Annotated in this window: 48 protein-coding genes, 1 tRNA gene and 3 rRNA genes (1 of these 52 running past the window's edge); 34 read left to right on the top strand and 18 right to left on the bottom strand. The window is 64.7% G+C overall.

What is annotated here, in order from left to right:
• Positions 1-181: 181 nt before the first annotated feature.
• The 3 genes from QFZ36_RS00005 (at position 182) to rrf (ending at position 5,723) form a co-directional block, all read left to right on the top strand.
• A 16S ribosomal RNA gene (locus tag QFZ36_RS00005) occupies positions 182-1,706 on the top strand.
• A gap of 538 nt (positions 1,707-2,244) precedes the next feature.
• Positions 2,245-5,370 (top strand): 23S ribosomal RNA (locus QFZ36_RS00010).
• 236 nt (positions 5,371-5,606) lie between these two features.
• Positions 5,607-5,723: ribosomal RNA gene (gene rrf / locus QFZ36_RS00015) — 5S ribosomal RNA — on the top strand.
• Together the 16S, 23S and 5S rRNA genes form the textbook arrangement of a ribosomal RNA operon.
• Positions 5,724-6,253: 530 nt before the next feature.
• Here the strand turns inward: rrf and QFZ36_RS00020 are convergent.
• Complete coding sequence (locus QFZ36_RS00020) at positions 6,254-7,291, bottom strand: hypothetical protein (RefSeq protein WP_306632869.1); 1,038 nt, start codon at positions 7,289-7,291, stop codon at positions 6,254-6,256.
• On the opposite strand from QFZ36_RS00020, the gene QFZ36_RS00025 reads away from it, so the two are divergent.
• The 9 genes from QFZ36_RS00025 to xerD all read left to right on the top strand — a co-directional run bounded on the left by QFZ36_RS00025 (position 7,244) and on the right by xerD (position 16,603).
• A complete protein-coding gene (locus QFZ36_RS00025) occupies positions 7,244-8,170 on the top strand; it encodes a hypothetical protein (protein WP_306632871.1) in 927 nt (308 codons plus the stop codon). The genes QFZ36_RS00020 and QFZ36_RS00025 overlap by 48 nt on opposite strands.
• A 4-nt stretch (positions 8,171-8,174) precedes the next feature.
• Positions 8,175-9,164, top strand: a complete 990-nt coding sequence (locus tag QFZ36_RS00030; protein WP_306632873.1) for an HAD-IIA family hydrolase — start codon at positions 8,175-8,177, stop codon at positions 9,162-9,164.
• A gap of 9 nt (positions 9,165-9,173) precedes the next feature.
• Positions 9,174-9,398, top strand: a complete 225-nt coding sequence (locus QFZ36_RS00035) for a hypothetical protein (protein ID WP_306632875.1) — start codon at positions 9,174-9,176, stop codon at positions 9,396-9,398.
• Positions 9,398-10,213: a TlyA family RNA methyltransferase gene (locus QFZ36_RS00040; protein ID WP_306632876.1), complete on the top strand. Its 816-nt coding sequence runs from the start codon at positions 9,398-9,400 to the stop codon at positions 10,211-10,213. The genes QFZ36_RS00035 and QFZ36_RS00040 overlap by 1 nt, the downstream gene beginning before the upstream one ends.
• A gap of 13 nt (positions 10,214-10,226) precedes the next feature.
• Positions 10,227-11,252, top strand: a complete 1,026-nt coding sequence (locus tag QFZ36_RS00045; RefSeq protein ID WP_306632878.1) for an NAD kinase — start codon at positions 10,227-10,229, stop codon at positions 11,250-11,252.
• A 3-nt stretch (positions 11,253-11,255) separates the two neighbouring features.
• Positions 11,256-12,995, top strand: coding sequence for a DNA repair protein RecN (gene recN, locus QFZ36_RS00050; RefSeq protein WP_306632880.1), 1,740 nt, complete (start codon positions 11,256-11,258; stop codon positions 12,993-12,995).
• A 113-nt stretch (positions 12,996-13,108) separates the two neighbouring features.
• Entirely contained in the window at positions 13,109-14,878 is a 1,770-nt protein-coding gene (locus QFZ36_RS00055) for a CTP synthase (protein ID WP_306632882.1), read from the top strand.
• A 25-nt stretch (positions 14,879-14,903) separates the two neighbouring features.
• The gene (locus QFZ36_RS00060) at positions 14,904-15,563 is read left to right on the top strand and encodes an NUDIX domain-containing protein (protein ID WP_306632884.1); all 660 of its coding nucleotides are present in this window, start codon (positions 14,904-14,906) and stop codon (positions 15,561-15,563) included.
• Positions 15,563-16,603 carry a site-specific tyrosine recombinase XerD gene (gene xerD / locus QFZ36_RS00065; protein WP_306632886.1) on the top strand — a complete coding sequence of 347 codons (1,041 nt, stop codon included), beginning with the start codon at positions 15,563-15,565 and terminating at the stop codon, positions 16,601-16,603. Before QFZ36_RS00060 ends, xerD begins: the two co-directional genes overlap by 1 nt.
• Positions 16,604-16,651: 48 nt before the next feature.
• Here the strand turns inward: xerD and QFZ36_RS00070 are convergent, their stop codons facing one another.
• A complete protein-coding gene (locus QFZ36_RS00070; RefSeq protein ID WP_306632888.1) occupies positions 16,652-17,341 on the bottom strand; it encodes a hypothetical protein in 690 nt (229 codons plus the stop codon).
• A gap of 76 nt (positions 17,342-17,417) precedes the next feature.
• On the opposite strand from QFZ36_RS00070, the gene QFZ36_RS00075 reads away from it, so the two are divergent.
• Positions 17,418-17,900 (top strand): 8-oxo-dGTP diphosphatase, encoded by a 483-nt coding sequence (locus QFZ36_RS00075; protein ID WP_306632890.1) that lies wholly within the window; start codon positions 17,418-17,420, stop codon positions 17,898-17,900.
• A 75-nt stretch (positions 17,901-17,975) separates the two neighbouring features.
• Here QFZ36_RS00075 and QFZ36_RS00080 read toward each other — a convergent pair whose 3' ends face one another.
• From QFZ36_RS00080 to QFZ36_RS00105, 6 genes are all read right to left on the bottom strand, one after another.
• Complete coding sequence (locus tag QFZ36_RS00080) at positions 17,976-19,115, bottom strand: bifunctional 2-methylcitrate synthase/citrate synthase (RefSeq protein WP_306632893.1); 1,140 nt, start codon at positions 19,113-19,115, stop codon at positions 17,976-17,978.
• A 57-nt stretch (positions 19,116-19,172) separates the two neighbouring features.
• Positions 19,173-20,075 carry a methylisocitrate lyase gene (gene prpB / locus QFZ36_RS00085; RefSeq protein ID WP_306632895.1) on the bottom strand — a complete coding sequence of 301 codons (903 nt, stop codon included), beginning with the start codon at positions 20,073-20,075 and terminating at the stop codon, positions 19,173-19,175.
• On the bottom strand, positions 20,075-21,595 hold the full coding sequence (locus QFZ36_RS00090) for an MmgE/PrpD family protein (protein WP_306632896.1): 1,521 nt from the start codon (positions 21,593-21,595) through the stop codon (positions 20,075-20,077). Before QFZ36_RS00090 ends, prpB begins: the two co-directional genes overlap by 1 nt.
• Positions 21,596-21,605: 10 nt before the next feature.
• Positions 21,606-22,247 (bottom strand): GntR family transcriptional regulator, encoded by a 642-nt coding sequence (locus QFZ36_RS00095; protein WP_306632898.1) that lies wholly within the window; start codon positions 22,245-22,247, stop codon positions 21,606-21,608.
• Positions 22,248-22,434: 187 nt separating this feature from the next.
• The gene (locus tag QFZ36_RS00100) at positions 22,435-23,148 is read right to left on the bottom strand and encodes a response regulator (protein ID WP_306632900.1); all 714 of its coding nucleotides are present in this window, start codon (positions 23,146-23,148) and stop codon (positions 22,435-22,437) included.
• On the bottom strand, positions 23,145-24,779 hold the full coding sequence (locus QFZ36_RS00105) for a sensor histidine kinase (RefSeq protein ID WP_306632901.1): 1,635 nt from the start codon (positions 24,777-24,779) through the stop codon (positions 23,145-23,147). The genes QFZ36_RS00100 and QFZ36_RS00105 overlap by 4 nt, the downstream gene beginning before the upstream one ends.
• Before the next feature lie 174 nt (positions 24,780-24,953).
• Here QFZ36_RS00105 and QFZ36_RS00110 point away from each other — a divergent pair, with 174 nt between their 5' ends.
• The 10 genes from QFZ36_RS00110 to QFZ36_RS00155 all read left to right on the top strand — a co-directional run bounded on the left by QFZ36_RS00110 (position 24,954) and on the right by QFZ36_RS00155 (position 34,599).
• Positions 24,954-26,300 carry a cation:dicarboxylate symporter family transporter gene (locus tag QFZ36_RS00110; protein ID WP_306632903.1) on the top strand — a complete coding sequence of 449 codons (1,347 nt, stop codon included), beginning with the start codon at positions 24,954-24,956 and terminating at the stop codon, positions 26,298-26,300.
• Between the two features lie 233 nt (positions 26,301-26,533).
• Positions 26,534-27,433: a ParA family protein gene (locus QFZ36_RS00115; RefSeq protein WP_306632904.1), complete on the top strand. Its 900-nt coding sequence runs from the start codon at positions 26,534-26,536 to the stop codon at positions 27,431-27,433.
• 7 nt (positions 27,434-27,440) lie between these two features.
• Complete coding sequence (locus QFZ36_RS00120; RefSeq protein ID WP_306632906.1) at positions 27,441-28,253, top strand: segregation and condensation protein A; 813 nt, start codon at positions 27,441-27,443, stop codon at positions 28,251-28,253.
• Positions 28,250-28,912 (top strand): SMC-Scp complex subunit ScpB, encoded by a 663-nt coding sequence (scpB, locus tag QFZ36_RS00125; protein WP_306632908.1) that lies wholly within the window; start codon positions 28,250-28,252, stop codon positions 28,910-28,912. Before QFZ36_RS00120 ends, scpB begins: the two co-directional genes overlap by 4 nt.
• A 114-nt stretch (positions 28,913-29,026) precedes the next feature.
• The gene (locus QFZ36_RS00130; RefSeq protein ID WP_306632909.1) at positions 29,027-30,250 is read left to right on the top strand and encodes a pseudouridine synthase; all 1,224 of its coding nucleotides are present in this window, start codon (positions 29,027-29,029) and stop codon (positions 30,248-30,250) included.
• A gap of 2 nt (positions 30,251-30,252) precedes the next feature.
• Complete coding sequence (locus tag QFZ36_RS00135) at positions 30,253-31,362, top strand: prephenate dehydrogenase (RefSeq protein WP_306632911.1); 1,110 nt, start codon at positions 30,253-30,255, stop codon at positions 31,360-31,362.
• On the top strand, positions 31,362-32,075 hold the full coding sequence (cmk, locus tag QFZ36_RS00140) for a (d)CMP kinase (RefSeq protein WP_306632913.1): 714 nt from the start codon (positions 31,362-31,364) through the stop codon (positions 32,073-32,075). Before QFZ36_RS00135 ends, cmk begins: the two co-directional genes overlap by 1 nt.
• A 46-nt stretch (positions 32,076-32,121) precedes the next feature.
• Positions 32,122-32,802, top strand: a complete 681-nt coding sequence (locus QFZ36_RS00145) for a lysophospholipid acyltransferase family protein (RefSeq protein WP_306639031.1) — start codon at positions 32,122-32,124, stop codon at positions 32,800-32,802.
• A 10-nt stretch (positions 32,803-32,812) separates the two neighbouring features.
• Positions 32,813-34,363, top strand: coding sequence for a ribosome biogenesis GTPase Der (gene der / locus QFZ36_RS00150; RefSeq protein WP_306632915.1), 1,551 nt, complete (start codon positions 32,813-32,815; stop codon positions 34,361-34,363).
• A gap of 159 nt (positions 34,364-34,522) precedes the next feature.
• A tRNA-Pro gene (locus QFZ36_RS00155) sits at positions 34,523-34,599 on the top strand.
• A gap of 105 nt (positions 34,600-34,704) precedes the next feature.
• Here QFZ36_RS00155 and QFZ36_RS00160 read toward each other — a convergent pair.
• Positions 34,705-35,574, bottom strand: a complete 870-nt coding sequence (locus QFZ36_RS00160) for an Fpg/Nei family DNA glycosylase (RefSeq protein ID WP_306632917.1) — start codon at positions 35,572-35,574, stop codon at positions 34,705-34,707.
• Between the two features lie 163 nt (positions 35,575-35,737).
• On the opposite strand from QFZ36_RS00160, the gene gcvH reads away from it, so the two are divergent.
• The 5 genes from gcvH (at position 35,738) to QFZ36_RS00185 (ending at position 38,830) form a co-directional block, all read left to right on the top strand.
• Positions 35,738-36,124: a glycine cleavage system protein GcvH gene (gene gcvH / locus QFZ36_RS00165; protein ID WP_306632919.1), complete on the top strand. Its 387-nt coding sequence runs from the start codon at positions 35,738-35,740 to the stop codon at positions 36,122-36,124.
• 156 nt (positions 36,125-36,280) lie between these two features.
• A complete protein-coding gene (locus tag QFZ36_RS00170; protein ID WP_306632921.1) occupies positions 36,281-36,757 on the top strand; it encodes an FHA domain-containing protein in 477 nt (158 codons plus the stop codon).
• Positions 36,758-36,780: 23 nt separating this feature from the next.
• The gene (gene ftsR, locus QFZ36_RS00175; protein ID WP_306632923.1) at positions 36,781-37,497 is read left to right on the top strand and encodes a transcriptional regulator FtsR; all 717 of its coding nucleotides are present in this window, start codon (positions 36,781-36,783) and stop codon (positions 37,495-37,497) included.
• Positions 37,497-38,000 carry a bifunctional nuclease family protein gene (locus QFZ36_RS00180; RefSeq protein WP_190988956.1) on the top strand — a complete coding sequence of 168 codons (504 nt, stop codon included), beginning with the start codon at positions 37,497-37,499 and terminating at the stop codon, positions 37,998-38,000. Before ftsR ends, QFZ36_RS00180 begins: the two co-directional genes overlap by 1 nt.
• A 236-nt stretch (positions 38,001-38,236) precedes the next feature.
• Complete coding sequence (locus tag QFZ36_RS00185; RefSeq protein WP_306632926.1) at positions 38,237-38,830, top strand: MerR family transcriptional regulator; 594 nt, start codon at positions 38,237-38,239, stop codon at positions 38,828-38,830.
• Between the two features lie 63 nt (positions 38,831-38,893).
• On the opposite strand, the gene QFZ36_RS00190 is transcribed toward QFZ36_RS00185, so the two are convergent.
• Positions 38,894-39,712, bottom strand: a complete 819-nt coding sequence (locus tag QFZ36_RS00190) for a ParA family protein (protein WP_306632927.1) — start codon at positions 39,710-39,712, stop codon at positions 38,894-38,896.
• Between the two features lie 302 nt (positions 39,713-40,014).
• Here QFZ36_RS00190 and QFZ36_RS00195 point away from each other — a divergent pair, with 302 nt between their 5' ends.
• Positions 40,015-43,413, top strand: coding sequence for a pyruvate carboxylase (locus QFZ36_RS00195; RefSeq protein WP_306632928.1), 3,399 nt, complete (start codon positions 40,015-40,017; stop codon positions 43,411-43,413).
• Between the two features lie 205 nt (positions 43,414-43,618).
• Here the strand turns inward: QFZ36_RS00195 and QFZ36_RS00200 are convergent, their stop codons facing one another.
• Positions 43,619-45,427: an AMP-dependent synthetase/ligase gene (locus tag QFZ36_RS00200; protein WP_306632930.1), complete on the bottom strand. Its 1,809-nt coding sequence runs from the start codon at positions 45,425-45,427 to the stop codon at positions 43,619-43,621.
• Positions 45,428-45,604: 177 nt separating this feature from the next.
• On the opposite strand from QFZ36_RS00200, the gene QFZ36_RS00205 reads away from it, so the two are divergent.
• Positions 45,605-46,696, top strand: a complete 1,092-nt coding sequence (locus QFZ36_RS00205) for an ROK family glucokinase (protein WP_373427004.1) — start codon at positions 45,605-45,607, stop codon at positions 46,694-46,696.
• A gap of 20 nt (positions 46,697-46,716) precedes the next feature.
• Here QFZ36_RS00205 and QFZ36_RS00210 read toward each other — a convergent pair whose 3' ends face one another.
• Genes QFZ36_RS00210 through QFZ36_RS00220 form a run of 3 tightly spaced genes read right to left on the bottom strand, consistent with a single transcriptional unit; the run spans position 46,717 to position 48,873 of the window.
• Positions 46,717-47,286 carry a hypothetical protein gene (locus tag QFZ36_RS00210; protein WP_306632934.1) on the bottom strand — a complete coding sequence of 190 codons (570 nt, stop codon included), beginning with the start codon at positions 47,284-47,286 and terminating at the stop codon, positions 46,717-46,719.
• Positions 47,273-48,088 (bottom strand): alpha/beta hydrolase, encoded by an 816-nt coding sequence (locus QFZ36_RS00215; protein ID WP_306632936.1) that lies wholly within the window; start codon positions 48,086-48,088, stop codon positions 47,273-47,275. Before QFZ36_RS00215 ends, QFZ36_RS00210 begins: the two co-directional genes overlap by 14 nt.
• The gene (locus QFZ36_RS00220) at positions 48,085-48,873 is read right to left on the bottom strand and encodes an alpha/beta hydrolase (protein ID WP_306632938.1); all 789 of its coding nucleotides are present in this window, start codon (positions 48,871-48,873) and stop codon (positions 48,085-48,087) included. The genes QFZ36_RS00215 and QFZ36_RS00220 overlap by 4 nt, the downstream gene beginning before the upstream one ends.
• A 111-nt stretch (positions 48,874-48,984) precedes the next feature.
• Between QFZ36_RS00220 and QFZ36_RS00225 the strand changes: the two genes are divergently transcribed.
• Together QFZ36_RS00225 and QFZ36_RS00230 are read left to right on the top strand one after the other, a co-directional pair.
• On the top strand, positions 48,985-49,866 hold the full coding sequence (locus QFZ36_RS00225; RefSeq protein ID WP_306632940.1) for a lysophospholipid acyltransferase family protein: 882 nt from the start codon (positions 48,985-48,987) through the stop codon (positions 49,864-49,866).
• A 140-nt stretch (positions 49,867-50,006) separates the two neighbouring features.
• Positions 50,007-51,398 carry a class II 3-deoxy-7-phosphoheptulonate synthase gene (locus QFZ36_RS00230; protein ID WP_306632941.1) on the top strand — a complete coding sequence of 464 codons (1,392 nt, stop codon included), beginning with the start codon at positions 50,007-50,009 and terminating at the stop codon, positions 51,396-51,398.
• Between the two features lie 34 nt (positions 51,399-51,432).
• Here QFZ36_RS00230 and pknB read toward each other — a convergent pair whose 3' ends face one another.
• Complete coding sequence (gene pknB, locus QFZ36_RS00235) at positions 51,433-53,502, bottom strand: Stk1 family PASTA domain-containing Ser/Thr kinase (RefSeq protein ID WP_306632943.1); 2,070 nt, start codon at positions 53,500-53,502, stop codon at positions 51,433-51,435.
• Between the two features lie 103 nt (positions 53,503-53,605).
• The gene (locus tag QFZ36_RS00240) at positions 53,606-54,988 is read right to left on the bottom strand and encodes a LysM peptidoglycan-binding domain-containing protein (RefSeq protein WP_306632945.1); all 1,383 of its coding nucleotides are present in this window, start codon (positions 54,986-54,988) and stop codon (positions 53,606-53,608) included.
• Positions 54,989-55,229: 241 nt separating this feature from the next.
• On the opposite strand from QFZ36_RS00240, the gene QFZ36_RS00245 reads away from it, so the two are divergent.
• A complete protein-coding gene (locus QFZ36_RS00245) occupies positions 55,230-55,583 on the top strand; it encodes an Rv2175c family DNA-binding protein (RefSeq protein ID WP_306632947.1) in 354 nt (117 codons plus the stop codon).
• Positions 55,584-55,607: 24 nt separating this feature from the next.
• Here QFZ36_RS00245 and QFZ36_RS00250 read toward each other — a convergent pair whose 3' ends face one another.
• Positions 55,608-56,699, bottom strand: coding sequence for a polyprenyl synthetase family protein (locus QFZ36_RS00250; RefSeq protein ID WP_306632948.1), 1,092 nt, complete (start codon positions 56,697-56,699; stop codon positions 55,608-55,610).
• Positions 56,696-57,223: a hypothetical protein gene (locus QFZ36_RS00255; RefSeq protein ID WP_306632949.1), complete on the bottom strand. Its 528-nt coding sequence runs from the start codon at positions 57,221-57,223 to the stop codon at positions 56,696-56,698. The genes QFZ36_RS00250 and QFZ36_RS00255 overlap by 4 nt, the downstream gene beginning before the upstream one ends.
• Positions 57,224-57,297: 74 nt before the next feature.
• Between QFZ36_RS00255 and dinB the strand changes: the two genes are divergently transcribed.
• On the top strand, positions 57,298-57,671 hold the 5' portion of the coding sequence (gene dinB / locus QFZ36_RS00260) for a DNA polymerase IV (protein ID WP_306632951.1). The gene runs 862 nt beyond the window's last position; the window shows 374 of its 1,236 coding nt (coding positions 1-374); it begins with the start codon at positions 57,298-57,300; its stop codon lies off the right edge, out of view.

Genomic DNA, 57,671 nt, shown 5'->3' on the forward strand with positions numbered 1-57,671 from the left:
TGTGTCTGTTGTTTGAGAACTCAATAGTGTGCCAAGTTTGTTGATACCGATTTTTTATTAAATTGGTTGGATTTGCCGGGCTGCCCGCCCCTGTGGGTGGTCTGGTTTTTACAGCTGGTTTCAAATTTTGTGCAGCTTTTGGTCCCGTTTTCCCGGGGCTGGGGGTTGTGTCTGTTTTTCTTCAACGGAGAGTTTGATCCTGGCTCAGGATGAACGCTGGCGGCGTGCTTAACACATGCAAGTCGAACGATGATCTCCAGCTTGCTGGGGGGATTAGTGGCGAACGGGTGAGTAACACGTGAGTAACCTGCCCTTAACTCTGGGATAAGCCTGGGAAACTGGGTCTAATACCGGATATGACTGGTCATCGCATGGTGGTTGGTGGAAAGCTTTTTGTGGTTTTGGATGGACTCGCGGCCTATCAGCTTGTTGGTGAGGTAATGGCTCACCAAGGCGACGACGGGTAGCCGGCCTGAGAGGGTGACCGGCCACACTGGGACTGAGACACGGCCCAGACTCCTACGGGAGGCAGCAGTGGGGAATATTGCACAATGGGCGCAAGCCTGATGCAGCGACGCCGCGTGAGGGATGACGGCCTTCGGGTTGTAAACCTCTTTCAGTAGGGAAGAAGCGAAAGTGACGGTACCTGCAGAAGAAGCGCCGGCTAACTACGTGCCAGCAGCCGCGGTAATACGTAGGGCGCAAGCGTTATCCGGAATTATTGGGCGTAAAGAGCTCGTAGGCGGTTTGTCGCGTCTGCCGTGAAAGTCCGGGGCTCAACTCCGGATCTGCGGTGGGTACGGGCAGACTAGAGTGATGTAGGGGAGACTGGAATTCCTGGTGTAGCGGTGAAATGCGCAGATATCAGGAGGAACACCGATGGCGAAGGCAGGTCTCTGGGCATTAACTGACGCTGAGGAGCGAAAGCATGGGGAGCGAACAGGATTAGATACCCTGGTAGTCCATGCCGTAAACGTTGGGCACTAGGTGTGGGGGACATTCCACGTTTTCCGCGCCGTAGCTAACGCATTAAGTGCCCCGCCTGGGGAGTACGGCCGCAAGGCTAAAACTCAAAGGAATTGACGGGGGCCCGCACAAGCGGCGGAGCATGCGGATTAATTCGATGCAACGCGAAGAACCTTACCAAGGCTTGACATGAACCGGAAACGCCTGGAAACAGGTGCCCCGCTTGCGGTCGGTTTACAGGTGGTGCATGGTTGTCGTCAGCTCGTGTCGTGAGATGTTGGGTTAAGTCCCGCAACGAGCGCAACCCTCGTTCTATGTTGCCAGCACGTGATGGTGGGGACTCATAGGAGACTGCCGGGGTCAACTCGGAGGAAGGTGGGGACGACGTCAAATCATCATGCCCCTTATGTCTTGGGCTTCACGCATGCTACAATGGCCGGTACAAAGGGTTGCGATACTGTGAGGTGGAGCTAATCCCAAAAAGCCGGTCTCAGTTCGGATTGGGGTCTGCAACTCGACCCCATGAAGTCGGAGTCGCTAGTAATCGCAGATCAGCAACGCTGCGGTGAATACGTTCCCGGGCCTTGTACACACCGCCCGTCAAGTCACGAAAGTTGGTAACACCCGAAGCCGGTGGCCTAACCCCTTGTGGGAGGGAGCTGTCGAAGGTGGGACTGGCGATTGGGACTAAGTCGTAACAAGGTAGCCGTACCGGAAGGTGCGGCTGGATCACCTCCTTTCTAAGGAGCACCTACGGATTGTTCATGCCATGTATGTGGTGTGGGGGTTTGTCAGGAGTAAAAGCCCGTTGCGCAGACGCAAGTTCTGCGGCGGGTGCTCATGGGTGGAATATCAACGAATAGCGGCTGCTTGTGTTTCTTTCTTGTCTAGTACGGATGCTTTGGTGTCCTGGAACGGCGGGGTTGGGGTGCGGGTGGTTTAGTGTTTGGCACACTGTTGGGTCCTGAGGCAACAGGGCCGGGGGTTGTTCGTGGCTTTGGCTGTGGTTCCCCTGGGTTTGTTTGTTTCTGGTTTCCTGGCTGCACCGATCATGCGCGGAGGCCCTTTCGGGGGTTGTTGTGTGGGGTGTGTGGTTTGGGGTTGTTGTTTGAGAACTACATAGTGGACGCGAGCATCTTTTATAAGAAGCAATTTCCAAGAATATGAACCTGGATCTGGCTGCGCTTGGTGATGACTGGCCTCTTTTTGGGGGTTGGTGGTTGTTGGGTGTGGTTGGTTTTCGTGGTTCTCTCGTGAATTAGTTTTTTGATCTTTTGTGGTCAAGTTTTTAAGAGCACACGGTGGATGCCTTGGCATTAGGAGCCGAAGAAGGACGTAGGAATCTGCGATAAGCCTGGGGGAGTCGATAACCGGACTGTGATCCCAGGGTGTCCGAATGGGGAAACCCCGCCAGACGCGCGAGTGATCTGGTGACCCGCATCTGAACACATAGGGTGCGTGGAGGGAACGCGGGGAAGTGAAACATCTCAGTACCCGCAGGAAGAGAAAACAATAGTGATTCCGTTAGTAGTGGCGAGCGAACGCGGATCAGGCTAAACCGTTCCATGTGTGATAGCCGGCGGGCGTTGCATGGTCGGGGTTGTGGGACTTTCCGTTCTGTCTCTGCCGGGACAGTGGGGTGTGATGTGCAGGCATAGGTGAACGGTCTTGAAAGGCCGGCCAGAGAGGGTGTGAGCCCCGTAACCGTAATGTTGTGTACCGCCTGGAGAGTATCCCAAGTAGCACGGGGCCCGAGAAATCCCGTGTGAATCTGTCAGGACCACCTGATAAGCCTAAATACTCCCTAATGACCGATAGCGGACCAGTACCGTGAGGGAAAGGTGAAAAGTACCCCGGGAGGGGAGTGAAACAGTACCTGAAACCGTGTGCTTACAATCCGTCGGAGCAACCTTAGTAGTTGTGACGGCGTGCCTTTTGAAGAATGAGCCTGCGAGTTAGTGTTACGTCGCGAGGTTAACCCGTGTGGGGAAGCCGTAGCGAAAGCGAGTCTGAATAGGGCGTTGCAGTGGCGTGATCTAGACCCGAAGCGAAGTGATCTACCCATGGCCAGGTTGAAGCGACGGTAAGACGTCGTGGAGGACCGAACCCACTTCAGTTGAAAATGGAGGGGATGAGCTGTGGGTAGGGGTGAAAGGCCAATCAAACTTCGTGATAGCTGGTTCTCCCCGAAATGCATTTAGGTGCAGCGTTGCGTGTTTCTTGCTGGAGGTAGAGCTACTGGATGGCTAATGGGCCCTACAAGGTTACTGACGTCAGCCAAACTCCGAATGCCGGTAAGTGAGAGCGCAGCAGTGAGACTGTGGGGGATAAGCTTCATAGTCGAGAGGGAAACAGCCCAGACCACCAACTAAGGCCCCTAAGCGTGTGCTAAGTGGGAAAGGATGTGGAGTTGCCCAGACAACCAGGAGGTTGGCTTAGAAGCAGCCATCCTTAAAAGAGTGCGTAATAGCTCACTGGTCAAGTGATTCCGCGCCGACAATGTAGCGGGGCTCAAGTACACCGCCGAAGTTGTGGCATTCAGATTTTTGCTAAGCCCTTGTGGTTCAGGCGTCTGGATGGGTAGGGGAGCGTCGTGTGGGCGGTGAAGTCGCGGTGTAAACCAGCGGTGGAGCCTACACGAGTGAGAATGCAGGCATGAGTAGCGAAAGACGGGTGAGAAACCCGTCCGCCGAATGATCAAGGGTTCCAGGGTCAAGCTAATCTGCCCTGGGTAAGTCGGGACCTAAGGCGAGGCCGACAGGCGTAGTCGATGGACAACGGGTTGATATTCCCGTACCGGCGAAAAACCGCCCATGCTGAACAGGGGATACTAACTGCCCGAGACCTGCCCGATCACCCTTGTGGTGTGAGGGTTTTGGTGGAGCGCAGGACCTGATCCTGGGAGGCAAGCGTATTAACAGGTGTGACGCAGGAAGGTAGCCGAGCCGGGCGATGGTTGTCCCGGTCTAAGGATGTAGGGCGAACGGTAGGCAAATCCGCTGTTCATGATGCCTGAGATCTGATGGGACCCCCGTTTGGGGGGATTTGGTGATCCTATGCTGCCGAGAAAAGCATCGACGCGAGGTTTTAGCCGCCCGTACCCCAAACCGACACAGGTGATCAGGTAGAGAATACTAAGGCGATCGAGAGAATTATGGTTAAGGAACTCGGCAAAATGCCCCCGTAACTTCGGGAGAAGGGGGGCCCCAACCTTGATGGACACAAGCTGTCCGGAGGGGATCGGGGCCGCAGAGACCAGGGGGAAGCGACTGTTTACTAAAAACACAGGTCCGTGCGAAGTCGCAAGACGATGTATACGGACTGACTCCTGCCCGGTGCTGGAAGGTTAAGAGGACCGGTTAGCCTCACGGCGAAGCTGAGAATTTAAGCCCCAGTAAACGGCGGTGGTAACTATAACCATCCTAAGGTAGCGAAATTCCTTGTCGGGTAAGTTCCGACCTGCACGAATGGAGTAACGACTTCCCCGCTGTCTCAACCATAAACTCGGCGAAATTGCAGTACGAGTAAAGATGCTCGTTACGCGCAGCAGGACGGAAAGACCCCGAGACCTTTACTATAGTTTGGTATTGGTGTTCGGAGTGGCTTGTGTAGGATAGGTGGGAGACGTTGAAGCCCGGACGCCAGTTCGGGTGGAGTCATCGTTGAAATACCACTCTGGTCACTTTGGACATCTAACTTCGGCCCGTAATCCGGGTCAGGGACAGTGCCTGATGGGTAGTTTAACTGGGGCGGTTGCCTCCTAAAAAGTAACGGAGGCGCCCAAAGGTTCCCTCAGCCTGGTTGGCAATCAGGTGTCGAGTGTAAGTGCACAAGGGAGCTTGACTGTGAGAGAGACATCTCGAGCAGGGACGAAAGTCGGGACTAGTGATCCGGCGGTACATTGTGGAATGGCCGTCGCTCAACGGATAAAAGGTACCTCGGGGATAACAGGCTGATCTTGCCCAAGAGTCCATATCGACGGCATGGTTTGGCACCTCGATGTCGGCTCGTCGCATCCTGGGGCTGGAGTAGGTCCCAAGGGTTGGGCTGTTCGCCCATTAAAGCGGTACGCGAGCTGGGTTTAGAACGTCGTGAGACAGTTCGGTCCCTATCCGCTGCGCGCGCAGGAAATTTGAGAAGGGCTGTCCTTAGTACGAGAGGACCGGGACGGACGAACCTCTGGTGTGTCAGTTGTACTGCCAAGTGCACCGCTGATTAGCTACGTTCGGATGGGATAACCGCTGAAAGCATCTAAGCGGGAAGCTCGCTTCAAGATGAGATTTCCATACACCTTGTGTGTGAGAGGCCCCCAGCCAGACCACTGGGTTGATAGGCCGGATGTGGAAGCGAGGACTAACGACTCGTGAAGCTGACCGGTACTAATAGGCCGATAACTTACACCACACACCATTTCACCGTGAACGGACTCTTCGAAAGACGTTCACACCAGGTGATGGTAAAAAGAAACAAGACTGCTTGCGTCCACTATGTGGTTCCCAAACAACAAACCAAACCAATGGTTTCGTTGCCACGGGAACACACAATTGAATAACAACACCACTGCTGCATCACTGCAGAACATGTTGTAACCACAGATTTCCCACACCACCCCGCAAAGGGTGTGTGACGGGTAGAAGGGTTACGGCGGTCATAGCGTGGGGGAAACGCCCGGTCCCATTCCGAACCCGGAAGCTAAGACCCACAGCGCCGATGGTACTGCACCCGGGAGGGTGTGGGAGAGTAGGTCACCGCCGGACATAAATTAAAGAGTAGGGCCCTGACAAACGACGTCAGGGCCCTACTCTGCTTTAACCCCCAAAACCACCAACACGCCCCAACACCTCCCGCACCCATCCAGGGAACGCCCCATCACCTCCCGCACCGATCCGGGGGGCGCCCCATCACCTTCTCAGCGTTCCGCGACCCCCGCAGCAGCACCGTCCAATCCCGCCGGCAACTGATGGAGCGTTGCTCCAAAACCCGCAGGGCCTGATGGCGCGTCGCCTCAAAACCTGCAGGAGGTGATGGGGCGTCGGTGTGAACATTGCCACGATGCAGTTCTTTGGCCTTGGGCCGGTCCTGCCCCGGGAGGCAACTCCACTAGAATTGATGAAGATGTACGGACTTCGAAGCGCTTGATTTCGGGTTGCGTAGGAAACGAAACACGGATACGAGCGGCTGCGATTGCGCCAGTGGTCGGCTCACAACAGGAGGAATCCACATGGCTGAGCACAACGGCGGCAACCGCGGCGGGAATGACCGCGGCGGGTTCCGCGGACACAACAACTCAGGCGGCGAGCCCCGCGGATTCCGGTCCCGCACCAACCGGGACAACTCCGATCCCTCCAGGGGTGCAGCCGGTGGCGGAGAGCGGAAGCCTTTCGGTGACCGCGACAAGAAGCCTTTTGGTGACCGTCCGCGCCGCGAGGGCGAGGGCGATCGTCGTGGTTTTGGTGGAGGAGAGCGTAAGCCGTTCGGGGACCGCGACAGGAAGCCTTTTGGTGACCGGGACAACCGGTCCGCTGGTGACCGTCCGCGCCGCGAAGGCGAGGGCGATCGTCGTGGTTTTGGTGGAGGAGAGCGTAAGCCGTTCGGGGACCGCGACAGGAGGCCTTTTGGTGACCGGGACAACCGGTCCGCTGGTGACCGTCCGCGCCGGGACGGTGAAGGTGACCGCAGGGGTTTTGGTGGTGGAGAGCGGAAGCCGTTCGGTGACCGTGACCGTAAGCCTTTCGGTGACCGTCCGCGCCGTGACGGCGAGGGTGACCGTCGTGGTTTTGGTGGTGGAGAGCGGAAGCCGTTCGGGGACCGCGACAGGAAGCCTTTTGGTGATCGCGACAACCGGTCCGCGGGTGACCGTCCGCGCCGCGATGGCGAGGGTGACCGTCGTGGTTTTGGTGGTGGAGAGCGGAAGCCGTTCGGGGACCGCGACAGGAAGCCTTATGGTGACCGTCCGCGCCGGGACGGTGAAGGTGACCGCCGGGGCTTTGGTGGCGGAGAAAACCGCAAGCCGTTTGGTGACCGCAGCGAACGTCCAAGCAGCGACCGTCCCAGCCGCGGCGATGCTGGTCCCCGCACCTTCGGTCGCGACCGCCAGGAAGAACGCCCGGCCCGTGTACCCAACATGCGCGACCTCCGCAGTGCCAACCGTCCCGACCGGGAACGGTCTCCGGAGATCGACGAGGATGTCACGGGCAAGGAGCTTGACCGTGCCACACAGCACCAGATCAAAACCCTTGAGGCAAACAACGCGGAATGGGTCGCCCGCCACCTCGTGATGGCCGGCCGCCTCATCGACGACGAGCCCGAGCTCGCCTTCCAGCACGCGCTGGCCGCCAGCCGGCGCGGCGGCAGGCTTGCTGCCGTCCGCGAAGCCGTAGGCCTCACCGCCTACGCGGCCGGTCACTACGGCGAGGCACTTCGGGAATTCCGGACGTACCGCCGGATCAGCGGCTCCAACGTGCACCTGCCCGTGATGGCCGACTGTGAACGTGGGCTGGGCCGCCCCGACCGCGCACTCGACGTGGTCCGCTCCGAGGAAGCCCAGGACCTGGACGCCCCCGGCAAGGTTGAACTTGCCATTGTTGCAGCGGGCGCACGCACGGACCTTGGCCAGCTGGACGCCGCTGTTGCAGAACTGGAGATCGCACAGTTGGATATCAACCGCGCGTTCTCCTACAGCCCCCGGCTCTTCCGCGCCTATGCAGACGCACTGGCGGCCGTGGGCCGCACCTCCGAGGCCGAGAAGTGGCAGAAACAGGCCGTTGTAGCCGAAAACGCACTGGGCCTGGGCGTTGACGAAGAACCCGACATCATTGACCTTGGCTGGGACGAGGAAGAAGAAGCCCGCGAGGAGGCCGAGCGGCGCCGGCTCCTGGACCGCGCGTCCAGCGCGTCCGGTGCAGCCGCAACGGCACCTGCTGCCGCTGAAGCTTCCGCTGCACCCACAGAGGCTTCAACCGCAGATGCTGCAACCACGGACGCTGCCGGCACCGAGGCACTGGAAGCGCCCGCAGCCGAAGAAACGGTGGACGCAAGCATCGATGACCAGGAAGCGGACTACTTCGTTTCAGATGACGCTGAGTCTGACGAGGACTCGGTAGAGCTCGACGATCTGGACCAGAACGGAGAAGACCTGGCGGAAGCCAACGATCCAGAGGACCAGCAGGACCAGCAGGACCACCAGGATCGCCGGGAAGACTAAGCGGATGACTGAAGCAAGCCTGATCTCCCGTTTCGATGCGTTGCTCGCCGACCTGGACGGGGTGGTGTACGCCGGCCCGCACGCGATCCCCGGTGCAGTGGAATCACTCCAGCAGCTTGCGGGCCTGGGCATAGGCCTGGGCTACGTGACAAACAACGCGTCCCGGACCCCGGCGCAGGTCGCGGCCCACCTACGGGAGCTGGGCGCACCGGCCGCCGACGAGCAAGTGGTCAGCTCGTCGCAGGCAGCCGCGGAGCTGCTCGCCTCGGAGCTGCCCCCGGGTTCCCGGGTGCTCATTACCGGAAGCCCGGCCCTGGCCGAGGAAATTGAGCTGGTGGGCCTGGTACCGGTGTACAGCCAGGACGAGAACCCAGTGGCGGTAGTCCAGGGCTTCAACCCCGCCATCGGCTGGAAAGAACTCGCTGAGGCGTCCTACGTTGTGGCGGCCGGAACCCTGTGGGTGGCCACCAACACGGACATGTCCATCCCGCAGGCCCGCGGCATCGCACCCGGCAACGGAACCCTGGTGGCCGCAGTCACTGCTGCCACGGGCCAGACGCCCCGCGTCGCCGGCAAACCGGAGGCTCCGCTCTTCCACTCCGCCGCCAAGCGGCTCGGGGCCGAGCGCCCGCTGGTGGTGGGGGACCGGCTGGACACGGACATCCTGGGCGGCAACAACGCCGGCTTTGCCACCGTGGCCGTACTGACCGGCGTCGACACCCGGCAGACCATCCTGGCTGCCCGCGCCGCCGAACGGCCCGACTACATCATCAGCTCCCTGACGGACCTCTACCGCCCCTATCCCGAGGTGACGCACGACGACGGCACCTACGTGTGCGGTGAAGCAACGGCGCGCGTGGCTAACGGAGCCGTGGGCATCATTGGCAGCCAGGACAACCTCGATTCCTGGCGGGCGGCCTGTGCGGCCTGGTGGGCGGCCACCCCGGACGCCTCCGCGGCGAAGGCACCGCAACTGGCCTGGCTGGATCATTAGACTGTTTGAATGACTGAGCTGAGTCCGCCTGACGAATCCGCAGCAGCCCAGCCCTCTCCGGACTGGCCGCTGGACAGCCAACCCGAGGTGACCGACCATCTCGTCCATCAGGCCCTGGCGCCCTTGACGGCATTGCCTGGGCTTCCTGTGGCGGGGCACGAAGCGGTCTACAACGCACTTCACGACGAACTGCGGGGCGCCCTGGATTCGGACCCCTCGGACGGTGGCGCCTGATGCCGGTGCGGCTCGACCAGGCCCTGGTTGCCCGCGGCCTTGCCAGGTCCCGCACCCACGCCGCGTCGCTGATTGCAGAAGGAAAAGTCAGCTCAGCCGGCCAGGTGCTTGGCAAGGCATCGCTCCAGGTCGCTGAGGACAGGGACCTGGTGGTCCTGCATGACGATCAGGACACCTACGTGAGCCGGGCCGGGCACAAACTGGCCGGCGCACTCGATGCCTTCCCCGAGGTTTCGGCACAAGGCAAAAGGTGCCTCGACGCCGGCGCCTCCACCGGCGGCTTCACCGATGTCCTGCTCCGCCGGGGCGCCGCGCATGTGGTGGCGGTCGACGTCGGGCATGGCCAGCTGGTGCCGCAGCTGCGGGAGGATCCGCGCGTGGAAGTCCACGAGGGACTCAACGTGAGGTACATGTCGCCCGAAGACATCGGCGGCCCGGCGGCGCTGACCGTGGCTGACCTGTCCTTCATTTCGCTGACCCTGGTGGTCCAGCCCCTGGCGGAATGCACCGAACCGGGCGGGGACCTGGTGCTCATGGTGAAGCCTCAATTTGAGATCGGCAAGGACCGGCTGGGACGCACCGGGGTGGTGACTTCCGAGCGGGAACGGCGGATGGCGGTGGAAAAAGTCGCCCGGGCCGCCCTCGACGCCGGCCTGGACCTGCGCGGCCTCGCACAGAGCCCGCTGCCCGGCCAGGACGGAAACGTCGAATACTTCCTGTGGATAAACCGCCGGAACAGCCAAGAGTTGCCTAAGATCGAAGAGCGAGACGCAGCCACCGCTGCCTTGCTCGGACGAATCTGGCACAACCACTAGAGAGCGGAACCTGATGAGCAGGCGTGTACTGGTCCTCGCCCACACCGGCCGCGAGGAATCACTGAAGGCCGCCTGGGAGGCCTGCGGCCAGCTGCACGCCTCCGGCATCGTTCCGGTGATGCAGGACTCAGAACTGGCCGACATGGAACGCTTCTTCGGTCACCTTGCCCAGCCCGTGGAAGTGCTTCACGACCACGTCCAACTGCCGGACGTTGAACTGGTGATGGTCCTGGGCGGCGACGGCACCATCCTCCGCGCGGCCGAGCTGGTCCGGGAAGTTGATGTACCCTTGCTGGGCGTGAACCTCGGCCATGTTGGCTTCCTCGCCGAGAGCGAGCGGGCGGACCTCGCCCAGACCGTTGAATGGATCGCCAGGCGGGACTACACGGTGGAAGAGCGCATGACCATCGACGTCCAGGTCTGGGTCCGGGGGCAGAAGATCTGGCACACGTGGGCGCTGAACGAAGCAGCGATCGAAAAAGCCAACCGGGAACGCATGCTGGAATTGGTGACCGAAGTGGATGAGCGTCCCCTGACTTCCTTCGGCAGCGACGGCATCGTGCTCGCGACCCCCACCGGGTCAACTGCCTACGCATTCTCCGCGGGCGGCCCTGTAGTCTGGCCGGAAGTGGAGGCGCTGGTCATCGTGCCCATCAGCGCCCACGCGCTCTTCGCCAAGCCCCTGGTGGTCTCGCCCCGCTCACGCCTCGCCGTCGAAGTCCTGGGCCGTACCGACGCCCAGGGCGTCCTCTGGTGTGACGGCCGGCGCTCGGTGGACCTGCCGCCGGGCGCCCGGGTTGAGGTCACCAAATCAGCCACCCCGGTGCGGCTGGCCCGCACCCACCAGACTCCGTTCTCGGCCCGGCTGGTACGCAAGTTTGAGCTGCCCATCCATGGCTGGCGCGGCCCTGTCCCCAAGGCTGACGCCATCCACACCGGCCCCATTCCAATTGTCCGGACGCCCCGTCCCATGCCGCCGCTCCAGGTGCCTGGCAGCGGGCAGCCGGACAGCGATCCCGATCCCTCAACCGCAAAGTGAACCATGCTTGAAGAACTGAGAATCCGCGATCTGGGCGTCATTACTGACGCAACACTGCCGCTGGGCCCCGGGCTGAGCGTGGTGACCGGCGAGACCGGCGCCGGAAAGACCATGGTGGTCACCGCCGTCGGCCTCCTCCTCGGCGCCCGCTCTGACGCCGGTGCCGTCCGGAGCGGCGCCAAAAGCGCAACTGCCGAGGCAGTGCTGAAGCTCGACGCCGGCCATCCCGCCATCGAGCGTGCCCTGGAGGCGGGGGCGGAGGCGGAAGAGTTCGACGGCGGCGCGGAACTGATCCTGGCCCGCCGGCTGGGTGCGGACGGCCGCAGCCGCGCTTTCCTGGGCGGCAGGGCCGCCCCGGTGGGCGTCCTCGCCGAGATCGGCGAGACCCTGGTGGTGGTGCACGGCCAATCGGACCAGATCAGGCTCAAGGGCGCCACCGCCCAACGCGGGGCGCTGGACAAATTCGCCGGCGAAGCCCTCGCCGGCCAGCTAGCCGGCTACCAGGAGCTGTACAACCACTGGAAATCCAGCCAGGCCGAGCTGGACACCCTGCGCAGCGCTGCCCGGGACCGGCTGCGGGAAGCAGAATCCCTGGAGGCCGCCCTCGCCGAAATCGACGACGTGGATCCCCAGCCCGGGGAGGACGAACTCCTCAAGGCGGAGGCAGTGAAGCTGGCCAATGTGGAGGAGCTGCGGATCGCCGCGAGCACGGCACATCAGGCACTCATCGCCGAGGATTTCGGTGAGGCGGGCGACGCCACCACCCTGGTGGACGCCGCCAAGCGCACGCTGGAGCACGTGGCCGAGCACGACGCCGAACTCGGCTCCGCGGCAACCCGCCTCGCCGAGGTGGGCTTCCTGCTGAACGATATCGCCACTGATCTCGCCAGCTACCAGGCCAGCCTGGACACGGAGGGGCCGGAACGGCTCGCGGAGATCGAGGACCGGCGGGCCGTCCTGGCCAAGCTGATCCGCAAGTACGCCCCGTCCATTGACGAAGTCCTTGAGTGGGCCGAAAAAGCCCGCGTGCGGTTCGATGAACTGCAGGACGATTCAACCCGCATCGAAGCCCTGGACGCGGAAGTGGTCAAGGCGGAGGCGGACCTGCAGAAGCAGGCTGCCGCCATCAGCAAGATCAGGGCCAAGGCCGCCAAGGACCTTTCCGCCCGGGTCAGTGCCGAGCTGAAGGCCCTGGCCATGGCCGATGCCACCCTGGTGATCAACCTCGAGGCCACAGGCCAACTGGGACCGCACGGCGCGGACGAGATCAGCTTCCTGCTCCAGCCGCACTCCGGCGCCCCGGCCCGGCCGCTGGGCAAGGGGGCGTCCGGCGGTGAGCTCTCGCGGGTCATGCTGGCCATCGAAGTGGTGCTCGCCGCCGTCGACCCCGTCCCCACCTTCGTCTTCGACGAGGTGGATGCAGGAGTGGGCGGACGTGCCGCCGTCGAGATCGGACGCCGGCTGGCCATGCTGGCCCGGCACGTGCAGGTGCTGGTGGTCACGCACCTGCCGCAGGTGGCCGCCTTCGCGGACCAGCACATCACCGTCACTAAAACTTCCGTCAGGGGAGCCGACGGCAAGACCGCCACGGGATTCACCTCGAGTGATGTCCGCCTCCTCAATGGCCCCGAGCGGGTCCGGGAACTGGCGCGCATGCTGGCCGGCCAGGAGGACTCGGAATCGGCCCGGGCGCACGCCCAGGAGCTGCTGGACGACGCGAAACTGCTGCCACAGCGGGCCTGACTGGGTACGGCAAGGCATTGGCAAACAGGGGCAGGCCCTTGCTTCCCGGACGGCCGGACCCGCAGACTGGATCATTTGGGGAACAGTTTCCGGACCCGTGGAAGGCTCATTTGATGATAGGCTCGAATTCCGTGGTGCAGCGATCAAATTCCCGTATAAATTCCCGGTTCCCGGGCTCGTCCAAGACGACCAAACACATCTTCGTAACCGGTGGTGTGGCGTCCTCGCTCGGTAAGGGACTGACGGCATCAAGCCTCGGTCATCTGCTGCGGGCACGCGGCCTGTCTGTAACTATGCAGAAGCTCGATCCCTACCTGAACGTGGATCCGGGCACGATGAACCCCTTCCAGCACGGCGAAGTCTTCGTCACGGATGACGGCGCCGAGACTGACCTGGACATCGGACACTACGAACGCTTCCTCGATGAAAACCTTGAGGGTTCGGCCAACGTGACCACCGGCCAGGTGTACTCCACCGTCATCGCCAAGGAACGCCGCGGCGAATACCTGGGTGACACCGTGCAGGTCATCCCGCACATCACCGATGAGATTAAGCGCCGCATGCGCCTGCCCGCCGAAGGCAAGAACGCCCCCGATGTCATCATCACCGAAATCGGCGGCACTGTTGGCGATATCGAGTCCCAGCCGTTCCTCGAATCGGCCCGCCAGGTCCGCCAGGACATCGGCCGGACCAACGTCTTCTTCCTGCACGTCTCCCTGGTTCCCTACATCGGGCCGTCCCAGGAACTGAAGACCAAGCCCACCCAGCACTCCGTCGCCGCGCTGCGCTCCATCGGCATCCAGCCCGAAGCGATCGTTATCCGCTCGGACCGTGAAGTGCCGGACGCCATGCGCGAAAAGATCGGCCGCATGTGCGACGTGGACATCGACGCCGTGGTGAACGCCGCTGATGCACCCAGCATCTACGACATCCCCAAGACGCTGCACAGCCAGGGGCTGGATTCCTACATCGTGCGTGCCCTGGACCTTCCCTTCAAGGACGTGGACTGGACCAGCTGGGACAAGCTCCTGGAGGCTGTCCACAACCCCAAGCACCACGTGGAAATCGCGCTGGTGGGCAAGTACATCGATCTGCCGGACGCCTACCTGTCCGTGACCGAGGCCCTGCGCGCCGGCGGTTTCGCCAACGACACCAAGGTCAAGATCCGCTGGGTCCCCTCGGACGAATGCGAAACCCGCGAAGGAGCCATCCAGGCACTGGACGGTGTCGATGCCATCTGCGTCCCCGGCGGCTTCGGCATCCGCGGGCTGGAGGGCAAGCTCGGCGCGCTGAAGTTCGCCCGCGAAAGCAAGCTTCCGGTCCTGGGACTTTGCCTGGGCCTGCAGTGCATGGTCATCGAGTACGCCCGCAACGTGGTGGGGCTGGAGGGTGCGTCCTCCAGCGAATTCGAGCCGGATTCCAAGTACCCCGTCATCGCCACGATGGAAGAGCAGCTGGAGTTCGTTGAGGGCCGCGGCGACCTGGGCGGCACCATGCGCCTGGGCCTGTACGAAGCAAAGCTCGACGCCGGTTCGGTCATCGCCGAAACCTACGGCAAGACCACCGTCAGCGAACGCCACCGCCACCGCTACGAGGTCAACAACAAGTACCGCGACCAGATCGCGGCCGAAGGGCTGGTCTTCTCCGGCACGTCCCCGGACGGCAAGCTCGTGGAGTTCGTTGAGCTGCCCGCGGAGGTCCACCCGTACTACGTGGCCACCCAGGCGCACCCCGAGCTGAGCTCCCGCCCCACCCGGCCGCACCCGCTGTTTGCCGGCCTGGTGAAGGCGGCGCTGGACCACCAGTCGGGCGCCGACACGGCCGCCACCCAGGGTGCCGGTGCTGCCGAGGCCGCGCCGTCCGGTACGGTAGCCGCTAAGTAGTTCGTACGATACAAAGGACGGCGCGATGCCCGGTACACACGAAGCCACCCACGTAGTAAAGGTTTCGGATGCACCGAGCCCGCGCCATCTTTTGTCCACGGAGAAGGTCTACGAGGGCCGCATCTGGGACGTGGTCAGTGATACCTTCCAGCTGCAGGACAGCGGCGAAGCCCTCACCAGGGATTACATTGACCACCCCGGCGCCGTTGCCATCCTGCCGATGAACAACGACGGCGAGATCCTCCTCCTCAAGCAGTACCGGCACCCCGTGGGTATGGACCTGTGGGAGATCCCGGCAGGCTTGCTGGACGTGGAGGGCGAGGAGTTCCAGGCAGGCGCGGCACGCGAACTCGCCGAAGAGGCGGACCTCGCCGCCGGCACGTGGAACGTCCTGGCCGACGTCTTCAATTCACCGGGTTCCTCGAGCGAGGCCATCAGGATCTACCTGGCCCGAGACCTCATCGAGGTTCCGCACCACGAACGCCACGAGCGGACGGACGAAGAAGCCGAGATCGAGTTCCACTGGATCAACCTGGATGACGCCGTGGAGTCCGTGCTGGCCGGCCGCCTCCACAACCCGTCCGCCGTCGTCGGGATCCTTGCGGCGGCAGCTGCCCGTGCTGACGGATTTGCCGGGCTCCGGCCAGCAGATGCGCCCTGGCCCGAGCACCACAGCCAGCGCTGATGGCCCCTGGTCCTTCGGCTGAAGCGGCACTGCCGGCTGAGGCGGTGTTCCCGGCTGAAGCGCCATCGCCTGCTGGGGAGGCGGTGACCGTCCCGGCGGCGGCTCCAACGCCCGTCGAGCGGGGCATCACCGACTACCTCCAGCACATGGGGGTGGAACGGGGACTGGCTGCCAATACCCTGGCCGCGTACCGCAGGGACCTGGCCCGGTATTCCCGTTACCTTGCGGCCGCGGGCTGCGGCCGGCCCGAAGACATCACCCGGCATCACGTCACGGGGTACGTGCGTGCCTTGGCGGACGGGTCCGACGGCGGTACAGCCTTGGGCGTGCGGTCTGCGGCGAGGACAGTGGTCGCCGTGCGCGGCCTGCACAAGTTCTGGGCATTGGAAGGGTTCACGCCCACCGACCCTGCCAGCGACGTCCATCCGCCGATGCCCGGGAAGCGGCTGCCGAAGGCCATCAGCGTGGACGAGGTCACCAGAATCCTGGAGGCGGCCGGCACGGATACCGCCACCGGCCTGCGGGACCGTGCCCTGCTCGAGTTCCTTTACTCCACCGGTGCCCGCATCAGCGAGGCCGTCGGCCTGGATGTGGACGACATTTCCCTCCAGGAAGCGGACACCGGGCCGGCGATCGTGCGCCTTTTCGGAAAGGGCTCCAAGGAACGGCTCGTGCCGCTCGGGTCCTACGGAGCCCGGGCTCTGGACGCCTACCTGGTCCGCGGCCGTCCGCTGCTGGCGGCCAAGGGTAAAGGCACGCCGGCCTTGTTCCTGAATGCGCGCGGCGGCCGGATCAGCCGCCAGAGTGCGTGGACCATCCTGAAGGCTGCGGCAGAAAAGGCCAACATCACCAAAGACGTTTCACCGCATACCCTCCGGCACTCCTTCGCCAGGCACCTGCTCGAAGGCGGCGCGGACGTTCGAGTAGTCCAGGAACTGCTGGGTCACGCCTCGGTGACGACCACCCAGGTGTACACACTGGTCACCGCGGACACCTTGCGCGAAATCTACGCTGCGGCCCATCCGCGCGCGCTCGGCTGAGGCTGCCAGGAGCAGCCCTGGGCTGCCTGCATTTTCTCCGGGGGACAGCTAGGGCAGCGCCTCGAGGGTCAGTTCCACCGGGCCCAGCAGGAAAGCCAGCACGGACGTGCCCATCCCCGCGAGCAACATCAGCCCCGGATGGGCCAGGCCAACCACCACCCGGCGCAGCCGCGGACGGCCGCGGAGGAACGATTTCGGCACCCGCGATAGCGCAGGGGTCTGCCGCCAGCCGCGAAGCCTCCGCAGGAACCAGGCACAACGGCCAACAAACGCCAGCCACAGGACGGCCACCACCAGCGGAAACAAGGCTGCCATCAGGTTGAGCCCCAGGGCAGTCACTTCACGCTCGGAATCACCCGCCAGGGCTTGGATGGTGGTGGAGATGGACGCACTCAGGACCACCGATATGGCCCACACCATAAATGCCGCAACGAGCGCCAGGAAACGCACGAAGAACAGGCCCAATACTGATTCCCGGGCGGCCTTCACCTGCTGTCGTGGAGTCACATGCAGCACGGCCAGGGTGCTGAGCAGCGTGGGCAGGGCAGCCGCGGCCACCAGCAAATACCAGGTCCAGCCCGCCAGGTCCACGAATTCATCCGTCACAATGAGCACCGTCCAGAAACCGGCCCAGGCCCAGCCCCAGTACAAAGGGTTATGCACCAGCCACTCCGGCAGCCGGGCGTCAAGGTTCGAGATGCGGGCCGGCCGTATCCCGGGTGCAGTTTCGGGAGTCACACGTAGAGCTTGGCATATTCAGCGCCCGCTGGCGCTCCTTCATTGAGAACTCCCCAGACGCCATAGGCTTGAGCGCATGACTGCAGCCCGGATTAGTCTCTGCTTCCTGCTCCGTGACGGGGATTCCGGCCGGCAAGTGCTGCTGGGCCTGAAGAAGACCGGATTCGGGCGCGGAAAGATCGTCGGCATTGGCGGCCACGTCGAAGCGGGGGAGAGCGAGGCCGAAGCCGCGATCCGCGAGGTGCGGGAGGAAGCCGACATCGGGCTCCGGCACGAAGACCTGAGGGACGCGGGCGTTGTGCGCTTCGTGTTTCCCGCCAAACCGGAGTGGGACATGGACACCCGGCTGTTCACTGCCGTCCGCTGGGACGGCGAGCCCACCGAGAGCGCCGAGATCGCTCCGGCCTGGTTCGACACCGCCAGCCTTCCGGTGGACAGGATGTGGCAGGACGCCGACCACTGGCTGCCGGTAGTCCTGGAAGGCGGCAGGGTCAACATCGTGGTGACCATGGACAACGACAACGAAGCCGTGGCCTCCTCGGAAAGCCTTCTCTTCTAAACAAGTGCCAGGGAACCGTCGCGGCCCGGCCACCGTGAGGTGACCGGGCCGGCGTCGTGCTTCCGGAAACCCTCCCTAGGGAACGTGCCGCTCCTCGGGGCCCACGTATTCGCTCAGCGGGCGGATCAGCGAGTTGGCGTCCAGCTGCTCCATGATGTGTGCCGTCCACCCGGTGATGCGGCTGGCCACAAACAGGGGGGTGAACGTGGCGGTGTCGAACCCCATGAGGTGGTAGGTGGGGCCGGCAGGATAGTCCAGGTTGGGCTTGATGGCCTTGGCTTCTTCCATGGCCGTCTCCAGGCCGTTGTACAGCCCCAGCAGCTCGGGCCGGCCGTAGTGGGCAATCATCTTGTCCAGGGCGGCCTTCATGGTGGGCACGCGGGAGTCGCCGTGCTTGTAGACGCGGTGGCCGAACCCCATGACCTTCTTTTTCTGCGTCAGCGCGTTTGCCATCCATGTTTTGGCCCGCGCCGCCGCGTCCTCCAGTGACTCCTGCGGCCGGATGCCGATCTCGTCGAAGGTGTGCATGACGGCCTCGTTGGCACCACCGTGCAGTGGGCCCTTCAACGCGCCTATGGCTCCGGTGACCGCCGAATGGAGGTCCGAGAGGGTAGAGGTGATGACCCGGGCGGTGAAGGTGGACGCGTTGAACGAATGCTCCGCGTAGAGGATCATCGACACGTTGAAGGCCTCCACCACCTCGGGCACCTGTTCCTCGCCGAAGGCCATCCACAGGAAGTTGGCCGAATAGCCCAGGTTGTCACGGGGTTCAATAACGCCCTGCCCGTGGCGCCGCCGCTGGTCGTACGCCACCACCGCCGGCATGGCAGCAAACAGGTCAATCGCCTTGGCCATGTTGGCCTCTCGCGAGGAATCCTCGGCCAGCGGGTGCCGGGCGCCCAGCACCGAGGCCGCCGTCCGGCACACATCCATCGGATGGGACGTCTCCGGCAGAGCATCGATGACCTGCTTGACCACCGGATCCAGGGCGCGGCCGGCCCGCTCCCGCGCCATGAACTCCGCCAGCTGCTCCTGGCTGGGCAGCTCACCGTTCCACAGCAGGTAGGCCACCTCCTCGAAGCTGCACCTTGCGGCCAGCTCCTGGACGGGGTAGCCCCTGTACAGCAGGGAGTTGGTGTCCGGGTTGACCTTCGAGACGGACGTGTAATCCACTACGACGCCGTCAAGACCCTTTTTGATGTCCACTTCAGCCATGCTGAAACTCCTTCGTTCCTGTCGCCTGTTGTACCGGCGGTACCGGCGCGGTTTTCCCTACTCCCCGGGGACCCGGAAATTGAACACTCCGCTGTCAAAGCGGTTGTAGCCTTCGTAGTCAACGAGATCGTATAGCCGGGCACGGGTCAGCATGCTGCCAACCTGCGCCTCCTGCGTGCCGTCAGCCTTGATCGATTCCAGCGTACGCTCGGCAGCACCCATGGCACTACGGAGAAGGGTCACGGGATAAATGACCAGGTTGACGCCCACGGCCTGCAGCTCTCTCGTCGAGAAGAGCTCGCTTTTGCCGAATTCGGTCATGTTGGCCAGAATCGGCACGTTGACGGCGTCGCGGATGGCCTGGAATTCGGCGAGGTCGCGCATGGCTTCGGGGAAGATCGCGTCGGCGCCGGCTTCCACGAGGGCTTTGACGCGGTCCTTCGCGGCTTCCAGCCCCTCCACCGCCCGGATGTCGGTGCGGGCCATGATGAGGAAGTTCGGGTCCCGCCGGGCATCGGCGGCAGCGCGGATCCTCTTGGTGGCAGTCTCCAGGTCCACCACGTTTTTGCCGTCGAGGTGCCCGCAGCGTTTGGGGTTGAACTGGTCCTCGATGTGCAGCCCGGCCAGGCCGGCGTTTTCGATCTCCTGCACGGTGCGGGCCACATTCATCGGTTCCCCAAAACCGGTGTCAGCGTCGACGATGGCGGGCAGGTCGGTCATGCGGGCGATCTGCCCGGCCCTCGTGGCCACCTCCGTGAGGGTGGTCAGGCCAATGTCCGGCAAACCCAGGTCATTGGCCAGGACTGCGCCGGAAATGTACACCCCGGCGAAGCCCTTCTCCTCGATCAGCCGGGCGGAGAGGGGGTTGAACGCCCCGGGGAACTGGGCGATGGTGCCGGCGGCCAGCAGTTCGCGGAACCGGATGCGCTTCTGTTCGGGGGTGACTTTGGAGTACAGCATCAGAAGAGCCCCTTGGGTGCGGCGCCGAGGTCAATGACCCCGGGGGCGGCGGTGATGTTCAGCTGGTCCAGTTCCCTTGCGGCGAGTTCGGGGAGGCGTTCGACGGCGGCGAGGAACCTTTCGATTTCGGCTTCCTCCACCAGTCCGGCGGCGAGGGTGCGGAACTTGTTGATGTACTGTTCCCGGCCGAAGGGGCGGGCGCCGAGCGGGTGGGCGTCGGCGACGGCGATCTCATCGGTAATCACGGTGCCGTCGGTGAGCGTGATTTCCACCGAACCGCCGAAAGCCTTCTCTGCAATGTCCAGGGAGTGGTAGCGGCGGGTCCATTCCGGGTCTTCCTCCGTGCTGACCTTCTGCCACAGTTCCACGGTGTCCGGCCGGCCGGCTCGTTCGGGGGAGTAGGAGTCCACGTGGTGCCAGGCGCCGTCCTGCAGAGCGACGGTGAAGATGTACGGGATGGAGTGGTCCAGCGTCTCCCTCGAGGCGCTGGGGGAGTACTTCTGCGGATCGTTGGCGCCGGAACCGATGACGTAGTGCGTGTGGTGGCTGGTCCTGATCAGCACCGACTTCACGTTAGCGGGGTCGGTTGCCTCGGGGTGCTCGCGGTTGAGCTTGCGGGCGAGGTCGATCCAGGCCTGGGCCTGGTACTCGGCTGAGTGTTCCTTCGTGTAAGTATCCAGGATGGCGCGCTTGGCCTCCCCTGGAGTTGGCAGCGGAACCATGTAGGAGGCGTCCGGCCCGTCGAGCAGCCAGGCGATCACGCCGTCTTCGCCTTCGTAGATCGGCACCGGGGAGGTCTGGCCGCGCATGGCACGGTCTGCCGCTTCCACGGCCATCTTGCCGGCGAACGCAGGGGCGTGCGCCTTCCAGGTCGAGATCTCGCCCTTGCGGGATTGCCGGGTCGCGGTGGTGGTGTGCAGTGCCTGCCCGACGGACTGGAAGATCGTTTCGACGTCGAGCCCCAGCAACGTGCCGATCCCGGCCGCGGCTGACGGGCCGAGGTGGGCCACGTGGTCGATCTTGTGCTTGTGCAGGCAGATCGCCTTCACCAGGTTCACCTGGATCTCATACCCGGTAGCGATGGCCCGCACCAGGTCCCGGCCGGTGGAGCCCACGTGCTGTGCCACAGCCAAAATCGGCGGGATGTTGTCACCCGGGTGGGAATAGTCTGCGGCAAGGAAGGTGTCGTGGTAGTCCAGTTCACGGACTGCAACGCCGTTGGCCCAGGCAGCCCATTCGGGCGAGACGCGTTCGCCGATGCCGAACACCTTCGCACCCTTCCCGCCGGTGCTGGGCGCGTGCGCCAAGGCCTGGGCCCGGGCCGCCACGATCGGTGCCCGGTTCAGTGATGCGACCGCCACCGAAGCGTTGTCGATGATCCGGTTGATGACCATCTCTGTGACCTCGGCGGTCACCTCCACGGGGTCGGCGGCAACCGTGGCGATCTTATGGGCAAGCTGGTCCTCGCGGGGAAGGTTCTCTTCGCTCTTGTAGACGCGGACGTGGTGTTCCTTGACCATCGGGCTCCTTCTAGCGGGGTGTGTGGGTTGCTTTGATGTGGGACAGGCTGCGGTGCAGATGCAGGGTGGTGGCTGCCTGCGCCAGGCGGGGGTTGCCAAGGGCGATGGCCTCGGCGATTGCCGCGTGTTCGGCTGCTGCGGCTGTCAGCCGGGTGGCATCGTCGGCTGCCAGGCGGCGTATGCGGACCAGGTGGACCCGCAGGCCGCGCATGGCCTGGGCAAGGTAGGAATTGGAGCTGGCCGCGTCGATGGCGGAGTCCAGCCGTTCCACCAGCAGGTAGTAGTCCTCCAGGGCGGGTGTGCTGCCGTTAAGGAGTGATGGGGCGGCCCGGAAGTCTGCCTCAAGGGTCCGGAAAATGCCGGCGTCGCCATGTTCGGCAGCGAGTGCCGCAGCCTTGCTTTCCAGCGTCTCGCGGAGCTCGAAGAGTTCCTCGATATCCTCCAGCGAGATGCCGGTGACGACGACGCCGCGGCCGCCCGCCGCCGTCGTCAGCCCTTCTGCTGTCAGGCGGCCCAGCGCCTCCCGGAGCGGCGTACGTGAGACGCCCAGCCGCTCCGCCTGTTCCACCTCGGCCAGCAAGGCGCCCGGCTGGAGCCGCCACTGGACGATGTCATCGCGGAGCGCGGTATAGGCGCGGTCGCTGGCTCGCAATGGCTGTCCCTTCGTTGGTAAAGCCAGTGTATACAGAAACGCCAGAAAAAGGGAGAACTGGGCGGAGTTCTCGCACATTTTGACGTTCCATGTATACAGGGAGCGATCCGAGACTTCGACAGGCTCAACCACCCGGCGGGGCAGCGGTGGTGGGGGATTCCGACAGGTCAACCACCGACAGTGGCAGTCACCGTCCGCCCCAGCGGTATTCGTTCTCGGGCCGGCCTGGCGTGCCGTAGCGGGCAGTCCTGGTCACCGTCCCTGCATCGGCGAGGTACTCCAGGTAGCGGCGGGCAGTAACGCGGGACATGCCCAGGGCGTCCATGACTTCCGTGGCGGACACGGCACCCTGCTGCTCCTTCATAAACTCCTGGACGGAAGCCAGCGTTGATACCGCGAGGCCTTTTGGCAGGGGCAATTCAGAGGGCGCGCGCAGGCTGGCGAACGCCTGGTCCACGTCTGTCTGCGAAGCTCCAGCCTTTCCCGAACCCCCTGCAGGCCCTGCCAGCTGCTGCCGGAACTGGCGGTAACTTTCCAGTTTGTCGGCGAAGGTTGCATAGGTGAACGGCTTAATCAGGTACTGGACCACGCCAATGGCCACGGCGCTGCGGACAATGGCCAGTTCGCGGACGGCAGTGATGGCGATGATGTCCGCCAGGATCCCAGACGCCCTCATGCGGCGGGCGATGTCGAGGCCGTGCAGATCTGGCAGGTTCATGTCCAGGAGGACAAGTTCCACCGGTTTTCCCGCTGCCGCGAATTCGTTGAGCAGCCGCAGGGCGGACTGGCCGTCCGGGGCCGTTCCGGCGAGCTCGAAGCCTGCCAGCCGTCCTACGTAGGTTGCGTGGGCGGCAGCTGCGATGGCCTCATCCTCGACGACGAGGACCCGGATGTTGCTCACGGTTTGTGCTCCTTCTCTGCTGGCACCGCTGCGGGGAGGAACACTTCGAACTTGGCGCCGCGCCGTCCATTGATGGTCAGGGTACCCCGCAGGCGCTGCACTGCCTGGCGGACCAGCGCGAGTCCGATGCCCCGCCCGCCCGGACCTGCCGGTTTGGTGCTGAACCCATGCCGGAAAATGTTCTCAGCGGCAGCAGAATCAATGGCGGGACCGGAATCGTGGACCGTGATATCCAGTCCTTCCTCATCCGATTCCACGGTGAGCTCCACCCGCCGGGGCGGCGGACCTTCCGCGGCAGCATCCATGGCGTTGTCGAGCAGGTTACCAAGGATGGTGACCAGATCCTGGACGGCAATTCCCGCCACGCTCGCCGAACCGAGTGCGGCAACGTCCAGCTGCACTCCGCGTTCGTGGGCCTCGGCCACCTTGCCCATCACCAGGGCTCCCAGGATGGGCTCGTCGACGGAACTGACCATGTCATCCGTCAGCTGCTGGCTAAGTTCCAGGTCCTTGGTGGCAAAGTTGAGTGCTTCCTGGGTGCGGCCCAGCTCCAGGAGCGAAACCATGGTGTGCAGCCGGTTGGCATGCTCGTGTGTCTGTGCACGCAGCGCGTCGGAGAGGGTGCGCATGGTCTCCAGCTGATTGCCCAGGGCCTCAATTTCTGTCCGGTCCCGCAGGGTGGCCACGGTTCCGTAGACGGGGGTCTTGCCGCGGCTGCCGGGAGATTCGGGCCCCTTGGCGGGTCCTTGATTGACCACCAGGATGCGGGACCCGGTGAGGATGATCTCGTCGTTGGCGCTGCGGCCGGACTCGAACAGGGTCCGGAGCCCCTCATCAAGGGGCAGTTCGGCCAGCGACGGAGGCCGGGTGGGATCTTTGCTGCCCGGGCCCTCCAGTCCCAGCAGCTCGGCGGCCTGGTCGTTGTACATCACCACACGGCCCCTGGTGTCGATCAGGATCAATCCTTCCCGCACGGAATGCAGCACCGATTCGTAGTACGCGAACAGCTGGGCCAGCTGCTCCGGCCCCCAGCCCCGGGTGACGCCGCGCAGGTACCGGCCCAGCAGCCACGAAGCCAGCGAACCGCCCACCAGCAGGGTAAGGCCGATGGCCAGGAGAGCGGGCAGCCGGCCGGACAAGGCAACGTCCACGCTCCGGACGGTGACGCCCGCGGCCACCAGCGCCCTCACGTTTCCGGCCGCATCCTTCACCGGCGCGATGGTGCGGACCGAGGGTCCCAGCGTTCCCGCCGTGACCTCGGTAAAAGTCTCGCCGCGCAGCGCGGCCTCGATGGAGCCGATGTAGGGCCTGCCCAGTTCCTCGCTTCGCGGATGCGTCCAGCGGGTCCGGTCCGGCGCCATGATGGTCACAAAATCGGCTCCCGAGCCGGCCATGACGTCAAGGGCATAGGGCTGCAGCAGAGCAGATGGATTGGTGGTGTCCGCAGCCTGGAGAACCAGGGGATTGGCGGCGATCGCGGCGGCTACGCCGGTCATCCGGCGGCCCGCTTCGTCGTAAGTGCGGTCCCGTGCGTCGATGAACGTGGCGGTACCAACGATCGCGATAAACGACACCACAATCAGCAGGTTCGCCACAAACAGCCGGCGGGCGATACTCCAGCGGTGGATCATCTGTACCTTCCCGGACCATTGCCTGCGGCCTGACTGTTTACTGTGTCACGACCAATATGAACGCAACGGTGAGCTGGGTCACCACCTGCCCAATGATGGATATCACACCGGAGGACGTGTTGAGCCCAGAGACTGTGCCGCAGCGTCTACCAGATTATCCAAAGGAGACACATCATGGCTTCTCAACGAGGAGAGTCGCTTGACAGCGTGAAGACGCCGCGCAAGGGCCTGGACAAATCGCATTACCTCTACATCGCTGTCATCGTCGCCGTGATCCTGGGCGCCGTTGTCGGCCTGCTTTTCCCCGAGGTGGGCAAATCCCTCAAGCCGCTCGGCGACGGGTTCATCAAGCTCATCAAGATGATGATCGCACCGATCATTTTCTGCACCATCGTCCTGGGCATCGGTTCCATCGCGAAAGCCGCAACGGTCGGCAAGGTCGGAGGCCTGGCGCTGGGCTATTTCGTGGTCATGTCCACCTTCGCCCTGGCCATCGGCCTGGTGGTCGGCAACATCATCCACCCGGGCGAGGGCCTGAAGCTCGCTCCCTACGATCCCAACAAGAAGGCCGCGACGGACAGCACTGTGGACTTCCTGCTGGGAATCATCCCCAGTGACGTCCCCGTCCTGCCCACGCTGCTGGCAGCCATCCTCGTCGGCTTCGCACTGCAGAAGATGGGCCCCCAGGGCGCTCCCATCCTCAAAGCCGTCAGCCACGGCCAGGCGCTCGTATTCCGCATCCTCATCATGATCATGTGGCTGGCCCCGGTAGGCGCCTTCGGTGCCATCGCCGCCGTCGTCGGGGCCACCGGCTTCCAGGCAATCGTCAGCATGTTCACCCTGATGATCGCCTTCTACATCACGTGCGCACTGTTCATCGTGGTCATCCTCGGCGGACTGCTCCAGGTGGTGTCGGGAGTCAACATTTTCAAGCTGATGAGGTACCTGGCCCGCGAATACCTGCTCATCTTCTCCACCTCCTCCTCCGAAGCCGCGCTGCCCCGCCTGATCGCGAAGATGGAACACCTCGGCGTCTCCAAGCCCGTCGTCGGCGTCACGGTTCCCACCGGCTACTCCTTCAACCTTGACGGCACGGCCATCTACCTGACCATGGCATCCCTTTTCGTGGCCAACGCCATGGGCACCCCGCTGGACCTCGGCGCCCAGATCTCGCTGCTGATCTTCATGATTATCGCCTCCAAGGGTGCTGCCGGCGTCACCGGCGCCGGACTTGCCACCCTTGCCGCCGGCCTGCAGGCGCACAAGCCCGAACTGCTGGGCGGCGTGGGCATGATCGTCGGCATCGACCGGTTCATGTCCGAGGCCCGCGCCCTGACCAACTTCACCGGCAACGCCGTCGCCACCATCCTGATCGGCACGTGGGTCAAGGAGATCGACGGCGGCCAGGTAGGCAGGGTCCTCTCCGGCGAACTGCCCTTCGACGAACAGACCATGATCGCCGGCCACGGCGAGATGGCGCCGAAGGAAGAGGGCGCACGGACGGTCGCAACCACGGCCTAGCCTCCGGCATCGGCCACCCGCCAAACTGCCCCCGCAGCCTCTGCTGCGGGGGCAGTTTCGTGCCGGGAGGGAGGGGAACCTTCGACCTCAGCTAGAGGGTCAAGGCTCAACATCCGCGGAAAGTCAAGTTGCCTCGAATACCGTGTCGGGCGCTGTAACCTTGGGAAGAAGCAGGAGCGTTGCTGGCCATCCAGCGGCAGGAAATCACCGTCATCGAAAGTGTGGATAGATACGTGAGCAGCGAACAGGGTTCAGCAACTCTGGAGGGCACGGAATTCGACCTGGAAGACGCGGTGATGGGGCCCACCGGGCGCCCATACCGCGAGTTCCCGGAACCCGCGCCGCTGTCCTCCCACGGTCCGGCCCGCGTCATCGCCATGGTCAACCAAAAGGGCGGCGTCGGAAAGACCACCTCCACCATCAACCTCGCGGCAGCGCTGGCCGAATACGGCCGCCGCGTCCTCCTGGTGGACTTCGATCCCCAGGGCGCCCTGTCAGCAGGCCTGGGCGTCAACCCCCACGAGCTGGACCTCACTGTCTACAACGTGCTGATGGACCGGAAAGTGGACATCCGTGACGCCATCCACCAGACCGGCGTGGAAAACGTTGATTTGCTGCCGGCCAACATCGACCTCTCGGCAGCCGAAGTGCAGCTGGTTAATGAGGTGGCACGCGAGCAGGTGCTGGACCGTGCACTCAAGAAAGTCGAAGACGACTACGACGTCGTCCTCATCGACTGCCAGCCGTCCCTCGGCCTCCTCACCGTCAACGCCCTGACCGCCGCGCACGGCGTTATCATCCCGCTGATCTGCGAGTTCTTTGCCCTGCGTGCCGTGGCGCTGCTGGTGGAAACCATCGACAAAGTCCAGGACCGGCTCAACCCCCGCCTGCAGGTGGACGGCGTGCTGGCCACCATGTACGACGCCCGCACGCTGCACAGCCGCGAAGTGATCGCCCGCCTGGTGGAGGCCTTCGGGGACAAAGTCTTCGAAACCGTGATCAAGCGCTCCATCAAGTTCGCCGACGCCACCGTAGCTGCTGAACCCATCACCAGCTACGCCGCCACCCACGTGGGGGCCGACGCCTACCGGAGGCTGGCCAAGGAACTGATTTCGCGCGGCGGCGCACCCTAGCCACGCCGTGGCCGAAACCAGGCCCGGCTTCGAAGTGCGGCTGGCCAACTTCACGGGTCCGTTCGACCTCCTCCTGGGGCTGATCGCCAAACACCAGCTGGACATCACCGAGGTGGCCATCGCCACCGTCACCGATGAGTTCATCAAGTACATCCGGAAGCTGCAGAAGCTGGGCGAAGAGTGGGCCCTCGATGAAGCCAGCGAGTTCCTGGTGATCGCCGCAACGCTCCTGGACCTCAAAGCTGCGCGGCTGCTGCCCGCCGGAGAAGTCGAAGACGGCGAAGACATCGCGCTGCTGGAAGCCAGGGACCTGCTCTTCGCCCGGCTGCTCCAGTACAAGGCCTTCAAGCAGGTGGCCGGCATCCTCGGCGAAACGCTGCATCAGGAGGCCCTCCGCTTTCCCCGCCAGGTGGCACTGGAGGAACACTTCGCCGCGATGCTTCCCGAGCTGGTCTGGAGACACACCCCGGAACAGTTTGCCCGCCTGGCGGAAGCGGCCATGCAACCCAAGGCTCCGCAGCCAACAGAAGTGGGCCTGGCCCACCTGCACGGCGGCAACGTCAGCGTCAAGGAGCAGGCTGAAATCATGGGCCTGCGGCTTCAGCTCGAATCGCCGCTGGCCTTCCGGACCCTGATCGCCGACGCTGACTCCACCCTGGTGGTGGTTGCCAGGTTCCTTGCCCTCCTGGAGCTCTTCCGTGACAAGGCAGTTTCCTTCGACCAGCTCTCGCCGCTGGGGGACCTGGCGGTGCACTGGACGGCGGGGAGCGGGGATTGGTCTGCGCAGAACCTAAGCGAGGAATTTGAGGAGCAGCTGTGACTGAACGTCCGACAGAGGACACAAGCCAGGAAGAGTCAGACGCCGGAAGTCTTCCCGGCGGCGCCAAAGCCGCCCTCGAGGCCGTGCTGATGGTCATCGACCAGCCCGCCACAGAAGAGGAACTGGCTGCGGGCCTGGAGCTGACCGTAGATGCGGTCATCGGCCTGCTGGCAGAACTTCAGCAGGAGTATAACGGCTATACTGTTAAAGCCCCGGATATGGATTCAGCCAGCGCAGCTGGTTTCGGCTCCAGCCCCCGGGGTTTTGAATTGCGGAAAGTCGCCGGTGGCTGGCGGATCTACTCCCGTGCCGAATTCGCCCATATCGTGGGCAAATATGTGCTGGAGGGGCAGACGGCCAGGCTCACCCAGGCCGCCCTGGAAACGCTCGCGGTGATCGCTTACCGCCAGCCGGTGTCCAGGGCCAGGGTGTCCGCAATCAGGGGAGTCAATGTTGACTCCGTCGTACGGACACTCGCGCAGCGCGGGCTGATCGAGGACTCGGGAACAGATCCGGAGTCCGGCGCCATCCTCTACCGGACCACCTCTTACTTCCTGGAGCGGATGGGAATCGGTTCAGTGGCCGAGCTGCCGCAGCTGTCCCCGCACCTCCCGGGGCTGGACGGGATCGCGGAGTTCTACGACGTCGAAAGAACGTAGGCAGGGGACCAGCCCTGGCTGCGGCACGAGTACTTACAAGGGCAGATTATTTCTGCGCGGCTGGTTAGGGTTGTCCTTGGACACCTTGCCGGTCAATATATCGAAGGACGGGTCATGACACAGGCGGGACGCCAGGGTTCACCACGTAACGGTTCGGGACGCAACAGCCCCGGACACAACAGCACGCCGGGACGCAACACGTCCCAGGGCGGCAATTCCGGCGGCGGCAATTCCGGCGGCGGCTTCCGCGGCGGTTCCGCCAAGCGCGCCGCCGGGTTCGGAAGCGACCGGCCGCACCGCGCCCCGAAGCCGCGCGAGGAGCGCTTTATCGATCCGGACCAGGCGCCAGAAGCCCGGACCGGACGCGGAGCGGCGGAACAAAAGTCCGCCAAGCCCTCTTCACGGAAGCCTGCTGCGCGCAAGCCCGGAGCCAAGAAGGCGCCCGGAACGCCCGGCGCGCCCAAGCAGAAGCCGCGTACCGGCGCACCGGGAGCAGCCGCTTCGCGTGCGTTCGGCAGCGAACGCTTCGGCCAGAACCTGGGGCCCGTCCGCAGGCCAACACGGAAGAAGGGCCCGCGCGGCGAGGTTGCCCAGTCTGAACTCCACGATGCCGATGGCGTGCGGCTGCAAAAGGTGATGGCCTCGGCCGGAGTGGCATCACGCCGCGTCTGCGAAGAGATGATCGCTGAAGGCCGGGTGGAAGTGGACGGCCAGGTAGTCACCGAGCTCGGCGTCCGCATCGATCCCAAGACTGCCGTTATCCACGTGGACGGACTGCGCATCCAGCTGGACGAAAACCTGGTGTACATGGTGTTCAACAAGCCCAAGGGTGTTGTGTCCACCATGGAGGATCCCGAAGGCCGCCCCTGCATCAGCGACTTCCTCCGCAACCAGCACGGCGAACGGCTCTTCCACGTGGGCCGGCTTGACGTCGCCACCGAGGGGCTGCTCCTGCTGACGAACGACGGCGAGCTGGCCAACCGCCTGACCCACCCGTCCTACGAGGTTCCCAAGACGTACCTGGTGCAGGTCCGTGGGCCGTTCCCCCAGGGTATCGGTGCCCAGCTCAAGCAGGGTGTGGAACTCGAGGACGGCTTCGCCTCCGTCGACTCCTTCCGGCTGGTGGATTCCACCCCCGGCCATGTGCTGATCGAAGTTGTGCTGCACTCGGGCAAGAACCGCATCGTCCGCCGCCTGTTCGACGCCGTCGGATTCCCGGTCCTGCGGCTGGTCCGCGTCAAGGTGGGACCCATCGGCCTGGGTGACCAGCGCCAGGGAAGCATCCGCAACCTGGGCAAGCAGGAAGTCGGCCACCTGCTGGCATCCGTAGGGCTCTGACCATGTCCGCTTTCCAGAGCCAGGGCCGCGGGCACCTGGACGGGCCGGTGGTGGTCATCGGTACGGGGCTGCTGGGGACCAGCATTGGCCTGGGACTGCGCGGGCGCGGGGTACCTGTCTACCTGTCCGATCCATCGCCCACCAACCAGGCTGTTGCGGTGGACATCGGGGCAGGGCAACCACTGGATGCGCTTGCCGGTGAGGTGCCGCAACTGGTGGTTGTTGCCGCGCCGCCGGATGTCACAGCCGATGTGGTGGCGAAGGCGCTGGCTGACTACCCGGAATCCGTGGTGGTGGACATTGCCAGCGTCAAGGCGGGAATCCTCTCGGCCCTGCGCAGCCGTGGCGTGGACCTGTCACGCTACGTCGGCACCCATCCCATGGCAGGACGGGAAAAGTCGGGGCCGGTTGCTGCCCGCGGCGAGCTGTTCACGTCAATGCCCTGGGTGGTATGCCCATCCGATGAGACTTCCGGTGCCGCCCTCCAGGTGGCCCGCTCGCTGGCCACCGACCTGGGGGCTGTGGTTTCCAGGTTCACGGCCGACGAGCACGACGAAGCAGTGGCCCTGGTCTCGCACCTGCCCCAGGTGATGTCATCGCTTTTGGCCAGCCGCCTGCAGGGCACGCCCCTGCATGCGCTGTCCCTGGCGGGCAACGGGCTGCGGGACGTTACCCGGATCGCTGCCAGCGATCCCACCCTGTGGGTGCAGATCCTGAACGGCAACGCGGCGAAAGTGGTGGAGATCCTCTACGGCGTGCGCGAGGACCTCAACCGGCTGATCGGCACCTTGGAACGGCCGGCAGCGCCAGGTGCCCGCCTGGATCTTGCGCAGCTGATCAGCGAAGGCAACGCAGGCCAGGCCCGGATCCCTGGCAAGCACGGCGGTCCTCCGCAGGCGTATTCGTGGCTCACCGTCCTGGTGGACGACAAGCCGGGCCAGATCGCGCAGCTCCTGACCGAGATCGGTGAAATCGGCGTAAACGTTGAGGACTTGCGGCTGGATCATTCGTCGGGCCAGAACGTGGGCATGGTGGAATTGTCAGTGTTGCCCAATAAGCATGACCACCTGATCGAAGCATTAAACGACCGCGGATGGCGGGTACTTCAGTAATGACACAGGAACTTCTTGACACCCTGCCGGCGCTCCGCCTCGGCAGGCCGCTGGTGGTTGCCATTGACGGGCCGTCAGGCTCAGGCAAGTCCAGCGTCAGTAAGGAAGTGGCCCGCCGGCTCCGCCTGGCCTACCTCGATACCGGTGCGATGTACCGCGCCCTCACCTGGTACTGCGTTTCCGGCGGGATCGACCTGGAGGACGCCGCCTCCGTTGAGCAGGCCTCCCGCGACCTTGTCCTGGACCTGAGCACCAGCCCCAACGAGGAGTATGTCCGGGTGGACGGGGCGGACGTTACAGACGCCATCCGCGAACCGGCCATCTCCTCGGCAGTCAGCGCCGTGGCCACTACCCTCGGCGCCAGGACGGAACTCATCCGACGGCAGCGGGCACTGATCGAAAAGCACCACCGCCGCATGGTGGTGGAAGGCAGGGACATCACCACCGTCGTCGCACCCGGAGCAGAGGTGCGGATGCTGCTGACCGCCAGCGAGGAAGCCCGGCTTCGCCGCCGCGGCATCCAGCTTGGCGGTACGCAGAACGCCGAACAGCTGGCCGCACAGGTCACCCATCGCGACGCCAAGGATTCCACGGTGGTCAACTTCACGCAGGCCGCCTCCGGCGTGGTCACCCTGGACTCCTCGGACCTCGACTTCGACCAGACAGTTGCCGCAGCCCTGGTGATTGTGACCAAGGTCCTGAACCGTGACTGAGCCGGTAATGCCTCATGGCACGCCGGGGATTCCCGCCGGCTGGACCATGGCCTGGAGCAGGCCCGTGGGCTGGATCCTGGACCACCTGGTCTACCGGACATCCGTCACAGGGCGGCACAACGTCCCCACCGGCGGTCCGGTGATTTTCGCCGGGAACCACATTAGCTTCCTGGACGGGCCGGTCATGTTCGGTGCCTCGCCGCGGCCCATGCACATCCTGGTGAAACAGGAGATGTTCACCGGGTTCCTGGGCCGGGTCCTCACCGCCTCCGGGCAACTGCCGGTGGACCGCTCCGGAGACCGCGCTGCGCTGCAGCGCTGCAGGAAAGTGCTCGACGCCGGCCGTTGCGTAGGGATCCTCCCGGAAGGAACGCGGGGGAGCGGGGCAGCGGAAGACATCAACGGCGGCGTTGCCTGGCTGGCCCTGAACTCCGGCGCGCCGGTAGTGCCGGTTTCGATTTTGGGTACCCGCAAGGGCGACGAGCACCTTGATTCCGTACCGCGGCCGGGCAGGCGCTTCCACGTCAGCTTCGGCAATGCGCTGACCCTGAGCCGCAGGGCCGGGGAAAGCGGCCGTGCTTCAATGGACAGGGCGGCGCTGGAGATCCGGGCCGCACTGTCAGGGCACGTGCAGGATTCCATTCAGCTGACCGGGCAGCCACTGCCGGCGGCCAGCAATTCACAAAGACTTCAAGCAGTAGCCGGGACGCCGGCAGATGACCACTAAGGACAGTGCAATGAGCGACACCACCCAGACCTCCGGCCACCCAGGCGCCGGCGACGACGAATACACCCCCACAGGCACCGACCAGGTGGCCGAGCGGCTGGCGGCCATTGACGACGACGAAGCGGAGCTCCGCGCGGCGTCCCTCCGGGCGGGCCTTGAGGATTACGACCTTGACGAGGACGACGCCGCGCTCCTGAGCGGCGAGTACGACGACGAGGACTATGACGGCCCCGTCAAACTTGACCCCGTCCTGGCCATCATCGGCCGGCCCAATGTAGGCAAGTCCACGCTGGTGAACCGCATCCTCGGCCGGCGTGAAGCCGTGGTCGAAGACACCCCCGGCGTCACCCGCGACCGTGTGATGTACTCCGCGCACTGGAACGGGCGCAACTTCACCCTGGTGGACACCGGCGGCTGGGAACACGACGCCCGTGGCATCCACGCCCGGGTGGCCGAGCAGGCCGAAATGGCCGTGGAGCTCGCGGACGCAGTGCTCTTCGTCGTCGATTCCGCCGTGGGCGCCACCGCCACCGACGAAGGCGTAATGAAGATGCTGCGCCGCAGCAAGAAGCCCGTCATCATGGTGGCCAACAAAGTGGACGACTTTGCGCAGGAAGCGGACTCCGCTGCACTGTGGGGCCTCGGCTTCGGCGAGCCCTACCCGGTATCCGCCCTGCACGGCCGGGGTGTGGCTGACCTGCTGGACCATGTGATGGACGTCCTTCCCGAGTTCTCCACCATTGAGGGACTGGAACGCTCCGGCGGCCCCCGCCGCATTGCCCTGATCGGCCGCCCCAACGTGGGCAAGTCCTCGCTCTTGAACAAGCTCGCCGGCACCGAACGGGTGGTGGTGGACAACACCGCCGGCACCACCCGCGACCCCGTGGACGAATTCATCGAACTCGGCGGCCGGACCTGGCGGTTCGTGGACACCGCAGGCATCCGCCGCCGCCAGCACATGGCCCAGGGCGCGGACTTCTATGCCTCCCTGCGGACGCAGTCCGCGCTCGAAAAGGCGGAGGTCGCCGTCGTGCTCCTCGCCGTGGACGAGGTCCTCAGCGAGCAGGACGTCAGGATCCTGCAGCTCGCCATTGAATCGGGCCGCGCCCTGGTGCTGGCGTTCAACAAGTGGGACCTGCTCGACGACGAACGCCGGCGCTACCTCGAACGCGAGATCGAGCAGGACCTGGCCCACGTGAGCTGGGCTCCCCGGGTCAATATCTCGGCCAAGACCGGATGGCACAAGGACCGCCTGGCTCCTGCCCTGGACGTGGCGCTGGAAAGCTGGGACAAGCGCATTGCCACTGGCCGCCTGAACGCCTTCCTGGGCGAACTCGTCGCTGCCCACCCGCACCCCGTGCGGGGCGGCAAGCAGCCGCGCATCCTTTTCGGCACCCAGGCCTCAAGCCGGCCGCCGAAGTTCGTGCTGTTCACCACAGGCTTCCTGGACCCCGGATACCGGCGCTTCATCACCCGCCGGCTGCGCGAAACCTTTGGCTTCGAGGGCTCGCCCATCGAGGTCAACATGCGGGTGCGGGAAAAGCGCGGCAAGAAGCGTTAATTGCGGTGATGTGCGCAACACGCATTGGCCCAATGCCCGGAAAGTGTCACTGGCACCCTCCGGGATCGTGTAAGCTCTTCTAGGTGGTTCGGCCGGACTGCTGGTGGAAATCCCCGGGTTAGCCCGCGGATGAAGCGCAGCGGAGAACGGCGGAACTGACGGGCTGTAGCGCAGCTTGGTAGCGCACTTGACTGGGGGTCAAGGGGTCGCAGGTTCAAATCCTGTCAGCCCGACCAAAAAGTGGAAGCACCGGAGAAATCTGGTGCTTCCACTTTTTTGTTGCCTCTTTGCTCCTCGAAAAACGCGCCATCACTTCCGGCATCAATCTGGGCAACGCGCCATCACTTCAGGAACTTTGACGTCCTGCGGTCGGCCAGGATCTTGCCTTTCGTCTGGCAGGTGGCGCAGTACTGCAGGGCGGTATCGGCGAAGGAAACCTCGCGGACCGTGTCCCCGCACACGGGACACGGCAGGCCGGTCCGCGCGTGGACCCGCATGTGGCTCCGTTTGACGTCCTTGAGGTCCTTCGGCGGCTTGCCGCGTGCCTCCGCCAGTGCCGTGCCCAGGACGCTGTGGATGGAGTCATAGAGGACCTGGACCGTTCCGCGGTCCAGCGACTTGGCCGTGGCGAAGGGCGAGATCCGGGCTGCATGCAGGATCTCGTCGCTATAGGCGTTCCCGATGCCGGCGATCACGCTCTGGCTCCTCAGGAGCCCCTTGATCTGCTGCGAACTGCCCGCGAGGATCTCCGCCAGCATGTCGGCGTCGAACGCCTCGGTGAACGGGTCCGGGCCCAAGGTGGCGATCCCGGGAACGTCCTGCGGGTCCCGCACCACGTACACGGCCAGGCTCTTTTTGGTTCCGGCCTCGGTAAGGTCGAAGCCGCGCGGCCCATCGGAGCCTTCGAAAGTGAAGCGCGCCGCGATGTGGCCCTTGCCCATCCTCAACTGCGCATCAGTGGGGGAATCCGTGAAGCGCACCCAGCCGGCCCGCGCCAGATGGAACACCAGGGAAATTCCATCGGTGTCGATGCTGACAAACTTGCCGAAGCGGCGCACACCCGTCACGGTCCTGCCCTCAAGGGCGTTGAAGGGTGGATCAGCCGTCTTGAGCACGGCGAAGGACACGATCTGCACCTTGGTCACCGACGTTCCCTGCAGATGCTTGTCAAGAAATTCAGCCAGGCCGGCCACCTCGGGAAGTTCGGGCATGGTTACCCTGATGCTTCCCGGGGCAGGGGGACAGTGCGCGCGGTCATGCGTCCCATCTTGTCAGAATCCCCCGCGAACGCCCCGGCAGTTATGCCTATACTTTCAGCGGCGGCCTGTTTGGGCCCCCGTTGACATTGGTGTTCGACCCGATGAAAGGCCCCTGATGAGCAACATTCCCGAAGACCTGTCCTACACCGCCGAGCACGAGTGGATTTCTGCCCCCAATGCCGACGGCGTGGTGCGCGTGGGCATTACTGACTTCGCCCAGGACGCGCTAGGGGATGTTGTCTACGCCCAGATGCCCGAAGTCGGCACGAAGATTACGGCGAACGAAGTAGTGGGCGAGGTTGAGTCCACCAAGAGCGTCAGCGACATCTACGCCCCGGTCAGCGGCGAAGTAGTGGCCCGTAACGACTCCCTGGACACTGATTCGGCCCTGATCAACACCGATCCCTACGGCGACGGCTGGCTCATCGAAGTCAAACTGGCCGAACCGGACGCCGTCGAGTCATTGCTCAGTGCATCCGAGTACGAACAACAGGTAGGCTAAAAGCTAACCGGTACATCCGGTTCGGCCGGTCGTGCAGACGGAACGTCTTCGCACGTCAGCGGCCGGATCGGGAGCCGGTGCCGGACCTGCCGGGCAGGCCGGAGAGTAAAAGTTGAATGTCGGCCTGAGAGCCGCATCGTCGAAGAGGAGGAGTCCATGGCTGGCCACACACACAACCCTGCCGATGGGGAATACGGCACTGGTGCGGCCAGGGCATCGGAGACCACCTCGATCCATCTCACCCCGGTGACCGATGAACCCACCATCGCGCCCAAGCTGTCATCGGACGAGCGCAGCTCGGTGGAGGCACTGCCGGCCGGCTCCGCGCTCCTCGTTGCGCACAGCGGCCCGAACGCCGGTGCGCGTTTCCTGCTGGACTCGGACGTCACCACCGCCGGCCGCCACCCCGACGCCGACATCTTCCTTGATGACGTCACCGTCTCCCGCCGGCACGTGGAATTCCGCCGCACTGCCCGGAGCTTCGAAGTGGTGGACAAGAACAGCCTCAACGGTACCTACGTCAACCACGACCGCGTGGACAGCGTGGAGCTCAGGTCCGGCAGCGAAGTCCAGATCGGCAAGTTCCGCCTCACCTTCTACCTCAGCCCTGCCAGCGCTGCAGGCCGCGGCTGATCCGGGGACCGCTGCCTGTGGCAATGGCACAACCGGAACGCCGGGGACCGCAGGTCCTGAACATCGGCGAAGTCCTCGCCCAGCTCAGCGGTGACTTCCCAGGGATGACAGCGTCAAAAATCCGGTTCCTTGAGGAAAAGGGGCTGATTAATCCCCGGCGTACCCCTGCAGGCTACCGCCAGTATTCCGACGGCGACGTGGAACGGCTACGTTTTGTCCTGGCTTTGCAGCGGGACCAGTACCTGCCCCTGAAGGTCATCAAGGACTACCTCGACGCCATCGACAGGGGAGAACGCCCGGAAAACCTGCCGCCCGGCGTCGTGGTTTCCCCTCGGATCGTGTCCGATGAGCTGGCGGCAGAACTCCAAAGCCGGGGGCGCAAGCTCACTGAGGAACAGTTGCGGACGGAGTCCGGCGCCAGCGTGCCGCTGCTCCAGGCCCTGCTGAGCTTCGGGCTCATCAGCCATTCCAACGGACAGTTTGACGAGCACGCCCTCCAGGTGGCCCGGGCCTGCGTGCAGCTGGAAAGCCATGGGCTTGAGCCGCGGCACCTCCGTCCGTTCCAGGCAGCTGCCGAGCGGGAGTTCGGGCTGGTGGAACGCGCCGTGGCGCCGCTTGCCTCGCGCAGGGACGCCGCGTCCCAGGCGCGCGCGGCGGAGGCTGCCCGCGAAATCAGCGACCTCTGCCTTACCCTGCACCGGGCTCTGGTGCAGGACCACATCTCACGCATGGACATCTGATGATTGAAGTTGAGATCGTAGGCGTTCGGATCGAACTGCCCTCCAACCAGCCACTGGTCCTCCTGCGGGAGATGCACGGCGAACGGCACGTGCCCATCTGGATCGGCACCCCGGAAGCAAGCGCCATCGCCCTCGCCCAGCAGGGTGTTGTTCCGCCCAGGCCCATGACCCACGACCTCCTGGTGGACGTCGTTGAATCGCTGGGCCACTCCGTGGTCAGTGTGAACATCGTGGCGGTGGAGGACAACATCTTCTACGGCCAGCTCCAGTTTGAGAACGGCACCACCGTGAGCTCCCGTGCCTCCGATGCACTCGCCATCGCCCTGCGTGCCAAGTGCCGCATCTGGTGTGCCGATTCGGTGATGGACGAAGCAGGCGTCCGGATCACCGAGCACGATGAGGGGGAGGACGCCGAGCCCGGCCCCACCGTGGACGAAGAGCGCGAACTGCGCCGCTTCCGGGAGTTCCTGGACGACGTGGAGCCCGAGGATTTCGACGGCTAAGGTCACGTTAAGGTTAAAGTTGAGGATGAAAGTTCCGACACGCCTCGTTGAACCGGCCAACGTCTTTGACCTTGCGTCCCCGCGGGCCTAACGTCGAAGTATCAAGTTCCCATTGCTTACGGCAGCCGCGCAAGTCACACTGGAAGGTGCGCCCCGCGGAAATTACAGGCATGGTCTTCGTACCTGTTCCTGCCGCTGCAGTAGTTCACGGGGGGCTTATGACAAGGAGGATCCAGGTGAGTCCCAAAGGCGAAGCAGGCGGGCTGAAGCAGCCCACGGCTGGTGTTGCGATGCCCGCGAGCGGTGCCCAGGGCCTCCTGTTCACCGAAGACCTTCCCGTCCTGGACGAGGACGCAGGCTACCGGGGTCCCACCGCCTGCAAGGCCGCAGGCATCACCTACCGCCAGTTGGACTACTGGGCACGCACCGGACTGGTTGAACCCGCCGTCCGCGGCGCCGCCGGCTCAGGGTCCCAGCGGCTTTACGGCTTCCGCGACATCCTGGTGCTGAAGGTGGTCAAGCGACTGCTGGACACCGGCGTCTCGCTGCAGCAGATCCGCACCGCCGTTGAGCACCTTCGGGAGCGCGGCGTGGAAGACCTCGCCCAAATCACCCTGATGAGCGACGGCGCCAGCGTGTACGAGTGCACCTCGGCTGACGAAGTGATTGATTTGGTGCAGGGCGGCCAGGGTGTGTTCGGCATCGCCGTAGGCCGGGTCTGGCGCGAGGTGGAAGGCAGCCTGGCATCACTGCCGAGTGAGCATGCCGCAGAGCAGTCCTTTCCCGACGACGAACTAAGCAAGCGGCGCGCTGCCCGCAAGATCAGCTGAGTGTTTAAATGGCAGAAGCCGCTCTCCCCACGGAGAGCGGCTTCTGTCGTTGAGCCTGATTTTCTACCGGGTGCGGCTGCGCAGGCCGCTGCCCACTGACATGAGGTTTGCCAGCAGGTCATCAAACAAAGCTGCAGCGGACTTGGCCGAGTCGCCGGGCCAGTGGTGCACGGGGTGGGCGGCGCCCTGGATCTGCTGCCAGTTCGCCTGCTCCGGGATCCTCGGGCTCAGCAGGAGCTCACCAAACATGGATTCCATTTCGGCCAGCCGGTAGCTGTGCTCGGAGGAACCGGACCGCACGCGGTTGGCGATGATGCCTGCGGGTGAAAGGTTGGGCGCAAACTCCTGTCGGAAAAGCTGGATGGCCCGCATGGTCCGCTCGGTACCGGCCACGGAGAACAAGCCCGGCTCGGCGACCAGGGCCACTTTGTCGCTGGCCGACCACGCCATGCGGGTCAGGCCGTTGAGGGACGGCGGGCAGTCGATCAGGACCAGTTGGTAGTCATCCGCGCCGGCCAGCACAGTGGACAGCCGACGGAGGTCACGGCGGCTGAGGTCCGGGCGGTCATAGATTCCCGTGTAGGCAGAGCCGACGGCGACATCCAGGACCGCCGGGCCGGAACCGTTGGACTGGGCGAGCGCCGTCCAGCTGCTGCCCACAACATTCTCTGCCAGCTTGGCGCGGCGGGCGTTCTTGAGCATCCTGCCAATGTCCAGCTGGTCGCCCGGCTGAACGCCCAGGGCGGTGGTCGCATCGGCGTGCGGATCCAGGTCCACCACCAGCGTGCGGACGCCTGCGGCAAGCGCGGCAGATGCCAATCCTGTGGTGACGGAAGTCTTGCCGACTCCACCCTTGAGGCTGCTGATGCTGACTACTTGCACTTGAGAGACCAAAACCTAACGCCGGGTGCCGTGTTGAGGGTAATGTTTGCTCCGGCAGCGCCGAAGCCGGACGGTCCTGCCGCCCTACTCATCATATGTGGATGCGTCGGCGAATCCTGCTTTATCGGGCGTCGGCATGGCACCTGCTGTGCTGCAGGGGGCGGTTTCCGCCCGGCCCGGCGAAAGGGCGCGGGACATGACGGGGAATTCTGTGATGGTGGCCACAAAGATTTGTGTTTGTCCTTGTAGGTCCTAGACACTGTGACCACTCACCGATCCACCCGCAATGATGCAGGAGAAGTATGTTTTCCAAAGTTCTGGTGGCCAACCGCGGCGAAATCGCGATCAGGGCCTTCCGCGCCGGCTACGAGCTGGGCGCAAAGACCGTTGCCGTTTTCCCCCAAGAGGACAGGAACTCGATCCACCGCCAAAAAGCGGACGAGGCCTACCTGATTGGCGAAGAGGGCCATCCCGTCCGTGCTTACCTGGACGTTGCTGAAGTAGTGCGGGTGGCCAAGGAGTCCGGCGCCGACGCCATCTACCCCGGCTACGGGTTCCTCTCCGAGAACCCGGACCTGGCCCGGGCGGCCAAGGACGCGGGTATTACCTTTGTAGGTCCACCGGCCGAGGTGCTGGAACTCGCGGGCAACAAGGTGGCGGCGCTGAAGGCTGCCCGTGACGCGGGTGTTCCGGTCCTGAAGTCCAGCGAGCCCTCCAAGGACCTGGACGAGCTTATTGCGGCGGCCGATGAAATTGGTTTCCCCATCTTCGCCAAGGCCGTGGCGGGCGGTGGCGGGCGCGGCATGCGGCGGGTGGACACCCGCGAAGCCCTGCCCGAGGCACTGCAGTCCGCCATGCGCGAGGCAGATGCGGCGTTCGGCGATCCCACCATGTTCCTCGAGCAGGCAGTACTGCGCCCGCGGCACATCGAAGTGCAGATCCTGGCCGATGCAGAGGGCAACGTCATGCACCTCTTCGAACGCGACTGCTCCATCCAGCGGCGCCACCAGAAAGTGATCGAGATTGCCCCGGCTCCCAACCTGGACGAGGGCATCAGGCAGGCCCTCTACCGGGACGCCGTCAAGTTCGCCAAGGCCCTGAACTACGTCAACGCCGGCACCGTGGAGTTCCTTGTGGACACCGTGGGTGAGCGCGCGGGCCAGCACGTCTTCATCGAAATGAACCCCCGCATCCAGGTGGAGCACACCGTGACGGAGGAGGTCACCGACGTCGACCTCGTGCAGGCGCAGATGCGTATCGCAGCCGGCGAGACGTTGGCTGACCTTGGCCTGTCCCAGGACACCGTCAGGCTGCGCGGCGCCGCCCTGCAGAGCCGCATCACCACCGAGGACCCGGCCAACGGCTTCCGCCCCGACGTCGGAAAAATCACCGGCTACCGCTCCGCCGGCGGCGCGGGTGTAAGGCTCGACGGCGGCACTGTTTACTCAGGTGCCGAAATCAGCCCGCACTTCGACTCCATGCTGGTCAAGCTCACCTGCCGCGGCAGGGACTACCCGGCCGCCGTCGCCCGCGCCCGCCGTGCCCTCGCGGAGTTCCGTATCCGCGGCGTCTCCACCAACATCTCCTTCCTGCAAGCAGTACTGGACGATCCCGATTTCATCGCCGGCGATGTGGCTACGTCCTTCATCGACGAGCGCCCGGAGCTGCTCAAGGCCCGCGTCTCTGCCGACCGCGGCACCAAGCTCCTCACCTGGCTGGCGGATGTCACCGTCAACAAGCCCAACGGCGAGCTGACCGTCCACTCGAACCCGGCCAGCAAACTCCCTTCCGTCAAGGACAAGCAGGCGGCACCGGGCTCACGGCAGAGGCTCCGGGAGCTCGGCCCGGAAGGCTTCGCCAAAGCGCTTCGTGAGCAGAATGCGGTGGCCGTCACGGACACCACCTTCCGTGACGCACACCAGTCGCTGCTTGCCACCCGGGTCCGGACCCGGGACCTCGTCGCGGCCGGCCCTGCCGTCACGGCGTTAATGCCGGAGCTGCTGTCCGTTGAAGCCTGGGGCGGTGCCACCTACGACGTTGCCCTGCGGTTCCTGGGCGAAGATCCGTGGGACCGGCTCGCTGCCCTGCGCCAGGCGCTGCCCAACGTCTGCATCCAGATGCTGCTCCGCGGACGCAACACTGTGGGCTACACGCCGTACCCCGAAGAGGTCACCGAGGCGTTCGTCAACGAGGCTGCGGCCACAGGCATCGACATCTTCCGGATCTTCGACGCCTTGAACGATGTCAGCCAGATGGCACCCGCCATCCGCGCAGTACGGGCCACCGGCACCGCCGTCGCGGAAGTGGCGCTCTGCTACACCGGCGACATGCTGGACCCCAACGAGAAGCTCTACACCCTGGACTACTACCTGGAGCTCGCCGGGAAGATCGTTGACGCCGGAGCCCACATCCTGGCGATCAAGGACATGGCCGGCCTGCTTCGTCCGGCGGCAGCCGCGAAACTGGTGGCAGCCCTCCGGGAACGCTTCGACCTTCCGGTGCACCTGCACACCCACGATACCGCCGGAGGCCAGCTGGCCACCCTGCTGTCTGCTGTGGATGCCGGTGTGGATGCTGTGGACGTCGCCTCGGCGTCGCTGGCCGGAACTACCAGCCAGCCGTCAGCCTCGGCCCTGGTGGCAGCCCTGGCGCACACCCCGCGGGACACCGGCCTTAGCCTGGAGGCCGTCAGTTCCCTGGAGCCGTACTGGGAAGCTGTCCGCCGCGTCTACGCCCCGTTCGAATCGGGCCTTCCGGGCCCCACCGGCCGCGTGTACCAGCACGAGATCCCGGGCGGGCAGCTCTCGAACCTGCGCCAGCAGGCCATGGCCCTGGGCCTGGGGGAGCGCTTTGAAGCGATCGAGGACATGTACACCGCCGCGGACCGTATCCTGGGCCACCTGGTCAAGGTCACGCCGTCGTCGAAGGTAGTGGGCGACCTCGCCCTGCACCTGGTGGGCCTGAACGCGGACCCGGCGGACTTCAACGAGAACCCGCAGAACTACGACATCCCTGATTCGGTTATCGGGTTCCTGTCCGGCGAACTCGGCGATCCTCCGGGCGGCTGGCCTGAGCCTTTCCGCACCAAAGCCCTCCAGGGCCGGAGTGTGAAGGTCCGGGACGCTGAGCTCAGCGCCGAGGACAGCGCTGCCCTGAAGTCAGATTCGAAGACCCGCCAGCACACCCTGAACAGGCTGCTCTTCGATGGCCCCACCAAGGATTACCTGAAGAGCGTGGAGACGTACGGCAACATCTCGGTGCTGGATACCCGCGACTACCTGTACGGCCTCCAGCGCGGCAAGGAGCACGAGATCCAGCTGGAGAAGGGCGTGCGGTTGATCGCGTCCCTCGAAGCCGTGTCCGAGCCCGACGAAAAGGGCATGCGCACGGTTATGTGCACCTTGAATGGCCAGTCCCGTCCCGTGGTGGTCCGCGACCGTTCCGTGGTCAGCAACGTCAAGGCGGCCGAGCGGGCAGACCCCGCCCAGCCCGGTCACGTCGCAGCCCCGTTCGCCGGTGCCGTCACCGTCACGGTCAAGCCCGGCGACGAGGTCAAGGCAGGCGACACCGTGGCAACCATCGAGGCAATGAAGATGGAAGCATCCATCACGACGCCGGTAGCCGGCAAGGTCTCCCGGCTCGCCATCTCCGCTGTGGAGCAGGTACAAGGTGGAGACCTGCTGCTGGTGGTTGAGCAGTAGAGCCCGGGGCTGAGTTAACCAAGGAAGGGTCCTCCCCGACGGGAGGACCCTTCCTTGGTTGCCGGCGCGGGCTGCGGTCGAGGCAGGCCTCATCCTCTGCGTGCTATGCCCCTCGCCCCGCTTGGGCCGCTTCGCGGCGAGCGGGGGCGCGGGGCCCCTTTTACGCACGCTTCCGGACCAGGGCATGCCTCTTAGTGGTGCCTTGCTACGAGCGGGGCGCCGCGTACATCTCTTCGATGACGGTTTCGAAATCCTTCATCACTTGTGCTCGCTTGACCTTCATCGAGGGGGTCAGATGACCTGATGCCTCGGTGAAGTCGGCCGGGACGATGCGGAAGGACTTGATGGCCTCGGCCTGGGAAACCGATGTATTGGCTGCGGTAACCAGGTCCTGGACGGCGGCCTTGACCACAGGGTTGTTGGCCGCCTCCTCCAGCGTGGTGTCCGCCGGAAGGCCGTGGCGCTGCAGCCAGCCGGGCAGGGCCTCCTGGTCGAGGGTGACGAGAGCTCCGATGAAGGGCCTGTTGTCACCCACCACCAGAACCTGGGAGACCAGGGCGTCGGCCCGGATCTGGTCCTCCAGCAGTGCGGGGATCACGTTCTTGCCGCCGGCGGTGACAATGATTTCCTTCTTCCGGCCGGTGATCCAGACGAAGCCGTCCTCGTCGAGGCGGCCCACGTCGCCGGTACGGAACCAGCCGTCGTCGAACGTCTCGCCGGTGAGGTCCTCGCGCTTGTAGTAGCCGTGCATCACACAGACGCCCTTGGCCAGTATCTCGCCGTCAGCGGCGATCCTGACCGCGTTCCCCGGCAGGGGCTTTCCCACGGATCCAATTTTGATCAGCGATGGTGTGTTGACCGAGATCGGGGCTGTGGTTTCCGTGAGGCCGTAGCCTTCAAGCACCTGCAGGCCGATGCCCTGGAAGAAATGTCCCAGGCGTTCGCCCAGCGGCCCGCCCCCGGATACCGCGTGGGCGACGTGGCCACCCATCGCAGCCCGCAGTTTGTCGTACACCAGTTTGTCGAAGAGGGCGTGGCGAAGCTTCAATCCCAGCCCCACCCGTCCATTCTGGCGTGCCTTGGAGAAGGCGATGGCAGTATCGGCAGCCCGGTGGAAGATGGCTCCCTTGCCGCCGTCCTCGGCCTTGGTCAATGCCGAGTTGTACACCTTTTCGAACACCCGGGGCACGGCGAGGATGAAGGTGGGCTCGTAGCTCTGCAGGTCGGAGAGGAGGTTCTTGATGTCCGGCGTATGGGCCACGGTGGTCCCGGCGGCCATGGCGAGGACGGAGATGAAACGGGCGAAAACGTGCGCCAAGGGCAGGAACATGATGGTTTTGGCGTTCTCGTGGACTATCTCGCCGATGATGCCGAGGGCGTTCTCCGAAAGTTCCACGAAGTTTCCGTGGGTGAGTTCGCAGCCCTTCGGGCGACCCGTGGTGCCGGATGTGTAAATGATGGTGGCCACGTCCGCCAGGCTGGCTGAAGCGCGGCGCGTTTCCAAGTCCGCATCATTGATATTCCGTCCGGCTTCGCGCAGCGAATCCAACCCGCGGCCTTCCAGTTGCCATACATGCTGGAGCGCCGTGAGGCCCTCGGCGTTCACGGCCTGGCGGATCACGTCTTCGTGGTGGGCGGTTTCGCCGAACGCTGCGACGGCACCGGAATCCCCGAGGTTCCAGGCCACCTGCGACGGGGAGGAAGTTTCATAAATCGGTACCGAAACGGCTCCCGCGAACCAGATGGCGAAGTCAACCAGGGCCCACTCGTAACGGGTCCGGGACATAATTCCCACGCGGTCGCCGACGGACACGCCGCTGGCCATCAGGCCCTTGGCGAGGGCGGTGACATCGGCAAGGAAGTCCGTGGCGGAAATGTCCTGCCAGGATCCGGCGGAGTCCAGCCGGGAAAACAGTGAAGGGTTGCTGGGCTTGGCGGCCTGCCGCAGTACCAGGTCCGTGATGTTGGTTTCCGGTGGGACAACAACAAGAGGCGGAACACTGAATTCGCGCACTATAGCTCCTTTGATATCCGAAGACCCGGGCAGGGTATGCCTAAAGACTAGTACGCCAGTAACGGGCCATGGTGTATCTAAAGTTACTTGCCGGTAACTTAGCCGTCAATGCAACAGAGCGGACATCCCTGGCCGGGAGCCGCCCGCCCGGGAGTCGCCCGCCTAGAATGGGTGACTATGTATGCACCGCCTCCCGGCGAACAGGCCGGCCCCTTGCGACGTCCGGTTCCATGGCGGCGGCGGCCAACCCCTGGCCGCGCAGGGATGCGGCACGGGGAAAGTTTCCGCGAGCACCTGCGCCTCGGACGGCGGGGCCTCGCCATCGGTATCGACATCGGTGGAACCAAGGTTGCTGCGGGCGTGGTGGACGCCGAGGGCAGGATCCTCAGCGAGGCCCGCCGTTCAACGCCCGGGACGGATCCGCGGGCAGTGGAGCAGGTCATCGTCGAGCTCGTCGAAGAGCTGGGCCGCGGGCACCGGATCTGGTCCGTAGGGATCGGCGCCGCCGGGTGGATGGACCTCGACGGCGGCACCGTGCTTTTCAGCCCGCACCTGGCCTGGCGGAACGAGCCGCTGCGGGACAACCTGCAAAAACTGCTGCGCCGTCCCGTCCTGCTGGCCAACGATGCCGACGCCGCGGCCTGGGCGGAATGGCGCTTTGGTGCCGGGCAGGGTGAGGACCGGCTGGTATGCATCACGCTGGGCACGGGAATCGGCGGCGCCATGGTGATGGACGGCCGGGTGGAGCGCGGCAGGTTTGGCGTGGCCGGCGAGTTCGGGCACCAGATCATCATGCCCGGCGGGCACCGGTGCGAGTGCGGCAACCGGGGCTGCTGGGAGCAGTACGCCTCCGGCAATGCGCTCGGACGGGAAGCGCGGATCCTGGCGCGGGCAAATTCTCCGGTGGCGCAGGAACTCCTGGCAGCCGTGGGCGGACACCCCGAGACCATCACTGGCGCAATCGTCACCGAACTTGCGCTCTCAGGCGACGCAGCCTCGCGTGAACTTCTTGATGAGGTGGGCGAGTGGCTTGGGCTGGGGCTCGCCAACCTGGCGGCGGCGCTGGATCCCGGCCTGTTCGTCATCGGCGGCGGGCTGTGTTCCGCCGGAGACCTCCTGGTGGAGCCTGCCCGGAAGGCATTTGCGCGGAACCTTACCGGCCGGGGCTTCCGGCCCGCAGCCGGCATTGAGTTGGCAGCGCTGGGACCTAACGCCGGCCTGATCGGCGCGGCGGACCTCTCCCGGGTCAGCAGCCGGTTGCGGGGCTGAAGCAAGGGCCGCCGGCGGTGCTAAACCCGCGCGCCGTCGTCGTTGTCGTCTTTTTCCTGCGGAAGCTTCATGATCAGGTAGACCGCGCCGAGGACAAACACGGCGACGATTCCCACGATGGCCAGCAGCGGCGCCGAGCGCCAGAACATGGCCGACAACAGCAGTGCTATGGGCCCGCCCACCGCGGCGAGCCAGGCCAGCATGGTCAACGGGTCCGTGCCGGCAAGGCTGGGCGGTTCCTCGGGGATGAACTCGCCCCCGTCCTCCGCCGCATCGTAGTCGCGCGGCCCTGATGCGTTGCCGTCCGTGGCGGATTCGTTGGCGTTCCGGCCGTCCGCGGAGGCTTCCTGCCGTTCGGCTGCAGACAGTTCGGCGGGCGCGGCTCCCGCAAGGCCCAGGGGGTCGAAGTCCCGGAAGGTCGCTGCCCGTCCCGGCGGGGCAAGTGGGCCGCCTGCCGCGGGGTTCTGCTCCGTTGCCGCTTCATCAGGTTGGTTGGGGGAGTTCCCTTCGAGCCGGGCTACCAGGTCAAGCCAGACGGCGTCGTCCTGGTTGGCGCCCTGGTCCGGCGAGCCGGGGTCAGGCCTGTTCATGGGTAGCCTCCTGGCCCGACGCTGCGGGAAAAGCGGATGCAGGACCGGCAGCAGAGACTACGCTGCGGATAAAGTCCACCGAACCCTGGAAGATCTGTTCCGCGTCGTTGTCCATGGTGGCCACGTGGTAGCTGTTGTGCAGCCGGACAAGCTCCAGGGGCGCGTTGGTAAGGCCGCGGCGAAGGGCCGTAATGCTGGCGTCGGAGACCACGTGGTCAATGGTGGACCGGTAGACGCGGACGGGTGCGGTGACCCTGGGCAGGAGCCGGACGGTGTCCTTGAACATTTTGTTGAGCTCGTGCGCGGCGGCTACGGGGGTGCGCGGGTAGGCTCCCTCGTCCATGCCTTCCTTGAGGATGTCGTTGGCTATGGCCGGGGTGCTTTTCATGACCAGCTTCAGGATCCCGGCGAGCGGCGCGCGCGGATCGTCAATCACGAGCCCCGGATTCACGAGGACCACCCCGGCCACGGGGCGCGTGGCGGCGACCCGCAGGGCGAGTGTTCCACCCATGCTCAGGCCGGCTGAAAAGACGAAGTCGCAGTCCGCGTCGAGCTTCAGGTACGCGTCATCAAGGGCGCCGTGCCACTCCTGCCACCGGGTCCGTGCGAGCTCCTGCCAGCTGGTGCCATGCCCCGGCAGCAGGGGCATGCGGACAGCGAAACCCGCCGCGGCGAAGGCCTCGGCCCAGGAACGCAGGCCATGGGGGCTTCCGGTGAACCCGTGCGAGAGGACCACGCCGATCCGCGGCCCCTCGTTTCCGAACGGACTGCTGAAGGGGCTGTGGTCCGGAGTGGAGGTCATGGCGTCTCCATTGAGGTGGTCTGGCGGGCATGGGCGCGGAAAAAGGCGCTGGATTTCGTAAAGATCTCCGGCGCGTCCACGTCCAGCGTAGCTACATGGCCGCTGCTGGCAAGGCCCACCACCTCAATGAGGCGGGCGCCCAGCCGGTTTCGCAAGACGGCCAGTGAGGTGGGCGGGACCACTGCGTCCGTATCGGACTTGAATACCTGCACCGGGGCTGTGATACGGGTAAGGCCCCGCAGGGCTGCGCCAAACAGTTTCTTCAGTTCGTGCACCGCCGACAGGGGAGTGCGCGAATAGTCCCCGTCCTCAGTAACGGTTGCGGTGGCCTGCTCCTCCTGGATGGGCATGGTTGTTCTCTGGAAATACTTGAGCACGCCGATGACCCGGATCCGCCGGTCGTAGAAGCTGAGGCCGGGGTTGACCACCGAGACGCCAGCCACCGGGTGCCGGGAGGCGGTGAGCAGGGCGATGGCTCCGCCCATGGACAAACCGGCAACAAAACATGTCTCGGTGCGCTCCGAAAGGTCGAGGTAGGCGGTTTCGAAACTGCTGTACCAGTCGGTCCACCGGGTCCGGGCCAGCTCGCGCCAGTCAGTGCCGTGGCCGGGCAGCAGGGGAACGGTCACTGCGTACCCTTGGGAGGCGAGGTGCTGCGCCCACGGCAACACACTCAGCGGGCTGCCGGTAAAGCCGTGGCAGATGGCCACGCCGATCCGCGCGTTGGCTCCATGGCCGGGATAGCTGAAAGCGGCAGGACGTGACGGGATGCTGCTTTCGCTCATGACTCCATCGTGTCACTGTTCCGGGCAAATCTCACTAGAGTAGGGTTTCATTGAACTGCCGACCAGGCCCGATGCCGGGCGTGAAGGCTGCCTTCCGGAGGGGTTTCGCACGTGTTCTATTGGGTGATGAAAAGGATCTTTCTCGGTCCGGTGCTGAAGCTGCTTTTCCGGCCCTGGGTCAAGGGCCTGGACAACATCCCCGGCGAGGGGGCAGCAATCATCGCCTCGAACCACCTCTCGTTTTCCGACTCGATCTTTATGCCGTTGATGGTCCGCCGTCCCGTGGTGTTCCTGGCCAAATCCGAGTACTTCACCGGCACCGGGATCAAGGGCAGGTTGACCGCACTGTTCTTCCGGCTGACCAACCAGCTGCCCATGGACCGGTCCGGCGGTGCCGCCTCGGAGGCGTCGTTGAGCGCAGGCATGGAGGTCCTCTCGCACGGCGGGCTGCTGGGCATCTACCCCGAGGGTACCCGGAGTCCCGATTCGCGCCTCTACCGGGGAAAGGTGGGCGTAGCCAGGCTTGCGCTTAAGGCCGGGGTACCGGTTATTCCGGTGGCCATGATCGGCACGGATAAGGTGCAGCCGATCGGGAAGCGGCTCCCGAACATCCGCAGGATCGGCATGATTTTTGGCGAACCACTCGACTTCGCCCAGTACAGGGATCAGGCCGAGGACCGGGTTGTCCAGAGGCAGGTCACGGACGAAATCATGTTCGAGCTGATGCGGCTCTCCGGGCAGGAGTACGTGGACGAATATGCCGCCGTGGTGAAGCTCCGGCTGTCGGGCAAGCCCGCCGGCGCGGCGGCAGCCGCTGAACCGCCCGCAGCACCGGCGCACGTGCAAGGCGGCCAGGCCGGGGCTGGGCATGACGGGCCTGGCCATGACGGGGCCGGCGAACAGCAGCAGGATCCCGGAAACCAGCAGGGCGCGGCCGAGCAGGAGGAGGCAGCCACACAGGAGGACGACGGCGGGGCTGCCGCCGCTGTCTGACAACGGTCACCTGGCTGCCGGACTGGCCGCGCACGTACCTCCGGCGCAGGTACCTCCAGGGGCGGATGTCTGTGACGCCCTGGCCCGGACGCGTGACGCTGCGGTGTCCGGCGGCCCGGCGCTGCCGTTAGTCTTAGAGGGTGACTGAGCTATCTGCAAAACCTGCCTTCTCGCTGTCCAGTACCGCCCAGAGCGGCGCGGCCAACTATCCGGGACTCGATAACTGGCGGGACCTTCCCATTTCCCAGCAGCCCAGCTGGCAGGACCGGGAGGTGTTCGATGCCTCGGTGAAGGAACTCTCCGTCCTTCCCCCGTTGGTGTTTGCCGGCGAGGTCGACGTCCTGCGCGAACGGCTGGCCGCCGCTGCCCAGGGCAAGGCGTTTCTGCTCCAGGGCGGTGACTGCGCCGAGACCTTCGAAGCTGCCACCGCGGACAAGATCAGCGCCCGCGTCAAAACCATTCTCCAGATGGCCGTGGTCCTGACCTATGGCGCTGCGATGCCCGTCATCAAGATGGGCCGGATGGCTGGCCAGTTCGCCAAGCCGCGCTCGTCCAACGATGAAACCCGTGACGGCGTGACGCTTCCCGCCTACCGCGGCGACATCGTCAACGGCTACGATTTCACCCCTGAGTCACGCGGCCACGACGCTGCACGGATGCTCCGGGCTTACCACACCTCAGCTTCCACCCTTAACCTCATCCGGGCCTTCACCCAAGGCGGGTTCGCGGACCTGCGCTCGGTACACCAGTGGAACAAGGGCTTCACTGAGAACCCGGCGCACGCCCGTTACGAGTCCCTGGCGCGGGACATCGACCGGGCCATCAAGTTCATGGCTTCCTGCGGGGCTGACTTCGAGGCGCTGAAGCGTGTTGAATTCTTCGCCAGCCACGAGGCTCTGCTGCTGGACTACGAGCGCGCCCTCACGCGGATCGACTCCCGCACCGGCTTCCCGTACGACACCTCGGCGCACTTCCTCTGGATCGGTGAGCGGACCCGCGAACTGGACCACGCCCACATTGATTTCCTGTCCCGGGTGCGGAACCCCATCGGCGTGAAGCTGGGTCCGTCCACCACCGGCGACGACGCCCTCCGCCTGATCGACAAGCTGGACCCGGACCGCGAGCCCGGCCGGCTGACCTTCATCACCCGTATGGGTGCGGGCAACATCCGGGAGAAGCTGCCCGCCGTCGTCGAGAAGGTCACTGCCTCAGGTGCGCAGGTGCTCTGGGTCACCGACCCCATGCACGGGAACACCGTCACGTCCCCGAACGGCTACAAGACCCGCAACTTCGACGACGTCATTGACGAAGTGCGCGGCTTCTTCGAGGTGCACCACGCCCTGGGCACGGTTCCCGGCGGCCTGCATGTGGAGATGACCGGCGACGACGTAGCCGAATGCCTGGGCGGGGCGGATCCGATCGACCAGGAAGCCTTCCTGGACCGCTACGAGTCAGTCTGCGATCCCCGCCTGAACCACATGCAGTCCCTGGAGATGGCCTTCCTGGTGGCGGGAGCCCTCGCCAAGCGCTGATGTCCTTCAGCGGTGGTGCGGGCAGCGGGGCCGCCTACACCACCGTGAGGGTGATGACTGAGCCTTCAGGTACTTTGGTGCCTACGGGATCCTGGTCCCGTACGGTGCCGAAGAAGCCGCCCAGGATGTTGTTCACCTTCACCTGGAAGCCAAGACCTTCAAGGGCCTTCCTGGCCTCCGAGGCCTGCTTGCCGATGTAGCTCGGCACCTCCACCATCTTGGGGCCCTTCGAGATGGTCAAGGTCACGGTGCCGCCCCGGGTGAGTGTCCCGTTCGCGGGCGACTGGCTCACCACCGAGCCCTTAGGGATGTTCCTGTCGAACACCTCTTCGCGCGCCTCCTCCGCCTTGAGGCCGGCTGCCTCGATGGCGTCTTTGGCGTCGTTGTCCTCCAGGCCCACGACGTTGGGCACAGGGATGGGCTCAGGTCCTTTGGACACCGCCAGCTTGACAGGCGTCCCATGCCGGGCCGGCGTCCCGGGAGCGGGATCCTGCGAGAGGACGGTTCCTGCCGCTGCCGTTTCGCTGAACTGCTCGGTGACGTTACCGAGGGCCATCTCCGCTGCGTTCAGGCCGGTCTTGGCTTCCTCCAGGGTGCCGCCGGTAAGCTTCGGCAGCGGGAAAAGTTGCGGTCCTTTGGAGACGAACAGGGAGACCGGCAGGAACTTCCGGATCTCTGAACCGGCTGACGGCTCCGTCCCCACCACCAGGCCACCAGGCACATCGTCGTCGAAGACATCACTGGTGGTGGACCTGAATCCCGCCTTGCTGAGGAGCTCCTGCGCCTCCGCCACCGTCTTGTTGGCCACTGCCGGGATGGCAGCGGCAGACCCGGGGCCCATGCCGAAGAACCAGCCGGCGCCGGTGGCCAGGAGCGCGGCAATGACCAGGACTACTACCCAGATGACTCCGCGGCGGCGCGCGCTGCCCTCGCGCAGGCTTCGGGCGGGGACAGCGGCAGCCCGTGCACGGGCCTTCAGGTCTTCCTGTTCAGCCTTCCGCTGCGCCCGTTTGCTGAGGGCGGCCGGCGCTGGAGCCCAGGCCTGGTCATCATCAGAGTCGCGTGGAGTCAGATTGTGCCGCGCCCCGGCGGCCGCAGGGGGCGCGGTCAGGCCGGCATGTGTCTGCACGGGGCGGTGAGGGGGTGCGGAAGGGCGTCCGAAAGGCATAACGCTTGTTGGATTGTTGGTGCGGGCTATGACTTCCGTATGGCTTTGCGATTCCATCCCTTCAGCCGCCGGTGGCTGCAGGTCCAGTTCCCGGTCGCTGAGGTTGGTCCTGATGTGGCGCAGTTCCTGAAGCAGCGCATTCCCGTCGATCGGCCGGTTCTCGGGATCGTTGGCGGTGCACCATTGCACCAGTTCGTCTACTTCGGCCGCGAGGCCGGGCACCATGGCCGAGGGAGGGCCCACCGCCCCGTTGACATGCTGGTACGCCACCTGGATGGGGACCTCGCCTGTGAACGGCTGCTGGCCCGTGAGCATCTCATAAAGCATGATGCCCACGGAGTACACATCGCTGCGTGCATCAGCGGGCTTGCCCAGGACAAGTTCAGGCGAAAGGTAGGCGACAGTTCCCAGCAAAGCTCCCGTGCTGGTGGACGTGGTGACGGCGCGGGCCAGTCCGAAGTCGCCGATCTTGATCCTGCCGTCGTCCGCTATCAGGACGTTTTCCGGTTTGACGTCCCGGTGGATGAACCCGGCGGCGTGGGCGGCCCCAAGCCCCTCCACCACGGGATCGATCAGCGCCAGGGCGAGCCTGGGCGGGAGTGCGCCTTTCGTGTTCAGGACATCCCGCAGCGTGTGGCCCTTGATGTACTCCATCACCAGGTAGGCGGTGTGGTGGTCAGTGCCCTGGTCCAGGACGCCCACAACATGGGGGTGTGACAACCTGGCGGCGGCCTTCGCTTCGCGGCCCAACCTGCCCAGGAAGCTTTCATCCGCGGACAGATGCGGGTGCAGCACTTTCAGGGCCACGTCCCGTTCCAGCCGCTGGTCGGTGGCCACGTAGACAGTGGACATTCCGCCACGCGCCAGTCTGGACCGGACGGCGTACCGGTTGTCCACCAGGGTTCCTACCAGCGGGTCTGACACGTGTTCCTGCACCCTACGATCGTAATCCAGCAATGAAACGGGTCCGAACCGATTCCGGTCCGGACCCGTGCCGATTTTCCTCCGCAGGCCCGGTTTTACTGGGCGGCAGGCTGCCTCAGCCGAAGTTCTTTTGGTGCGCCTTGATGGCTTCGACGTACGCCTTGGTGTCGTCGTACATGCCGTACTTGCTCACCGAGTACTGGCCCTGGTAATAACCGGCGATGGCAGTGTCCCGGTCCTTGCTGGTGGCCAGGAGTTGGCGGATGATCGCCACGCCGGCCGTTGCGTTGTCATAGGGGTCCAGGAGGTTCAGTTTCCGGCCCACCAGGTCAGATGCCCACTGGCCGGAGCTGGGAATAACCTGCATGGTCCCGATCGCGTTGGCGGGGGAAACCGCGCGCTGGTTGAACCCTGATTCCTGGTAGGCGAAGGCGAGGGCGAGCGAGGGTTCTACCCCCATCGCGCGCGCCGTATCCGCCACAATGCCCTGCATCTGTTCCCGCGAGGGGACCGGGGAAGCATTCAGGAGTGCCTTGTTTTCGTTGGCCGAGCTCACCACGGCTGCGGGATAGCTGAATCCGAGGAAGGATCCGGGAACCAATGGCGTAACGGACGCCGCCGGTTGCGGGGCGGGCTGGCCCGCAGCGCCCGGGATTGCCAGCTTGTTGCCCGGGTAGATCACTGAAGTAAGGCTCAGCTGGTTGGTGGAGAGGAGCTCCGACAACTTGACACCGTGACGGGAAGCGATGGCGGACAGCGTGTCGCCGGCCTTAACAGAGTAGGAGCCGGTTGCCGGCGCGGGGGCGGCGGGGCTGGCCGGGGCAGCTGACGTGACAGCCAGGGCTGGAGCAGGTGCTGCCGGAGCCGGGGCAGCCTCGCCGGCGCCTACTTTGACTTTTTGTCCGGGGTAAATGATGGAACGCATGTTGAGGTTGTTCCAGGCGAAAACGTCCGAAAGGCTCACGTTATGCTTCGCCGCGATGGCCCCCAGCGTGTCGCCTGGCTTCACCGTGTACGAGGCGCCCGCCCCCGCCGCCTGCGGAGCCGCAGGCGCCGGCTGTGCAGCGGGAGCCGCCGGGCCGGTTGGCGAACCCGACAGCTTGATCTTCTGTCCAGGGTAAATGATGGTGTTGGCCTGGAGGTTGTTCAGCCTGAGGACGTCGCCGGTGTTCAGCCCGAACCTGCCTGCGATGCCGCTGATGGTGTCGCCCCTGGCGATGGTGTATTCCGCCGGTGCGGCCGGCTGTGCCGGCTTGAAGGCGGCAGGGATGGTGGTGGAAACAGACGACGCCGGGATCACGGCTGCCGTCGCCTTGGCCGCCTGGGCCTTCATGGCCGCTGCGAGGGTGGCCGGGACGGCGCGTGCAGGCTGCTGGGCAGCGGCGGGCTGGGCGAGGGCTAACGATGACAATACGACCGCTGGCAGCGCCGCCGTTGTGGCAGCAATCATGGGCAGGCTCGGCTTCTGGGGCTGCTTCGGCGAGCGGGACATCGTCATGTGAAGGAATCCTCTTCTCAACTGCGGGCGCGGACGGGGATGCCGCTGTTATTCGATACTACTGTTACTGCTGTTATTTCTGTTACGAAAGTGATCTATGTGAATCTCTCATGGATTCGCGATTAGCACAAGAATTCCCGCATTCCCGGCATAGGAGAATTTCCGGAGTGTCCGCAGGTCAGGGCACCCTGCAATATTCCCCGACTAGGCGCCACGGCGGGCAGCATGGCAACCTTGATCCGTGAGTAATGTAGAAAACCTCGTGGGCGAATGGTTGCCCCTGCCGGACGTCGCCCGTTTATTGGACGTTTCCATCACTAAAGTCCATAGCCTGATTGATGAACGGGCACTGGCCGCTGTGCGGGTGGGGGAGCGGAATATCCGTTCCGTCCCGGCTGAATTCATCCAGGATGGCCAAGTAGTGGACAGCCTCAAAGGCACCATTGTTGTGCTGGCTGACGCGGGCTATTCGGACGAAGACCTCATCATTTGGCTTTTCACGCCCGACGAGTCACTCCGGGGACGCCCCATCGATGCATTGCGGGAAGGCCGCAAGACCGAAATCCGGCGCAGGGCGCAAACCCTGGCCTGGTAATTACCCGCACCCGACACTGCGGAATCAGGAGGCCCGGCTGACGGTTGCTTCGGCCAGCCTCCGCAATGCGGTTTTTGGCAGGTCATCCAGGGGAAGTGTCTCCAGGGCCTCAAAGGCGGCTTCGCCAAATTCGTTAATCAGGACCTCGGTGGCTTGCAGTGCACCCGACGCTTCGATAATCCGCCGGATCTCACGAATGTCCTCATCCGTGAGGTCCGGGCTGCCCAGCCGGGCGTCGATAAAAGCGGATTCCGCCGCCGAGGCCTGGTCCAGGGCCAGCGCCACCAGCACCGTGCGCTTGCCCTCCCTCAGGTCGTCCCCGGCAGGTTTGCCGGTAGTGAGCGGATCACCAAAAACGCCCAGGACGTCGTCGCGGAGCTGGAAGGCTTCGCCCAGGGGCAGGGCAAACGCCGAATAGCCGCGGAGCAGTTCGTTTGAGGCTCCCGCCAGGGCACCACCCAATGCCAGGGGATGCTCGGTGGAGTACTTGGCGGACTTGAACCTGATGATGGACTGGGCCCTGCTGACGGCACCGGCACGGTCGCGGACCGGCCCGGCAACTTCTTCCAGGATGTCCAGGTACTGACCCGCCATGACCTCCGCCCGCATGAGGTTGAAGATCAGCCGCGCCCGGCTCCCTGCTGCAGCACGCTCGCCTATATCCGTGAAGGCCTCTTCGCTGAACGACAGGCAGAGGTCACCGGTGAGAATCGCCGCTGCCTGCCCGAACCGCTCACTGTCCAGGGCCCAGCCGTGGGTACCGTGCAGTTGGCTGAAGCGGCGGTGGACACTGGGGCCGCCCCGCCGGGTGTCCGACCGGTCAATGATGTCGTCATGGATCAGCGCGGCGGCCTGGAACAGTTCCAGGGCTGCTCCCGCCGTCACCACCTGCTGCGCGCCGGACCCGCCCCCCGCGCCCCGCCAGCCCCAGTAGCACATCAGCGCCCTGAGGCGCTTGCCGCCAGTGACCAGGTTGGAGATGGAACCCATGAGCGGTTCAATGTCCGGGGAGATCGCGGACATAACGGACTGCCGGGAAGTGAGGAAATCGGTCAGTTCGCCGGCTACCGACGCCACGAAGGCGGCCTGTTCGTTCCTTAGCTGCTCCGCCGTCACTTGGCTGACTCAGCTGCCACGTTGGCGCCGATGGTAAAAGTCACAATGCCCGCCGCTTCCACAGCGGACAGGTTGACCGTCTCGTTGTCCCCCCGGACAAAATCCTTCGAGGCCACAGCCCCCACTGCCTCACCCGGAACAGCTTTGAATCCCCGTGCCTCAAGTTCCTTGGTGTAGAAGTCCAGGACGGCGGCAGTGGGCGCGGTGACGGTGGCAACCAGGGCCGCGGTGGCAGGCGTTGACGCCTTGTCCAAGCTGCTGGACACCACACTTGCGCCCGGCATGAGGGGCAGAAGTTGCTGGGGGAAGCCTTCGACGACGGCGCCTACCGTGGCGGACGTGTTAGGTGAAGCAGAGGGGCTGGCGGAGGCTGTGGTGGCCGACTGGACTGTTCCGGGCGAGGAAGCGGAGGCGGTGGGACCAGGCGTTCCTGACGGTGTTGGGCTGCAGGCAGCGAGGGCCAGTGCTGCCGCAGCAGCAAAAGCGGCCAGGGCTGCTGGCTTGAGGTTTCCAATGACCGTCACAGGGACTTTCCTCCTGGTGTTGATGCCGGATTCAGCCTCCAGTTTAGTCAGTACAAAGCGATAGGATTGCAGCCGTGGGACCTGTTGGGACGAACGAGCCGGCCGGAGCAGGTCTCCGGGCCCGCCGGCGCAAGTGCATCATGCACGTGGACATGGACGCCTTTTTCGTCTCCGTGGAACTGCGCACGAGGCCCGAGCTTCGCGGTAAGCCGGTCATCGTTGGCTTTCCGGCTGAACGTTCAGTGGTCCTCTCGGGCTCCTATGAGGCCAGGGCTTTTGGCGTGAAGTCAGCCATGCCCATGGCTGTGGCAATGCGGATGTGCCCGCAGGCGGTGATCATCGAGCCGCGGCACAACGTGTACTACGAGGTCTCGGCGGAGTTGATGGCAATCTTCGAATCCGTGACCGAACTCGTGGAGCCGCTCAGCGTGGACGAGGCGTTCCTTGA

Source organism: Pseudarthrobacter siccitolerans (genome assembly GCF_030823375.1).
Taxonomy (GTDB): Bacteria; Actinomycetota; Actinomycetes; order Actinomycetales; family Micrococcaceae; genus Arthrobacter; species Arthrobacter siccitolerans_A.

Coding starts and splice junctions, on each gene's coding strand:
- QFZ36_RS00025 (WP_306632871.1), top strand. CDS start 7,244: ATGGCCGGCCGCCTCATCGACGACGAGCCCGAGCTCGCCTTCCAGCAC.
- QFZ36_RS00030 (WP_306632873.1), top strand. CDS start 8,175: ATGACTGAAGCAAGCCTGATCTCCCGTTTCGATGCGTTGCTCGCCGAC.
- QFZ36_RS00035 (WP_306632875.1), top strand. CDS start 9,174: ATGACTGAGCTGAGTCCGCCTGACGAATCCGCAGCAGCCCAGCCCTCT.
- QFZ36_RS00040 (WP_306632876.1), top strand. CDS start 9,398: ATGCCGGTGCGGCTCGACCAGGCCCTGGTTGCCCGCGGCCTTGCCAGG.
- QFZ36_RS00045 (WP_306632878.1), top strand. CDS start 10,227: ATGAGCAGGCGTGTACTGGTCCTCGCCCACACCGGCCGCGAGGAATCA.
- recN (WP_306632880.1), top strand. CDS start 11,256: ATGCTTGAAGAACTGAGAATCCGCGATCTGGGCGTCATTACTGACGCA.
- QFZ36_RS00055 (WP_306632882.1), top strand. CDS start 13,109: ATGATAGGCTCGAATTCCGTGGTGCAGCGATCAAATTCCCGTATAAAT.
- QFZ36_RS00060 (WP_306632884.1), top strand. CDS start 14,904: ATGCCCGGTACACACGAAGCCACCCACGTAGTAAAGGTTTCGGATGCA.
- xerD (WP_306632886.1), top strand. CDS start 15,563: ATGGCCCCTGGTCCTTCGGCTGAAGCGGCACTGCCGGCTGAGGCGGTG.
- QFZ36_RS00075 (WP_306632890.1), top strand. CDS start 17,418: ATGACTGCAGCCCGGATTAGTCTCTGCTTCCTGCTCCGTGACGGGGAT.
- QFZ36_RS00080 (WP_306632893.1), bottom strand. CDS start 19,115: ATGGCTGAAGTGGACATCAAAAAGGGTCTTGACGGCGTCGTAGTGGAT.
- prpB (WP_306632895.1), bottom strand. CDS start 20,075: ATGCTGTACTCCAAAGTCACCCCCGAACAGAAGCGCATCCGGTTCCGC.
- QFZ36_RS00090 (WP_306632896.1), bottom strand. CDS start 21,595: ATGGTCAAGGAACACCACGTCCGCGTCTACAAGAGCGAAGAGAACCTT.
- QFZ36_RS00105 (WP_306632901.1), bottom strand. CDS start 24,779: ATGATCCACCGCTGGAGTATCGCCCGCCGGCTGTTTGTGGCGAACCTG.
- QFZ36_RS00110 (WP_306632903.1), top strand. CDS start 24,954: ATGGCTTCTCAACGAGGAGAGTCGCTTGACAGCGTGAAGACGCCGCGC.
- QFZ36_RS00130 (WP_306632909.1), top strand. CDS start 29,027: ATGACACAGGCGGGACGCCAGGGTTCACCACGTAACGGTTCGGGACGC.
- QFZ36_RS00135 (WP_306632911.1), top strand. CDS start 30,253: ATGTCCGCTTTCCAGAGCCAGGGCCGCGGGCACCTGGACGGGCCGGTG.
- cmk (WP_306632913.1), top strand. CDS start 31,362: ATGACACAGGAACTTCTTGACACCCTGCCGGCGCTCCGCCTCGGCAGG.
- QFZ36_RS00145 (WP_306639031.1), top strand. CDS start 32,122: ATGGCCTGGAGCAGGCCCGTGGGCTGGATCCTGGACCACCTGGTCTAC.
- der (WP_306632915.1), top strand. CDS start 32,813: ATGAGCGACACCACCCAGACCTCCGGCCACCCAGGCGCCGGCGACGAC.
- QFZ36_RS00160 (WP_306632917.1), bottom strand. CDS start 35,574: ATGCCCGAACTTCCCGAGGTGGCCGGCCTGGCTGAATTTCTTGACAAG.
- gcvH (WP_306632919.1), top strand. CDS start 35,738: ATGAGCAACATTCCCGAAGACCTGTCCTACACCGCCGAGCACGAGTGG.
- QFZ36_RS00170 (WP_306632921.1), top strand. CDS start 36,281: ATGGCTGGCCACACACACAACCCTGCCGATGGGGAATACGGCACTGGT.
- ftsR (WP_306632923.1), top strand. CDS start 36,781: ATGGCACAACCGGAACGCCGGGGACCGCAGGTCCTGAACATCGGCGAA.
- QFZ36_RS00180 (WP_190988956.1), top strand. CDS start 37,497: ATGATTGAAGTTGAGATCGTAGGCGTTCGGATCGAACTGCCCTCCAAC.
- QFZ36_RS00195 (WP_306632928.1), top strand. CDS start 40,015: ATGTTTTCCAAAGTTCTGGTGGCCAACCGCGGCGAAATCGCGATCAGG.
- QFZ36_RS00205 (WP_373427004.1), top strand. CDS start 45,605: ATGTATGCACCGCCTCCCGGCGAACAGGCCGGCCCCTTGCGACGTCCG.
- QFZ36_RS00210 (WP_306632934.1), bottom strand. CDS start 47,286: ATGAACAGGCCTGACCCCGGCTCGCCGGACCAGGGCGCCAACCAGGAC.
- QFZ36_RS00215 (WP_306632936.1), bottom strand. CDS start 48,088: ATGACCTCCACTCCGGACCACAGCCCCTTCAGCAGTCCGTTCGGAAAC.
- QFZ36_RS00220 (WP_306632938.1), bottom strand. CDS start 48,873: ATGAGCGAAAGCAGCATCCCGTCACGTCCTGCCGCTTTCAGCTATCCC.
- QFZ36_RS00240 (WP_306632945.1), bottom strand. CDS start 54,988: ATGACGATGTCCCGCTCGCCGAAGCAGCCCCAGAAGCCGAGCCTGCCC.